This window comes from Clostridium sp. DL-VIII (assembly GCF_000230835.1).
Classification (GTDB): domain Bacteria; phylum Bacillota; class Clostridia; order Clostridiales; family Clostridiaceae; genus Clostridium.
In genome coordinates this window covers 2826450-2884120 of record NZ_CM001240.1, presented here as the reverse complement: position 1 = coordinate 2884120, position 57671 = coordinate 2826450, and the positions used below count along the sequence as shown (strand labels likewise).

General features: G+C 28.6%; 49 protein-coding genes, 1 tRNA gene and 4 pseudogenes (2 of these 54 cut by a window edge). 5 read left to right on the top strand and 49 right to left on the bottom strand.

Annotation, left to right across the window (positions count from 1 at the left end):
- The 19 genes and pseudogenes from CDLVIII_RS32555 to CDLVIII_RS31275 all read right to left on the bottom strand — a co-directional run.
- A protein-coding gene (locus CDLVIII_RS32555; RefSeq protein ID WP_009169927.1) for a hypothetical protein crosses the window boundary here: on the bottom strand, positions 1 to 76 show its 5' portion. Its footprint begins 50 nt before the window's first position; the window shows 76 of its 126 coding nt (coding positions 1-76); the start codon lies at positions 74 to 76; the stop codon falls past the left edge of the window.
- Between the two features lie 129 nt (positions 77 to 205).
- The gene (locus CDLVIII_RS13160) at positions 206 to 637 is read right to left on the bottom strand and encodes a hypothetical protein (RefSeq protein ID WP_009169926.1); all 432 of its coding nucleotides are present in this window, start codon (positions 635 to 637) and stop codon (positions 206 to 208) included.
- Positions 638 to 867: 230 nt separating this feature from the next.
- Complete coding sequence (locus CDLVIII_RS31280; RefSeq protein ID WP_186005571.1) at positions 868 to 1020, bottom strand: hypothetical protein; 153 nt, start codon at positions 1018 to 1020, stop codon at positions 868 to 870.
- 713 nt (positions 1021 to 1733) lie between these two features.
- Positions 1734 to 2171 (bottom strand): annotated as a pseudogene (locus CDLVIII_RS13155) (hypothetical protein); the annotation flags it as partial.
- 31 nt (positions 2172 to 2202) lie between these two features.
- Positions 2203 to 2781, bottom strand: a complete 579-nt coding sequence (locus CDLVIII_RS13150; protein WP_009169923.1) for a type 1 glutamine amidotransferase family protein — start codon at positions 2779 to 2781, stop codon at positions 2203 to 2205.
- A gap of 47 nt (positions 2782 to 2828) precedes the next feature.
- Entirely contained in the window at positions 2829 to 3773 is a 945-nt protein-coding gene (locus tag CDLVIII_RS13145; protein WP_009169922.1) for a YafY family protein, read from the bottom strand.
- A gap of 91 nt (positions 3774 to 3864) precedes the next feature.
- A complete protein-coding gene (locus CDLVIII_RS13140; protein ID WP_009169921.1) occupies positions 3865 to 4491 on the bottom strand; it encodes an HD domain-containing protein in 627 nt (208 codons plus the stop codon).
- An 88-nt stretch (positions 4492 to 4579) separates the two neighbouring features.
- On the bottom strand, positions 4580 to 5137 hold the full coding sequence (locus CDLVIII_RS13135; protein ID WP_009169920.1) for a GNAT family N-acetyltransferase: 558 nt from the start codon (positions 5135 to 5137) through the stop codon (positions 4580 to 4582).
- Positions 5138 to 5189: 52 nt separating this feature from the next.
- Positions 5190 to 5402 (bottom strand): annotated as a pseudogene (locus CDLVIII_RS32010) (MBL fold metallo-hydrolase); the annotation flags it as partial.
- Between the two features lie 22 nt (positions 5403 to 5424).
- Positions 5425 to 6093 (bottom strand): epoxyqueuosine reductase, encoded by a 669-nt coding sequence (locus CDLVIII_RS13130; RefSeq protein WP_009169919.1) that lies wholly within the window; start codon positions 6091 to 6093, stop codon positions 5425 to 5427.
- 670 nt (positions 6094 to 6763) lie between these two features.
- Positions 6764 to 6895 (bottom strand): hypothetical protein, encoded by a 132-nt coding sequence (locus CDLVIII_RS32550; protein ID WP_278245922.1) that lies wholly within the window; start codon positions 6893 to 6895, stop codon positions 6764 to 6766.
- Positions 6885 to 7019 carry a hypothetical protein gene (locus CDLVIII_RS32545; RefSeq protein ID WP_278245921.1) on the bottom strand — a complete coding sequence of 45 codons (135 nt, stop codon included), beginning with the start codon at positions 7017 to 7019 and terminating at the stop codon, positions 6885 to 6887. The genes CDLVIII_RS32550 and CDLVIII_RS32545 overlap by 11 nt, the downstream gene beginning before the upstream one ends.
- A 74-nt stretch (positions 7020 to 7093) precedes the next feature.
- Positions 7094 to 7618 carry an orotate phosphoribosyltransferase gene (gene pyrE, locus CDLVIII_RS13125; protein WP_009169918.1) on the bottom strand — a complete coding sequence of 175 codons (525 nt, stop codon included), beginning with the start codon at positions 7616 to 7618 and terminating at the stop codon, positions 7094 to 7096.
- Between the two features lie 355 nt (positions 7619 to 7973).
- The gene (locus tag CDLVIII_RS13120) at positions 7974 to 8663 is read right to left on the bottom strand and encodes an HAD-IA family hydrolase (RefSeq protein WP_009169917.1); all 690 of its coding nucleotides are present in this window, start codon (positions 8661 to 8663) and stop codon (positions 7974 to 7976) included.
- A gap of 41 nt (positions 8664 to 8704) precedes the next feature.
- A complete protein-coding gene (locus CDLVIII_RS13115; protein WP_009169916.1) occupies positions 8705 to 9451 on the bottom strand; it encodes a WecB/TagA/CpsF family glycosyltransferase in 747 nt (248 codons plus the stop codon).
- Positions 9436 to 9882, bottom strand: coding sequence for a GNAT family N-acetyltransferase (locus CDLVIII_RS13110; protein WP_009169915.1), 447 nt, complete (start codon positions 9880 to 9882; stop codon positions 9436 to 9438). The genes CDLVIII_RS13115 and CDLVIII_RS13110 overlap by 16 nt, the downstream gene beginning before the upstream one ends.
- Positions 9883 to 9968: 86 nt before the next feature.
- Positions 9969 to 10394, bottom strand: a complete 426-nt coding sequence (locus CDLVIII_RS13105; protein WP_009169914.1) for a GNAT family N-acetyltransferase — start codon at positions 10392 to 10394, stop codon at positions 9969 to 9971.
- 98 nt (positions 10395 to 10492) lie between these two features.
- The gene (locus CDLVIII_RS13100; protein ID WP_009169913.1) at positions 10493 to 11212 is read right to left on the bottom strand and encodes a class I SAM-dependent methyltransferase; all 720 of its coding nucleotides are present in this window, start codon (positions 11210 to 11212) and stop codon (positions 10493 to 10495) included.
- Positions 11213 to 11329: 117 nt separating this feature from the next.
- Positions 11330 to 11494: a hypothetical protein gene (locus CDLVIII_RS31275; protein ID WP_009169912.1), complete on the bottom strand. Its 165-nt coding sequence runs from the start codon at positions 11492 to 11494 to the stop codon at positions 11330 to 11332.
- 204 nt (positions 11495 to 11698) lie between these two features.
- On the opposite strand from CDLVIII_RS31275, the gene CDLVIII_RS13095 reads away from it, so the two are divergent.
- Entirely contained in the window at positions 11699 to 11914 is a 216-nt protein-coding gene (locus tag CDLVIII_RS13095; protein WP_035301776.1) for a hypothetical protein, read from the top strand.
- A gap of 1090 nt (positions 11915 to 13004) precedes the next feature.
- Here CDLVIII_RS13095 and CDLVIII_RS13090 read toward each other — a convergent pair.
- Together CDLVIII_RS13090 and CDLVIII_RS13085 are read right to left on the bottom strand one after the other, a co-directional pair.
- Positions 13005 to 14006, bottom strand: a complete 1002-nt coding sequence (locus CDLVIII_RS13090) for a GGGtGRT protein (RefSeq protein ID WP_009169911.1) — start codon at positions 14004 to 14006, stop codon at positions 13005 to 13007.
- A 25-nt stretch (positions 14007 to 14031) separates the two neighbouring features.
- Positions 14032 to 14724, bottom strand: a complete 693-nt coding sequence (locus tag CDLVIII_RS13085) for a nitrogen-fixing protein NifU (protein WP_009169910.1) — start codon at positions 14722 to 14724, stop codon at positions 14032 to 14034.
- Positions 14725 to 15267: 543 nt separating this feature from the next.
- On the opposite strand from CDLVIII_RS13085, the gene CDLVIII_RS13080 reads away from it, so the two are divergent.
- Positions 15268 to 15354 (top strand) — tRNA-Leu (locus CDLVIII_RS13080).
- Between the two features lie 34 nt (positions 15355 to 15388).
- Here CDLVIII_RS13080 and CDLVIII_RS13075 read toward each other — a convergent pair.
- From CDLVIII_RS13075 to CDLVIII_RS32740, 15 genes and pseudogenes are all read right to left on the bottom strand, one after another.
- Entirely contained in the window at positions 15389 to 16615 is a 1227-nt protein-coding gene (locus tag CDLVIII_RS13075) for a site-specific integrase (protein WP_009169909.1), read from the bottom strand.
- 106 nt (positions 16616 to 16721) lie between these two features.
- Entirely contained in the window at positions 16722 to 16955 is a 234-nt protein-coding gene (locus CDLVIII_RS13070; RefSeq protein WP_035301775.1) for a helix-turn-helix domain-containing protein, read from the bottom strand.
- A 510-nt stretch (positions 16956 to 17465) separates the two neighbouring features.
- Entirely contained in the window at positions 17466 to 17693 is a 228-nt protein-coding gene (locus CDLVIII_RS13065; RefSeq protein ID WP_009169907.1) for a helix-turn-helix domain-containing protein, read from the bottom strand.
- Complete coding sequence (locus tag CDLVIII_RS13060; RefSeq protein WP_009169906.1) at positions 17690 to 18157, bottom strand: sigma factor-like helix-turn-helix DNA-binding protein; 468 nt, start codon at positions 18155 to 18157, stop codon at positions 17690 to 17692. The genes CDLVIII_RS13065 and CDLVIII_RS13060 overlap by 4 nt, the downstream gene beginning before the upstream one ends.
- A gap of 1701 nt (positions 18158 to 19858) precedes the next feature.
- On the bottom strand, positions 19859 to 22513 hold the full coding sequence (locus CDLVIII_RS13055) for a family 78 glycoside hydrolase catalytic domain (RefSeq protein ID WP_009169905.1): 2655 nt from the start codon (positions 22511 to 22513) through the stop codon (positions 19859 to 19861).
- Between the two features lie 28 nt (positions 22514 to 22541).
- On the bottom strand, positions 22542 to 23369 hold the full coding sequence (locus CDLVIII_RS13050) for a Cof-type HAD-IIB family hydrolase (RefSeq protein WP_009169904.1): 828 nt from the start codon (positions 23367 to 23369) through the stop codon (positions 22542 to 22544).
- A 225-nt stretch (positions 23370 to 23594) separates the two neighbouring features.
- Positions 23595 to 24407 carry a PTS system mannose/fructose/sorbose family transporter subunit IID gene (locus CDLVIII_RS13045; RefSeq protein WP_009169903.1) on the bottom strand — a complete coding sequence of 271 codons (813 nt, stop codon included), beginning with the start codon at positions 24405 to 24407 and terminating at the stop codon, positions 23595 to 23597.
- Complete coding sequence (locus tag CDLVIII_RS13040) at positions 24407 to 25195, bottom strand: PTS sugar transporter subunit IIC (RefSeq protein ID WP_009169902.1); 789 nt, start codon at positions 25193 to 25195, stop codon at positions 24407 to 24409. Before CDLVIII_RS13040 ends, CDLVIII_RS13045 begins: the two co-directional genes overlap by 1 nt.
- Positions 25196 to 25212: 17 nt before the next feature.
- Positions 25213 to 25683, bottom strand: coding sequence for a PTS sugar transporter subunit IIB (locus CDLVIII_RS13035; protein WP_009169901.1), 471 nt, complete (start codon positions 25681 to 25683; stop codon positions 25213 to 25215).
- A gap of 18 nt (positions 25684 to 25701) precedes the next feature.
- Entirely contained in the window at positions 25702 to 26118 is a 417-nt protein-coding gene (locus CDLVIII_RS13030; RefSeq protein WP_009169900.1) for a PTS sugar transporter subunit IIA, read from the bottom strand.
- A gap of 365 nt (positions 26119 to 26483) precedes the next feature.
- Positions 26484 to 29279: a sigma 54-interacting transcriptional regulator gene (locus CDLVIII_RS13025; RefSeq protein ID WP_009169899.1), complete on the bottom strand. Its 2796-nt coding sequence runs from the start codon at positions 29277 to 29279 to the stop codon at positions 26484 to 26486.
- A gap of 664 nt (positions 29280 to 29943) precedes the next feature.
- Positions 29944 to 31410, bottom strand: coding sequence for a family 1 glycosylhydrolase (locus CDLVIII_RS13020; protein ID WP_009169898.1), 1467 nt, complete (start codon positions 31408 to 31410; stop codon positions 29944 to 29946).
- A 1-nt stretch (position 31411) separates the two neighbouring features.
- Positions 31412 to 33271, bottom strand: a complete 1860-nt coding sequence (locus CDLVIII_RS13015; RefSeq protein ID WP_009169897.1) for a beta-glucoside-specific PTS transporter subunit IIABC — start codon at positions 33269 to 33271, stop codon at positions 31412 to 31414.
- A 215-nt stretch (positions 33272 to 33486) separates the two neighbouring features.
- Positions 33487 to 34284: a MurR/RpiR family transcriptional regulator gene (locus tag CDLVIII_RS13010; protein ID WP_009169896.1), complete on the bottom strand. Its 798-nt coding sequence runs from the start codon at positions 34282 to 34284 to the stop codon at positions 33487 to 33489.
- A 378-nt stretch (positions 34285 to 34662) separates the two neighbouring features.
- Positions 34663 to 34832: pseudogene (locus CDLVIII_RS32740) on the bottom strand (family 1 glycosylhydrolase); the annotation flags it as partial.
- Positions 34833 to 35535: 703 nt separating this feature from the next.
- Here CDLVIII_RS32740 and CDLVIII_RS13005 point away from each other — a divergent pair.
- The 3 genes from CDLVIII_RS13005 (at position 35536) to CDLVIII_RS12995 (ending at position 38559) form a co-directional block, all read left to right on the top strand.
- Positions 35536 to 36078 (top strand): phenolic acid decarboxylase, encoded by a 543-nt coding sequence (locus CDLVIII_RS13005; protein ID WP_009169895.1) that lies wholly within the window; start codon positions 35536 to 35538, stop codon positions 36076 to 36078.
- Positions 36079 to 36597: 519 nt separating this feature from the next.
- Positions 36598 to 37152: a PadR family transcriptional regulator gene (locus CDLVIII_RS13000; protein WP_009169894.1), complete on the top strand. Its 555-nt coding sequence runs from the start codon at positions 36598 to 36600 to the stop codon at positions 37150 to 37152.
- 1011 nt (positions 37153 to 38163) lie between these two features.
- Positions 38164 to 38559: a pyridoxamine 5'-phosphate oxidase family protein gene (locus CDLVIII_RS12995; RefSeq protein ID WP_009169893.1), complete on the top strand. Its 396-nt coding sequence runs from the start codon at positions 38164 to 38166 to the stop codon at positions 38557 to 38559.
- 264 nt (positions 38560 to 38823) lie between these two features.
- On the opposite strand, the gene fucO is transcribed toward CDLVIII_RS12995, so the two are convergent.
- The 13 genes and pseudogenes from fucO to CDLVIII_RS12930 form a co-directional block, all read right to left on the bottom strand.
- Positions 38824 to 39978, bottom strand: coding sequence for a lactaldehyde reductase (gene fucO / locus CDLVIII_RS12990; RefSeq protein ID WP_009169892.1), 1155 nt, complete (start codon positions 39976 to 39978; stop codon positions 38824 to 38826).
- Between the two features lie 215 nt (positions 39979 to 40193).
- A complete protein-coding gene (rhaD, locus tag CDLVIII_RS12985) occupies positions 40194 to 41012 on the bottom strand; it encodes a rhamnulose-1-phosphate aldolase (RefSeq protein WP_009169891.1) in 819 nt (272 codons plus the stop codon).
- Positions 41013 to 41088: 76 nt separating this feature from the next.
- Positions 41089 to 42345 (bottom strand): L-rhamnose isomerase, encoded by a 1257-nt coding sequence (rhaA, locus tag CDLVIII_RS12980; RefSeq protein WP_009169890.1) that lies wholly within the window; start codon positions 42343 to 42345, stop codon positions 41089 to 41091.
- 107 nt (positions 42346 to 42452) lie between these two features.
- Positions 42453 to 43850, bottom strand: coding sequence for a rhamnulokinase (gene rhaB, locus CDLVIII_RS12975; protein ID WP_009169889.1), 1398 nt, complete (start codon positions 43848 to 43850; stop codon positions 42453 to 42455).
- 684 nt (positions 43851 to 44534) lie between these two features.
- Entirely contained in the window at positions 44535 to 45293 is a 759-nt protein-coding gene (locus CDLVIII_RS12970; protein ID WP_009169888.1) for a DeoR/GlpR family DNA-binding transcription regulator, read from the bottom strand.
- Positions 45294 to 45378: 85 nt separating this feature from the next.
- On the bottom strand, positions 45379 to 46344 hold the full coding sequence (locus CDLVIII_RS12965; protein ID WP_009169887.1) for an AraC family transcriptional regulator: 966 nt from the start codon (positions 46342 to 46344) through the stop codon (positions 45379 to 45381).
- 464 nt (positions 46345 to 46808) lie between these two features.
- Entirely contained in the window at positions 46809 to 50201 is a 3393-nt protein-coding gene (locus CDLVIII_RS12960) for a PHB depolymerase family esterase (RefSeq protein ID WP_009169886.1), read from the bottom strand.
- Positions 50202 to 50333: 132 nt separating this feature from the next.
- Entirely contained in the window at positions 50334 to 52976 is a 2643-nt protein-coding gene (locus tag CDLVIII_RS12955) for a family 78 glycoside hydrolase catalytic domain (RefSeq protein WP_009169885.1), read from the bottom strand.
- 186 nt (positions 52977 to 53162) lie between these two features.
- Positions 53163 to 54446 (bottom strand): PTS transporter subunit EIIC, encoded by a 1284-nt coding sequence (locus CDLVIII_RS12950; RefSeq protein WP_009169884.1) that lies wholly within the window; start codon positions 54444 to 54446, stop codon positions 53163 to 53165.
- Positions 54447 to 54570: 124 nt separating this feature from the next.
- The gene (locus tag CDLVIII_RS12945) at positions 54571 to 54885 is read right to left on the bottom strand and encodes a PTS lactose/cellobiose transporter subunit IIA (RefSeq protein ID WP_009169883.1); all 315 of its coding nucleotides are present in this window, start codon (positions 54883 to 54885) and stop codon (positions 54571 to 54573) included.
- Positions 54886 to 55191: a PTS sugar transporter subunit IIB gene (locus tag CDLVIII_RS12940; protein WP_009169882.1), complete on the bottom strand. Its 306-nt coding sequence runs from the start codon at positions 55189 to 55191 to the stop codon at positions 54886 to 54888.
- Positions 55192 to 55416: 225 nt separating this feature from the next.
- The gene (locus CDLVIII_RS12935; RefSeq protein ID WP_009169881.1) at positions 55417 to 56481 is read right to left on the bottom strand and encodes a galactose ABC transporter substrate-binding protein; all 1065 of its coding nucleotides are present in this window, start codon (positions 56479 to 56481) and stop codon (positions 55417 to 55419) included.
- Between the two features lie 433 nt (positions 56482 to 56914).
- Positions 56915 to 57671, bottom strand: a pseudogene (locus tag CDLVIII_RS12930) (substrate-binding domain-containing protein) (it continues 140 nt past the right edge of the window).

Below are 57671 nucleotides of genomic sequence, written 5' to 3'. Positions count from 1 at the left end.
TTTCTTTTAATGAAGTGTCTAACCAGTGATATAATAAAATAATAATCAATATAATAATTATAAACATAATTATCATTCTAATCCCACCTATCTTGAATTAATTGTATTACTATAGCATAAATTATAATTATTACATTATTAAATTTTTAAAAAGCATGTTTTTTTATCAATTAGTACATCTACAAAAAATGTATTACTTATTCTATTAATCTAATGATTTCTTTACAGTTATATAATGAAGAAATTCTTCTTTTTTATCAGAATAAGGATTACTTTCAATAAACTCAAATTCAATAGAAATATTTTGCTCCTTATCAATATAAGTAACATCGTATCCATCACCACTACCCATAAAATCAGAATAAGTTTTTTTGAAATAATTATCTCCATAAGCCTTTAGTACATCTGAAAATGTAGAGTCTGAGCCTATACCTCTACTTGTTATAAATTTTGTATTACTTGTCTTATCTCCATATCCAAAAGATATACAGATAACTTGATTATTTTTATCTATTTGAACAGATGCATAATAAGGTGGATTATCAAATTCCAAGCCTCTTATTTCATTTTTATAAGTATTCTCACGTGTTAATTTACCAAATTCTTTTTCTAAAAGTAACATATCTGCTTGTTTCATAATGCAAATTCCTGCTAAACTCTCATTCTGTAAATTTGTACTTTTCACAAAAGGATGTTTATGAAAAAATAAACTACATATTATACTAAGGAGAATAACAATTATGATTGTTAAAAGTAAATATTTCTTCTTAATTGAAATTCCACCTTTCTATTTACTATTCATTAACTTAATATTCCTCTATAACTATAAATCATTACGAAGTTTCAACTTCTTTTATGAAATATCGTTTAGATGGAAAATAAATTAGATATTGGAATAAACGAAAATCCAAATTGTTCAACAAATTGAGGTGTTGGGAAAAATGATGCTATTATAAAAAATATAGATATTAAATTTAAATCTCCAATGAATGTTACTAATAGAGGTCTTTTAACTCTCATAAGCATTTACTTCCTCACAAATACATATTTACCATAATTATTAACATATTTGTATTATACATTAATATACTTAAATTGAATATAACACAAATAACTGTATTAATTTCAATAATATAATTTGATACAATATAATTACTTAATATCTCTTATCTCACTTCATTTCTCATGGTGTAATTTTAATTATTACTAATTAACAAATTACCTATTAATCAATATCAATCTATATGAATTGTAATAATAAATTTATATTACCGTTAATTCCATGGATTTTACCTCTAACATGTATTATAAAACCTTTAACACAATTCATATTTTAAAATAAAAAGTCTTACTCACCCTAATATAATGTATTATACTTAGATGGGTACGACTTTTAGTATTAGTTATGGTACCAATTATCCAAATCATTAACTATAAAGTTACATATATAATAGTAGTATTGTAATCACTGACCTTGGTACTCGTATAAATTGCACCTACTACATAGTTTAATATTATTAAACTACTTGCCTGACTAATTATTTTTTACCTACTACGCAAGTAATTATAAAAATAGACTCTACTACTACTAAAATATAAATAACATGGTTTCTTCTAAGTAGAATAATGCTTTTATCTCCCACCTTATACTAAAATATTTATTATAAAGGTTTTGGATTTATTTTATTATAAGCAATAAAAACTACTATACTATATAAGCAAAATCATACGTATACCGATAATCCATCTTCCATAGTTTCAAAAGTTACATCATTTAATAAAAGATGTGGCTTTTTCTTCCTAACATTTTCAAACGCTTTATTAACTACTTCCTGCGTCACAAAATCAGGCTGTCTAATCATTATTGTATATAGCAATTGATCCTTATTTAATATATCAGATTGTTTCCCTTCTTCAGTTAGATCCCATATGCCCTCAAGTGGATAAACAGTATATTCAAAATAACCATCTGGTGTATACCCTTGTTTCGGCATCATTCTAACAGCATAGGATAAAGAATATAATACACCTATCTTTTCAGAGAACTCTTCATCATTTGGATTTCCTTTTCCACTTATCATAAAAAATTTCTGCTTAGGTACTGTTATTAAATCTGGTTTCTCTTTTGGTAAGTCTAAATTTTTTTCTTGCTTTTTCCACTCAAATTTCATAATTTCCCAACTTTCTATATAAATGTATTGATTAATGCTGATATAAACCTAACTTGTTAAATTTATACCATTCATCAATTTTTTCTGCTGGCTTAACATTCAAATACAACATAATTTCCCTAGCGAATTCTAAAGAAGCCGTACCATTTGCAGTTATAATATTAGAATCACAAACTGCTTGTTTTTCAATAAAATTGCAATCGCCATTGTAGTGAGACGATTGTGACTTCATAAACTCTAAAGTGTTACCTGAATGTTTGATATTATCCAAATATCCATTCTCCGCCATAAAATTAGTAGCATTGCAGATTGCTGCTACTAGAATATTATTTTTGACAGCATACTCAACTACTGGCTTAATGGCATTGTTTTTCTGTTTCATCCAAGCATATCCCCCATTCAAAAGTAACATCGCAAAATTTCTTGGGTAATCAGTTACGGAATAATCAGGTATGATTCTAAAGCCTCCCATAGAAAATTTGGGTTCTTTATCAACACTTATAGTTTTTACAATATAATCCCCTTCTGGTGAATTGAGTTCTGAACAAATATAAGCACTTTCCCAATCTGCATATCCATCAAAAATGAATACAAGTATTTCTTTTTTCATTGCAGCACTTCCTTTCTTAAATTATTGTATAACGAAAAAGATGACACCTATATGTCATCTTTATAAAGTTCATGAATTCTTTTTATTCTTATTTTTATTGCTTCTTTTAGTTCAACTGGTGCTATAACTTTAACTTTATCTTGCAGACTAAAAACTAAATTAGTAGTCCACTCTAAATCAGAATTAGAAAATATAATCTGTCCCTTTTCTTCTGAACTGCTCCTATGAAAAAATTTAGCATCTATCCTATCTGTTAAAAAGAATTCATTAAGAGCATCATATTCTAGTATAACTTCAAACAATGATGTTAGGTCTTGTGATGAAAACAAACCAGAACTAAAATCGTTTCTAAAATCTATTCTTTCAACTTCCTTACAATTGAAACTTTCATTCATAATTTTTAAATTAACAATTCGATTGATTTTAAACAAACGAAACTCCTGCCTATCCTCACAAAAAGCATATAAATACCAGTATGATTGCTTAAAAACAAGTTTATGAGGCTCAACTATTCTTGATGAATGTGAACTTTTAGAAATATATTCTATATTAATACAATTTCTATTCTTGATTGCCTTATGCAAAACGGCTACCTTTTCTTGTGTAATACTATCCTTAAACCACGAGGACAAATCAATCACATAATCACTTTCTGAAAATACTGTACTTATCTCTTCTGGAATTAGTTTAGCCATCAGATTTGTTAAATCATCACTTTCATCAATACTCTTCAGACCATTAAGACCAATAAAAACATTTTTTATATCATTCTTAGAAAGAATATTATTTTTTATTTTATATCCATCAATGATTGCTACTCCGCCACCAATTCCTGAATATGTAACGATTGGAACTCCCGACTCGTTTATAGTATCCAGATCCCGAAAAATTGTACGTTTGGAGACTTCAAATCTTTCTGCTAACTCTTGTATTGTAATTCTATCTGCGTTGGCAAGAACATTTAAAATCCCTAGTAATCTATCAATTTTCAATATAGCCCACTTACTCCATTTCTAAATGATTAAAATTAAAATAATTTTTTCATACTAAAAGAAGATTACGTAAAAATAATCTAGAACACATCTATAATCCAAAAGTATTCTCAACCACCCCTGGAAGTACACTGTATAATGATTTGCCCATCTTTAATTCAAAATACTCTTTTATTTCAAATGTTGCCTTCCATTTTAGTGTAGTATATTCATTTATTCCATGTCTTAGCGCTACGTCTATCATCCTTTTCTCTATAAGGCAGTAGCCATCAATAAATGCTAGAGAATCACATAACTGAATAAGCCTATCATAATCATCATATTCAGTGCTTTCTAAATACTGTTTTACAAATTCGTACTCTTCCTTAGTGCAATCCCACTTTCCAAAAGCAGATTTTATATCTTTATAATCAAAGGAATGAGTAATACATACCTTAGCCACCCGATAAAATCCTTTTTCCATTAAAAAATTATATCCATCTAAAATATGCCTCATATCAGTTATTCCAAATCTTCTGCCTATATCATGAAGCATTCCAAGTATTGATGCAATATGTGGGTCTAATCCCTCACAATTTTCTGCTATCATTTGTGCTGCTTTACTGGCATACATAGAATGTTGTACCCAAGGCCCTGGATTTAATTCTCCAGCCTCACGCAAAAATGCTTCTGCCTCTTTAATAGTTGGTATACCTGCTCTATCATTGTATTCTAACATATTTAACTCCTTAAAATTTTCATGATTAGTAAGTTATAACTTACTGTTGTGACACGCTTATATAAAAATTTATATTAAGATTGCATTCTTACTCTTTGTAATCTTCCGCAATAAGTCCGTACATTGAATAATCACAAATGCCTTGGTTATTCCAATCTCCATGTTTTATAGTTCCCTCATAAATCAATCCACATTTCTTCATAACTTTTCCTGAATTAAGATTTCTAGTATCGTGTCTCGCTTCAATGCGATTTACCTTAACTTCTTTAAAGAAGAAACTAATTAAAGACGTAAGTGCTTCCGAGGTTATTCCTTGATGCCACCACTTTTTCCCAATGCAATAACCAACATGAACCATATTAATACGTTCATCTATTCTAACAATACTTATACTTCCAATTGGCTCATTTCCATTTGATTTTAATACAATGGCCCATTGATAGAAGGTATCATCCTCATATTGTGTAATCCATTCCTTTAGTATGGATTCTGATACACTTACATTCTTATGAGAAGGCCACATTAAATATTTCGTTACTTCTGAATCACTGGCCCAGTTCTTAAACATCGCTTCTGCATCAGACAATTCAAACTTACGTAATTTCAGTCTATTAGTTTCTAACTCTTTTGTACCTAAATGCTTCATTCTACACCCCTTTATATTATTAAAATAATCTATACTTTACCTTAATTTACTGAGAACATCCTGCTATAATATAAATACCATTGTCACTTTTATATACAAGTGCAGTATCATCAAATACAAAATCATCCCCAAGAACTTTGTCATTCATTTGCTTTCCAATAGGTTTTCTCTTTTCAAAGTCATTCATTTTTGGTATTTCACCTAAAAAGGTTATGTTTTTACTAATCTTAATCAGTTCTTTTGAAAGAATTAAAATAACTTGCTGGTATGGCACAATTTAAGATTAACTATGTATTAGCAAATGGACATACTTTTCTACATATATTACATCCATATACAAATCCTCCACCATCAGTTACATAACAGCATAATTCTCTACATTTCTTTTGATTTACTGTAATCCCATCTAACGCAGATTGAGGACATGAGTCTAGACAAATATTACAGTTTTCTGGGCATAAATTACTTACTAATTCATCTTCTATTAATTCTGCATTAGTCATTACTGCTCCAAGATAGAGACGATTTCCATATTTCTTGTTTATTAATAAAGTATTCTTCCCTATCCATCCAATACCAGATAACTTAGCCAAATGTTTTAATGATAATATTCCTCTGCCATGTTTATTTGCTGAATCCCAATATTCATAAGGTTCATCTGCTGGAATAGGTATTGCCTTATAACCTACTGATTCAATTGTATCAGTAAGTTTAATAGCAATATCATCTAGCAAACTAGCCGATTTATTTTTAATAAATGTATAAGGAACATTTGTATTGGCTTCAAATAAACTTGCTGAAAATTGCTTTCCAAATACTATCACTGATTTTGTTTCAGAATAAACATCTAATGGATGGAATCCCTTTGGAGCATCATTAAATCTTTTTATACTTCCAATTCCACATACATCTGCTCCTAACAAATATGCCATCTCTTTAATATAATTACTATCCATAACACCCTCCCCTGCCTCCTATAAGAATATAACGTTTTTTAAGCATCTTTGAACTAACAATCTTGTACTAAATTATACCTTTTTTAATTAAATATGTCATCGAGAAATTAAATAAAAACAGTATAAACTCCCATAATTTTGTTCTTGACATTTTATTATCTACTATCTTTAAATCGTATATTTTTAGTTCCAATTTGTAATATACTATAAGATAATAGCAATAAATTTTAGGAGGATTACATGAGTTAAATAAATGATAAGTTTCAATATTTTTTAAGTTGCCCTGATTATAAAGAAATTGCTAAAACAAGCGTAAATACTGCACAAATGATACAATTACTTCATTATATGATTAATTCTTATGACATTCCTTGTTTCCCTATTTTTTAAAATTGTTATAAATCTACCAGTAGTCTAAAGAAAGGTATATACCTTGAAAATTCAGTATCCTTTGCATGAGAATTATGAGTAAAAGATATTTACACCTACTACTAAGCATTGACTTTCATCTAGTAATAATTAACTAACTCAAATGGAATCCTTAAATATATATCTTCATTAATTTTTTCCGTTACATACTTTAACGAGTAGTGCAATATGACAGTATTAGTTTATTTATAACTAAAAAAACAGTATTGACAGTATTAGTACCAATACTGCTTAATTTTACTTAACTAACTATTATTGATTGACTTCCAGCATCTATATTTGCTCCTGCCAAGTATTTCATTGCAGTTTCTTTTTTTAATATACTTTTAGATAAATTCTTTGAATTTGAAAAACCTATTTGCTCACAATCCATTTTTTGGGTATACCCCTTTATCTAATTTAGATATAAATCTTATGAAATCAGTATAATTAGGATTATACGCTTGTTCCCTGTCATATGCTGCTTTCTTTTCATTTATTTTATGTTCAAGATCCAAAGAAAATTCTTTACCCTTAGCATATTACTATTTATTTTGAATGCATTCACCTATTAATTTAATATTATGATGAATTATTCATGTTCCTTTAATTCAGCCATTGTAAAAAGTGCTTTTAATTCTAAACCTGATTCTCTTAATTTTTTCCTTCCTTCTGGATTTCTCTCTATAACACATAATACATTTTCTAATTTTGCTCCAAAACCTCTTAAATCCTCTGCACTTAATAAAATTTGTCCACCTGTTGTTACAACATCCTCTATAATGCATACTTTTTTATTCCTAAAGTCGGTTCCCTCTGCTAACTTACACGTACCATATTCTTTGGCTTTTTTCCTTACAAATACTACTGGAATTCCTGTTTCAATTGATAGTGCTGTTGCTATTGGAATTCCTCCCATCTCTAAACCTGCCAAAATCTCTGTACCTTCCGGCACTTGTTCTACTAAATGTTTAGCAATTTCTCTTAAAATTACTGGATTTGACTCAAATAAATATTTATCAAAATATTCATTTGAAATTTGTCCTGACCTTAACTTAAAAGTTCCATTTAAATGTGCTACTTCATAAATTGATTTACATAATTCATCTCTTTTCAATTTTATTTCCTCCAAAATCCTTTTATTAATATATATCTAATATAAAATTAACATTAATCTTAAAAAATTTAATTATTTGTATGAATTCTAAACTATGATCCGTTAATTCTCCATTTTTATAATAGATAATAGTCATCATCTTTCCCATGTCTCACTAAATATATAATCATCATTACAACCTCACACTTTATATTCTTTGCTTGAATCATTAATAAATGATAATACGTGTTGTATATACTCTCCAACTTTATCTGTATGAATAAAATGAACACAATTTTTTACAATAACTACTTTACCTATAATATCAGCCTCCTATCATTTAACCAACCAATCTTCATATTGTTATAATTTTAGTTTAAATAATGATTTCTTTTAGACCTCGTAGATCACTAGAGTAATACTTTACGTTGTTATCATTTTTACTTCTTACAAGAACCCCCTTTATTCCTACACTTTCAGCACCTTTTACATCTGCAATAATGCTATCACCTATCATCCATATTTCTGAATGATTATGTAATTTTTCTAAAGCATATTTATATATTTTAGGATTAGGCTTTTCATATCCCACATTTGCAGATGAAATACAGTAAGTTATATATTCTGATAACCCTAATTCTCTAACTATATCCTCAAGTTCTGGAATATGATTAGATAATATAATATTAGTAAAACCTCTTTCTTTGTAATAATCCAGTATTTCTATAGTATCATCAAATAGGGTAAATTCAGTTGCCTTTATCAATTCTTCTCTAACATTTCTAGCCAAAAGTATTGCCTTATCTTCAGTAATTTTAAATTCTTTATATACATCTATGAATATATTTTCCGCATGTTTCCACCAACTATTTCCCTTTGTTAAATGCAAATATTCTTTCTTATGATCTTGCCAAGGAAATCCAATAATTTTTTTCTTTTTAAAATCATCAAGAACAATATCAGTATTTGGTTCATAATTTTTTAACACCTTATATAGTGCTTTACTAAACATAAAATTATTACTTGCTAATGTATCCTGAAAATCCCAAAATAATACCTTCTCCATCTTCATTTTCCTTTAATTCCAATCTACAATATTTAACTATACTAATTTGTATTCTTACAAATTGTTTCAACAACTGCTCTATATGCAAAAACTTTCAACTTTTTTTGTCGTTCTTTTCTTGACGGTTGAGTTATTCTTCTATGTAACCATTCTAAATTTAATTTTTTCCAAATTTGCGGTGTGGGTTTAACTTTTCCTGTAATTACATCAAGAGTTCCTCCTACACCAAAAACAACTTTTGTATTAAGTTCACTTTTATGTTTATAAATCCATTTATCAGCAAGTGGAGATCCTAACGCAACTATAAGAATATCAGGTTTTGAATCATTTATGTCGTGAACAATTTTATCTTCCTCTTCATTTTTAAAATAACCATTATTTCTACCAGCAATTTTAATATTGGAGTAATTTTCAATTATATATTCTGCTGCTTTACTATTTACTTCTTCGTCTGATCCTAACAAATAAAATGACCAGCCTTTCTGATTTCCAACCTCTAAACATTCCAAAAACAAATCATAACCTGTAACTCTTTCTTGCACTGGATTTCTTTTTAATCTTGATGCAAAAACAATACCTACTCCATCTGGAGTTATTATATCTGCTTCAAGTGATATTTTTTTCAATTCTGGATCATCCTGAATCTGAACTGCAATTTCTGGGTTTACTGTGATAAGATGAAATATTTTATTGTTATCTTCTGATACTTTAGTATCAATTAATTTAACTGTTTCCTTCAAATTTAGTTTTGAGAAATTTATTCCTAAAATATTTACATAACTCTCCATATTGTATCCTCTTTCATTTGAAACGCTTCTAACTTATGAAATTTTGGCTTTTTAAATGAAAAATCAATAACTTCATTTAATGCCTCTGTAGCATAACCTTTTCCTGTATAATTTTCACCAATACAATACTCGATTTCTACGGTTTCAATTTCAGTGTATACTTTACAAAATGCAATTTGACCTATGTTTTCATCATTCTCTTTAAGTATTATAGCCCATCTATAGAAGTCATTATTATTATAATTCACAATCCATTTACTTAATAATTCATGAACATCATCAACAGTTTTATACGCTGGTTCACCATATTCGTTTTGTACAGCAGGATTTGCAATCCAATTTTTTAGCATATGTGGAATATCACTATATACAAATTTACGAAGTATTAATCGTTCTGATTCTATTTGAATAGTTCCTGTATGTTTTAACATTTTTCCCCCCCATTAAGTTTAAATAATCTCATTTTCCATCTTAATTTAATGTTACGTTTTATAAGAAATTTGTGTAGTAATATTTATTATAAATGTTTAACCATTTCATAAGGGGCTATTTCTTTAAAACCCATTGCTGGATAAAATCTTTGTGCTTCAACATAACCAGATGAAAATTTCGTGTATATCGTATCAATACCTTTATGTTTAGCAAACTCTTCTGACTTATTATAAAGTTTCTTGCCTATTCCTTGCCTTTTTATTGTAGATTTAACAAAGAGCCTCTTTAACCACATTTCATTTTCTGAAATGATTTTTGTTCCAATTGTTCCTATAACTCTGTTCTCATCATCAATTGCTATCCAAAACATGTTACCAGTAGAAAAATAATTAGCAATAATATCAAGCAAATCATTGTTTAATCGCGGTATTCTTCCTAAAGCGTCTTTCGCTTCTAAAATCATAAATATCATATCATCCCTATATTTTTGCTCAAATAGCTTAATTTCCATTTTTATCCTCCATTTTTGTAACTCCATTATCCGCATTAATTTACATTGGTGCAACACCTATAAACTTCAACTGTTACACCCATTAAGAAAATTATGATTTAACTTCTTTTTTTCTTCATAAGTGTTGCCCATAAAAATTCTTTACCATATACATTGGAATTATTAGACTCCTGCATTTTTCTAAATTCAATTATATCAAAATAATTTTCAAGAATTTTCTTTAATTTATATTCTGAAAAACCAATTCCACCATGCATAGAATAATCTCGATATACATCATAATCTGATATATTTGCTCCACCATTTAAATCAAAACAAGTCATTGCAAAACATCCATCGTCTTTTAAATAATTTAGAATGGTTTTAAAATAGTAATCTCTTCTATGTGGTTTAATGTGATGGAAACATCCACTATCATTAATAAAATCAAAACTTTTGGAATCATCTTCAAAATCAAATAATGATTCACACTTAAATATAGGTCTATTAGTATAATCTACTGCTAATTCATTTGCCCAATCTATTGAATTATTAGAGATATCTATTCCAGTTACATCAAACCCTTGTGTGGTTAGATATAATGAATTTCGACCATTTCCACACCCAATATCTAAAGCCTTACCCTTGTCCAATATATTGGATATACAGTATGAGACAAGATTTTCATCAGGAATGTTTTTAAAAAAAGGAATTGGCTTTTCCCTATCAGCATAAAATTTATTCCACCATTCATTATCTCTCTTTTCAAGAATATCATCCAGCATATTAAGTGTATCGTCGGTTGTAATAATTAATTCTTCATCAATTTTATTTTTCACTTGTATCATCCCTATCTTTATTTATTCTAAATATTCCATTATTAAAAATAATTGTTACATTAGTGCATCTTCCACAAATTTTAACTTGTTATACCTTGTAATGAAATTACCAAATTATTAATTATTTTCTCTTACTTCTATTTCGTGCTGTAAACAACGAATAATATTCTTTGTTTCTGTATTAGTCTTTCCATGGCATAACTCAGCAATAGTTGCTGCAAATTCTTCATTACTATACGTTGTTAATAAGTGATCTAATATTTCTATATCTTCTTTACGCATATGATTCTCAACCTTTCATTTATTTCAAGTAGTACATATTCTTATTCGATGACTTATAAAAGCAATCCAATACTTCTATACTAATTATACCTTTTCTGATTAAATATGGTATGACAAAATATATAAAAGTAGCATAAACCTCAATTTTATTATCATAGATCCTCTAGTGATTTAAAGGTATATAATTTAAAAATCCAAGATCCATTGCATGAAGATTGGAATAATATCGCTACAGTCAACCCACATAAAGGATTTTTAGAAATATTCACATTTACTAATGGTGAAGCCCAAGAACCATATTTTATAAAAACTGATAATAGAAAATGTACCTACAAAAATAGAGTTGTACCATTAGAGCAATTATTTGATGAAATTAAAGAGGTTTTTAATTTACGTAAAGGTAAAGAATATCCACAATAAATTACAATATCTCTTGCCTCACTTCATTTCTCAGTCCGTACGCTTAAATGTTACTGGACAAAATAATTACCTCATACTCAAAAATAGTTAATCTAGACATAATGTTTATACAAAAGTCGTACCCATCCTAATATAATGTATTATACTAGGAAGAGTAAGACTTCTTAATATGAGTCTATAATAACTCTTACAGAAATTACTTATAATATCTAAATATAAAATTAAATACAATGTATAGCGACTAGTATACCCTAATACTATTGCCCTATATTTTATTTAGTAATTTACAGTTTTCCGCTTACTCTTATTTTTTTGCCTAATGCCAACTAATTATAGACACTTAAATATAAACTCTACTTTTAAAACTTGAATATGAATAACATGCTTTCTTTAAATAAGATAATGCTTTTATCTCTAACCTCATACTGAAATATTCATTTTGAAAAATTAGACTTTATTTTATTGATAAGCACTAAAAACTACTGCCTACTATGAATAAAATACATGTACGCCTTATACTCATAATCATTACTTTTCATCTTAGTAGCAACTAAACAGACTTCTAACTTCAAGTTTTATTTCTTAATAAAGTCGTACATATATTAGGTTTAAAATTATAAGATATATAAGTAACTTTCATATAAATTCTTAAATTAGACATCTTCATTAATTTTCTATTACAACATTTAACAAGTAGTGCAATATGACGGAATTATTTTATTTATAATTTAAAAGTAATTCTTGTAAGAACAAAGTGGCTGCGCCACGCTCCTTCGGAGAAATTCCTAGTAGTATAAGTTAAAAACCATAGAGACTAGTATTCCCCTATGGTTTTCTTAATTATAGCTTATAATTTTTTCCGTATACACTATTATATTCCTTAGGTCTCATAGTACCACCACATTTTTCGCATGAAAAACAAGGCGGTTCATCTATATTACTTTGATCCATCTCATCAAAGTATTCTACAACCTCCCTAGGTACATTTTCCTAGACATTAAAAAAATACGCACATCTATAGATATTAAAATCTATTAGATATGCGTATTTAGAAGCGTCTACCTAACTAGGTAAAACCCTCTAAAACTGCCTATTTAGCAAGAGCTTCTTGAACAGCAACTGCAACAGCAACTGTCATACCAACCATTGGATTGTTACCTGCTCCGATAAGACCCATCATTTCAACGTGAGCTGGAACTGATGAAGATCCTGCGAATTGTGCATCTGAGTGCATTCTTCCCATAGTATCAGTCATACCGTAAGAAGCTGGACCTGCTGCCATGTTATCTGGGTGAAGAGTTCTTCCTGTACCACCACCTGATGCTACTGAGAAGTATTTCTTACCTTGTTCGATACATTCTTTTTTGTATGTTCCTGCAACTGGATGTTGGAATCTAGTTGGGTTAGTTGAGTTACCAGTGATTGATACGTCAACTCCTTCTCTATGCATGATTGCAACACCTTCTCTAACGTCGTCAGCACCGTAACATTTTACTTTAGCTCTTTCTCCGTTTGAGTATGCTTTTTCTTTAACTACTTTAACTTCTCCAGTGAAGTAGTCAAATTGAGTTTGAACATATGTGAACCCATTGATTCTTGAAATGATGAATGCAGCATCTTTTCCAAGACCGTTTAAGATAACTCTTAATGGTTCTTTTCTTACTCTGTTAGCTTTTTCAGCTATTTTAATAGCACCTTCAGCAGCAGCGAAACTTTCGTGTCCTGCTAAGAATGCGAAACATTTAGTTTCTTCTCTTAAAAGCATAGCTCCTAAGTTTCCGTGTCCTAAACCAACTTTTCTGTCATCTGCAACAGAACCTGGGATACAGAATGCTTGTAATCCTTCTCCGATTGCTTCAGCAGCATCAGCAGCTTTTTTGCAACCTTTCTTTATTGCTATAGCAGCACCTAAAATGTATGCCCATCCAGCATTTTCAAATGCGATTGGTTGAGTTTCCTTAACAATTGTATATGGATCTACTCCAACTTCAGCACAAACTGCTTTAGCATCTTCCATAGTTTTCATTCCGTACTTTTCTAATACTGGAGTGATTTGATTAATTCTTCTTTCATAACTTTCAAATAATGCCATTTTTAAATTCCTCCTTTACAAATAATTATTTATGTCTTGGGTCTAATAATTCAGCAGCGTCAGCAACTCTACCATATTGACCTTTAGCTTTTTCTAATGCTTCATTAGCATCCATACCTTTAGCGATGCTTTCCATCATTTTTCCTAAGTTAACAAACTTATATCCAATGATTTCTTTATCTTCATCTACAGCAACATCAGTAACATATCCTTCTGCCATTTCAAGGTATCTTGGTCCTTTAGCTAAAGTTCCATACATAGTACCTACTTGAGATCTTAATCCTTTTCCTAAGTCTTCAAGACCTGCTCCGATAGGTAGTCCACCTTCTGAGAACGCAGTTTGAGTTCTTCCATAAACGATTTGTAAGAATAATTCTCTCATAGCTGTGTTTATAGCGTCACAAACTAAGTCTGTGTTTAATGCTTCTAATATAGTCTTTCCTGGTAATATTTCTGAAGCCATAGCAGCTGAATGAGTCATTCCTGAACATCCAATTGTTTCAACTAATGCTTCTTGGATGATACCATCCTTAACGTTTAATGTTAATTTACAAGCTCCTTGTTGTGGTGCACACCAACCTATTCCGTGAGTTAAACCTGATATATCAGTTACTTCTTTAGATTGAACCCATTTTCCTTCTACAGGAATTGGCGCTGATCCGTGATTAGGACCTTTAGCAAGTACACACATTTCTTCAACTTCTTTTGAATACATCATATATTTTTGCTCCTCCCTAATTAATAGATAATTACAACTATTAAATCTTATTTCTAAGTCTTAAAATTGTACCTGGGCATAAAATAGCCCGCTGGGAACACTTTTCCCTATTCCTATTCTAGCAAATGATTTGTCTCCTAACAACCTTTATTTAAAAATTTATGCTATAAATGCATAAAAATCTTTTATTAACTTTAATTAGATAAAATACTGTCTAATGTTTTATTTATATATTCTAAATGGACAATTTAAATAAGTTTTTCCAAAATAAAATAAAAATGATAAATACCTATTGATTTTTCTTTTTATACATGCTACAATAACTTTTGTCAGTTTACATGCCGCTGTGATGGAATTGGCAGACGTGGTGGACTCAAAATCGAGTTCGTCATGATGTGAATCTAGGCGTGTATATTATCTGTAAGCTTTGTGTTTTAGCTATTCTTAGAATGCTAGATTTAAAAATTTAATAGTTAGTTCTCTCCTATTGTTCTCTCCAATATCTTGAGTTCAAAAAGTGAGAATTAAAAATAAATATTACTTGCCGCTGTGATGGAATTGGCAGACGTGGTGGATTCAAAATCCTCTGGTAGTGATATCGTGCCGGTTCGAATCCGGCCAGCGGCACCATAGCTTATGTTAGTGAATTGCTGTATTGCTTGACTTATCTTGTAATATGGCTTTTTTTATTTTCTGTATTTTCTTCTAAGTTCTCTCCTATTTTACGAGAGAACTTTTTATCGCTTAAACAATTTACCATTACATTCGCTGATGCTATTTTGGTACTATAGTCAAGATGTGCATAAATATTTGCTGTTGTTGAAAAATCACTATGACCAAGCCATTCTTGAATCTCTTTCATCCCTACACCATTTGCTAGTAGCAAACTTGCGCAACTATGTCTTAAATCATGAAATCTTATTTTTCTTAAATTATTTTTAGCAAGTACAATTTGAAAATGTTGAGTAATATATCCTGGTTTAATACGTTGTCCTATTTCATCTACGTAAATATATTTTAAATATTCATTGCAATAAGAACTTTTACATATCTCTCTATTTATATATTGCTGTTCTTTTATTTTTAAAAGTAAATCTTCAAATTGCGGTACTAACGGCAATGTTCTATGACTTGCTTTATTTTTAGTTCTATCTTTTTCTATTATAACTACTTTACCTTCAACAGAAACTTCTGTAACTGTGTGCTTAATAGTAATTGATTTATTATTAAAATCAATTGCATCCCATTTTAAGCCGACTATCTCACTTCTTCGTAAGCCATAAAAAGCTGCTAACATAACTGCAAGTTCTATCTTACTATTTCTCACCACTTCAAATAGTCTATTTATCTCTTCCCCATCATAAAAACCGCCAACAAATTTCTGTTTTTTAGGTCTTTCAACCTTATCTGCTGGGTTTGATGCTATCAAATCAATCTTCACAGCATATTGTAGTGCTTTTCTAATATTAGCATGATAATGAATTACTGTATTAGCACTAATCTTATTATCATTTAATTCATGTTGATAATATATTTGAATGTGTTTCGGTTGTAAATCTTTTAATAAAATTTTCTTTTCTTTGAAATAAGGTGCTACACGCTTTTTAACACAATTAGAATATGATGCATATGTCGTAACCTCAATATTATTTTTCATCATTTCTAACCAACTTAACATAAAATCTGAAAATAAAATGTTTTCATCTTCAATTTCAGAAACACCTTTAAAATTTCTTCTTGCATCCATTAGCATTACTTCTGCTTTTTTTTTATTTCCTTTTATTAAAAGACCCGTTGGTAACCACTTTGTTTTTCTTTTTTCATTTACATCTTTATAATTTAATACCATATAAAAATAACCTTTTTTCTCTTGTAGGTGACCTGCTACCATTTTATTCCCTCCATCTTTATAGCAACTTATATTACCCTACCATTGACACCTTCATTATATCCTATGCGCTTCCTGTTTTCAATGATTTAAATCGTTAGAATGAGTATTAATTTATACTTTCTTCCTGTATTAATTTCAGATATATAAGTATGCTAATTTTAGGGATTTTATATGCTCTTCCTATTTTAAAATAGTTAATTTTATCTTCTTTCAAAATTCTATATCCAGTTTTAGTACTTATTCCCCCAAGCATTTTACACATCTGCTTGATATTTACTACATCCGGATATTCTTTAAATAATAGGCAATATATATTGTTTTTATTAATATTTACCTCCATAATCACGTTAAGCATCCCTTCATAAATGATTTAATTGCATATCAGAATATTATTAAACAAATAACCTTTTAATATATAATTAAATATCTATTTTATTAAAAATCAGCAAATCGAACGGCTCTGGCAAGCTCCACAGGACTTTCACCTTATCCCATACTTATGGGTGTACCGTCCAATGCCATGCAGACGTTCAAGACGGGAGTATCATTATTCCAATATGCAGGTTATGGCAGTAACCTCACCACAGGCTACTTGCAGATCTCTGTCATTGTCGCTCACTTTTTATATTTCTTTCATTGGTCATGGCGTTACAGCCTGCTGGCTCTCTACATATTGAACGTATCCGATTGCTTTATATAACTACACCGCAGAGGTGTTTTCTTTATCAAAGATCAAAAATAGGCTTTGTCAGCCTGTCAGGGCATACTGAATAGATAATATGCTTTGATAGAATGACAAGTCTAAACTAGGGCGCTGGGTATTTTGCCCTGTGCCCCATAAGAATGAATACTATATTCTAAATTTTAAAATCATTTGCAGTAAGGCAGCAGTAAGCTCTTCTTGTATAGTCTTGTCCACAAAGTAATATCTATTACTATATTCATCAGTAAGTACTTTTGTAGAAAGTTTGGCTATATAGCCATTGTAATGCTTCAATATATACTGAATTGCTACAACATCACCCTCATTTGCTGCTTTTATGATATAAAAGGGAATCAACTTCTTTGCTTTTTTCATAACTCCTCCTCTAATAGTTTTTTTATAATTTCTAATGCATTAGTTCGGTTACGATATACCGTACTACGATTTACATCCAACTCTTCTGAGATTTCTTCATCTGACATTTCCAGATAATAAAACATCAGAATGATGTCACGTTTACGTTTTGACAAAATATCTAGTGCTTTTGCAATTTTACAGTCACTAACTTCTACATCCAATGACAAGATTTCATACATGTTATTGTCCAAATTGTATGTATCAAAAGTTTGCAGTCTATTCAATTCTAAATCTGATATTTCAGAAAACAAATATTCATGCTTGCTACGTCTACCAATAGAACGGCAGCAATTACTTTGAGTACGTATCATAGTTTTTCTTGCTATATAATCAAATTGGAATTGAATAGTTCTCTGAAAGTCATACTGCATTCGATTATCAAGTTTTTTTAATGATAATTTGTTTAACAAAGATGTTTTCATAGAGTATCACCTCCTTTCACACAGCCAGTGAGAAATAAGAAAATTTATTTCTCATTCTCTCTCTTATACTGACTCTCACCACGAGGCTGATACTTGTTGCAAAAAATCTTACTATTTGAGAAAAATTTTTTAAAAATAAAAAAAGCCCGAACGGACATAATTATCCATGTAGGCCTTTAAATAAGCATATTTATTTTTCTTCAGCATAATTCTACCTAAATCATATCTTGACTATCTCTGAATTAAGATAAACTTTTTTAGGAAATTACATTGTTCATGATGGTAAGATTTGTATTCTTTGATTTCATAACAGCAACCTCTTTATTTTGTTACCGTCCTATAATTGTTGTTATTGGTAATAGAGAATGAGAAACTGCTGCCATTTCAATGAAAAAAGACAGTGGCTTTAAAAGATATAAAAGCCACTGTCGGACAAATAATTAGTTTAAATATAGTATATAGAGTAAGCTCCTCCTAATAAAGTAGTTATGACAAATAATTTAAAATAGCAGCGACTAAGTTAGTATAGGAATGTAATATATATGTTATTGATGCGGTAGAACCATTATATGTTTACTACTATTTCTTTTCATCGCTTAAATATTAGTAAGCCATACAATATAACGAAATACATATGCTTTGACCGTTTTGAAAATTTATCGTAGTTATTTAATAAAATAGTTACGATAAATTTCTCTTACCTGATTTTTATTAAAAACACTATTTCCAATATCTATTTATAGCTTTTAGGGATTCAACTTAAAATTCATCAAAATCCAAAACTGATTTGTGGTATATATAGATTACTTCAATATCCTAGCATTATAAGTTGAAGTTAACTAATTCTTATCAGATAAATCTTGTTTACTTCAACTATAAGTGCAGCAAAATTTTCAATATAATAATCAGTTTCGGTGATAAAGGTAAGTTCATTTATTAGCTCAGTCACAAGCTGTTGTTTATCTTATAAAAGTCTTTCTATAAATCTCAAATATTTCTTTTATACTTGCATCTCTTGGATTTCCTCTCGTTTTTTTATTTAACACACTATGGTTATATTATAATTTATGTATGAGCTTTCTTTAATAACATAGCTTGTTTTATTTATTATCATTATTTGCAATCAAATAAGCATAATTAAATTCAATGTAATTATTCTTGTGACTTAAAAAATCAATAAATCTTGTATATGTTCTACTACTTATCAATTCATCATTAGTTAATAACCTATTACTATCTATGATAAAATTTTTTTATCATATTCCTCCCCATTTAGTTTTATTTTTTAATAATATTCTACAATTTAAATTATTAAAATATCCATAAGTAATATATTTCATAACCAATTCAAAGATCTTTGATTATATTATATAAAACAAAATTCAATTATTTAACATTTGAAATTCCATTGCATATTAATTAGAATATTTAGAATATATAGAAATAAAATCTATTATCTAGTATTATATCCATTTCATATTAATCATTATAATTTAATAGGTAATTATTTAATTTTTTATTATAAAAATCTGCTAATACATTTTGTTTTTCATTTATACTTATATTTTTCGCTACAGCAATTTTAGTTTCTTAGTTCCTTTTAATTCTAGTTTAGTAGAAAAAATATGCCTCGGATTTACGAGAATACTTTTTGCATTTTTCGAATCCATATTTATCCGTTAATTATTTTGTTTTTTTAATTCACGTTAATTTTAGATTAATTTCACCATTCCAAGAGGTTATATCAATATAAACATAACTTTCATCTTCTTTTTCTACTATATATTCTTGTAAGCAATTCTTATATCTTTTATCTAAGATTAATAAACATGCTTTCAAATTGCTAGGTATTTCAATATGCAACAAAATGTTATCTTCATCTCTTTTCCAATCACTTATTATATCTCCTTTTATGGACTTATACCTACATTGAACAAAATCTATATCCTTTTCAAAGTATGGTTTTATGAATATTTCATTTGCTCCATAAGAATTTTTTGAAATATTTATTCCCGCCAATCCTTCATAAAGCCATTGCATATAAGAACTATACATAGCGTGGTTGCTTGCTCCATCTCCTGTGTAAATATCATCTCCTCCATTAATAAACTCATTCAAAGTACTTTGTCCTTTTTTCAAAATATTATAGAAAGTGCTTCTCTCTCTTTTATTTAAGTATTTATAAATGACATCTTGGTGATTATATTTATTAAGAACCTCATAAGTCATAAACATTCCAAAAATGCCGCAGGTTATATTATAACTATTATTTGCTATCTTATCTGCGAATTCCTTAGCAAGCTTTTGAGGCTCATCATCTAAATCAAAAAATAATGCAAATGCATAGCTTGTTTGGCTTTTATCTGAATAAGAACCATCTTCATTTTTATATGTGCTGATAATTAATTTTTTTACTTCATCTACTTTACGCCTATATTTGAAGTAATCATCTTCATTACCAATTATCTTTGCAAATTTAGATAGTAATTCTATATGATAATAGTAAAAGCAGCTTGTAGTAAATTCCCAAGCAGGCGATATCTTTCTATAAGGGCCTTCTTTAGCTTCTGCACTGCCCCAATCACCTAAACAACATTTTGATAACTTTTTAAAACCTATTCCCATTAGATAATCTACTTGGCTTTTTATATATTTATATTCACTTTCTAAAATTCTTACATTCCCATAATATTGATATAATTTATTAGCCATATATGAATATACTAATTGCCAGCCTAATGGACCTGCTCCATCCCCTGTTCCATTAGTCTTTATTCCTATAAATGGTGCTGTTTCTGTAACTCCACCATTTTCTCTTATGTCATACCTAAAGTCTTTTATTACTTTTTCATATAATTTTTCTGTATTAAACATAAATATTTGGGAAGTTGCTAAACATACCATGTCTCCACCATAACCCAATCTCTCTCTTGCACAATCTTCAAAAATTGAATGTATGTTATTAAGCTTGGTGTTCTTACCCACATCATATAACTTATTTAAGAATTCATTTGAACACTTAAAGGAACCTGACTCTTCTAAATTTGTATAAACATATATAGCTTTAATATCATTAATATTTTCTTTCTCAATACCATGAATTTCTACATATCTAAATGAATGGTAGGTAAATTTATTTACATAGCGTGTTTCAGCATCGCTCAAAATACATATATCCATTTGTTTTGCAATTTCAGGTGCCCCAGGTCCACCGTCTATTCGATTACCATTAGGTGCATTTCCAACCGATCCTGCAAGAGTGGAAACTACATTTACAGTTCCATTTTTATTTAAATTTTCTGCATATATTAGTTTTACTTCTTGTCCACACTCTCCAATCAGACTTATATCAATAAATCCTTCTATTGTTTCTCCAAAATCAATTAGTACCTTTTTCTTTTCTTTTACTATTATACTTTTTGCTGGAACAATTTTAATTTCTTCAATTTTTTCAATAAAACTAGCGCTCAATTTTCCACCTGGTGATGTAGCTAATATAGCCTTTTCCCAATTCATATTCTTTGAATTAGGACTATTCCAAGTTTCATTAAACAATCTAGAATCAAATCTTTCACCTAAATATATATTATTAAAAAGATATGAACCCTTAGATACTTCCCATGACTCATCTGTTGATATAATCATCCTTTTATTGCTATTTATATTTATTTTTAAATCAGCTATTAGTTTAGGTTCTCCTATATCTAACACACTTCTAAGATTATACTTACCAAATAATTTTAATGGTGCTGGATTATACCATCCATTACCTAATTCAACTGAAATAATATTGTCACCCTTGTTTAAAAATTGACTAACTTCATACACATCGTAATATATTTCTTTAGAATACTTGGTCCAATCAGTGTTCAGTACCGCTTTTCCAACTTTTCTACCATTTATATAGACATTATAATATCCCAATCCAACAATATACAAAAATGCTTCATGTATTTCATCAGTTATATTAAAGTTCTTCCTTATTAAGCAATTTCTATTGTCTTTATAATAATCAATCTCATTTCCTAACCTTTCTCCATTTGATATCCATTTACCAATAAAATCACCAAATATTGATGTTCTAAATTGCTCACTTTTAATGCAGCTATCAAATTCATTCCATAGTTTTATTGTCACAATATATTCTGTCTCTGGCTTTAAATCTAAATCTTTTATATAAACTATATTTTCAGATGAATTTATTTTTTTGCTTTCATAAATAATAATATTCTTATTTTCTATTGTAATCTCATAATTTGTTTGCTTACTGTCAACAATCCAGCTTATTATTAATGAATTAGAATCTATATTTATACATGAATCCTGATAATTAATTTTAATATTGTTCATATTCATATTTTTATAATTCTCCTCTTACCATTATTTATATAATAAATTTATAAAAAATCTCTTCTAAGACGCTATTATTATTATCATTTTCAGTCACATAATTTGCTATTCTTTTCAGCTGTTCTTCAGCATTTCTAGTTGCTATTCCAACTCTAGATTTTTCAAGCATTTTAGCATCATTCATACTATTTCCAATTGAAATACAATCATTTAAACTGAGCTTATAATGCCTTGCTAATTTTTTCAGAGCTTCTCCTTTGTTAACCCCCTTTTTTGTAATTTCAATATTCCATATTTCTGAATTACATATTTCAATATCTTCTAAATCTTTTAATTCATTTTTTATATCATTTAGTATAAATATATTTTCATTACAAATATCAAATTTTAGTATACGGCAACTTCTTTTTTCTATATATGCTATAGAATTATTAATTATTTTGTGTGATGTAAAATATTCTTTACAGCTTATAATATTGTTTTTTAATTTTCTTTTGTCAATATCATTAATAAATTCCGAGAAAACCATATCTTCACATAAAAAATGATAATATATTGTAGGATATTTTTTTCTTAGTAAATTAATAACTTTAATTACATCTCTATTATTCAATGGACTTATAAAAATTTCTTCATTTTTATTATTTAAGGCAATACTACCATTTAACGCTACTATGCTTATATCGTTTATTTTTCCTTTAAAGATTCCTTTAATAGATGAAACATTTCTACCTGAACAAACTACTACTTTACCTCCCAATCTTTGAAAGCTCATTAGACTAATTATATTTTTTTCACATATTATTCCTTTATCATTTAATGTTGTCCCATCTAAATCTATTGCTAATATTTTATATTTCATATTTTCGCCTACTTTTTATTTAGTGCTAATTTTCATCCATGGACAAATAGGGTGATCCTCCTACTATATCAGTCTTTTTATTTAATTTATATATTGCCATTAGTTTTCTACATTCTATATCTAAGCATGTTCCTAATATACAAACTTTTTGAATGTGATTTTATTATTGCAACACATATATCAAAATTTAAGAACTCACCTTTAAAGGCTGAGTTCTTAAATTTTTTAAGCTAATATTCCAAGCATTGAAAGTATTACTGATACTACCAATACCCCTAAAATAACAAATACTGCGTTTTTGCCCTTCCCTTTTCTTAACAAGAAATATGATATTATTGTAACTACAAGTGGTAGTAAATTTGGCATTATTTGATCAAGCATTGTCTGAATTTTCAAAGTAGATTCCCCTACTGTAAATTGTATTGGACTATTTATTTTTACAGATGATACTATAATTGCTCCTATAACCATCATTCCTATAACGCTTGCTATATTTGTTATGCTCTGTATCATATTACTTCCATCATTTGAATTAAACAATGATGTACCTTTCTTATATCCAGCCATTAATCCAGAATATTTAATAGAATAAATTATCGCATTAAAGATCACAAAGAATAATATTGGACCAAGGACGTTCCCACTAATAGCTAGTGAAGCTCCTATGCTGGCTATTATAGGGTACAGCGTTAACGCTAATAAGCTATCTCCAACCCCAGCTAAAGGTCCCATTAATCCTGTTTTTATTGATGTAACGGATGATTTTTCACTCTCAGTTGTTGATTCTTCCATTGCCATAGTTATCCCTAAAATAGGTCCGTATACATATGGATTTGTATTAAAAAACTCTAAATGCCTTTTAATTGCTGCTACCTTTTCTTCTTTAGATTTATTCTTATATAGTTTTTTTAATAATGGAGTTATTGAATAATAAACCCCTAAGGCCTGCATACGCTCAAAGTTAGAAGAAAGCATATAAAAATTAGATCTAACAAATGCTTTTAATAAATCTTTTTTTGTTACTTTTTCATTATCCATTATAAATCAAAGCCTCCATTTCCATCTTCAACTATTGTATTATTAGCAACTGTATTGCTGTAATCTCTATTATTTTTTAACATATTATAAATAAATGCAAATGGTATTCCTATTAAAGCTAGTGATAAAATTGGTAACTTCAAATATGCAGCTAATGCAAAACCTAAAACTAAGAAAATCCATAAATCGCGTTTCATCATCATCATTAGCAACATTCCCATTCCTACAGCTGGAATGATTCCTGATGCAACTGTTAATCCATTCATTATACTTTTAGGTATATAATTAATTATTTGCTGTGCTGCTTGTCCTCCAATAAATATAGTAATAAATACTGGAACAAAACCCGCTAAAAAATATAATGGTGCTGCTAGATAGTGTAGTCTTGCAACTTTATCAAAATCTCCTGTTTCGGCAACTTTATCTGCTCTATGAATTATTGCTATACTAATTGTTTGAGCCAACATAAGTATTTGTTGACATACTATAGAAGTCGGTATTGCTATCGCAATTCCTGATGCAATTCCACCACCTGATATTATTCCAATTGCAGTCCCTATAATTGAACCTGCTGTAACATTGGGAGGAATATATGCTCCCACTGACGCAGTCCCAAGCCACATTATTTCCAATGTACCTCCAATTATTAATCCTTGTCTTACATCTCCTAGTATTAAACCTGTAATTGCTCCTGCTATTAATGGTTTATGAATACCAGTCCACGTAGTTCTTTCATCTAAGAAACAAATACCTGCCCATATTGCTAGTAAAATTGCTTGAATCAACATAATAAATCAATTCCTTTCTATATTAATTTTTTAATATCAATAGCTTGTTCGCTTGGTATCATTTGAACTGTAATTTTCAAGTTCTTTTCTATTAATTTTTTAAGTGCATTTTCTTCTTCTGAATTAATCGATACAGCTTTTGTGATTTGTCTTCTGTTCTGTCCAAATTTCATTCCACCCAAATTTAATTCACAGATTTCACACCCCCCTTCAACCAAATGTAATACATCTATTGGATTAGTTAAAAGTAACAAAGTTCTACGCTTAATTGGATTAGTTTTTATTATTTCAGAAAATTGGTCAACTCCAAATACTCCTATTTTAACATTATGTGGTGCCATCATCGCAAAAACTGATTTTTGAACCTGATCTTTTGCAATTTCATTATTTATTATTATTATCTGTTCAATATTAAGTTCTTTTACCCAAGTGGTTACCACTTGTCCATGTATTAATCTGTCATCAATCCTAATAAATTCTATTGCCATATTTATTCCTCCTTGATTTTAATTTAATAATTTATCATTCAAACAACTCCACGATTCTGGAAATTCATTTTTAATAATATCGTTTAATTCTTTTAAATCGCATTTTCTATTCATTAATATTTCTATTAATATCTGTAAATTAAATCCTGTAAATGCTATAATATTATCTTTTTCTTGACTTTCAATTAAGACTGCAGCACAAGCATTGCTCGGAGTCCCACCAAAAATATCACAAAGAATTACAACCCCATTTTCCCTATTGAGTTTTTCATATTCTTCACTGATTTCTTTTGTTATATCATTTAAATTTTTTCCTGGTATCACTGCTACTACTGCATAATTACTTTGTTTTCCTGCAATCATTTCTGCACTTTCCATGGCACTTTTAGCATAATATCCATGGCTTACTAAGATTATTGCTACCTCATTGCTCATATTTTACACTTCCTTTTCTACTTAATATTTTGAGTTAAGATTATGTACCTTGATCAGATTCTCTTATAATATTAATCTTTTAAATCTTTTCTTCATCAATATATAAAGCAACTCTTATGCCAATGATAGTATTATTCGTTTACTTTATTAAAAGCATTTCTTGCAAATTAAATAATTTTATTAAAAAACATGAATATTACTGTATTTAAATACGAATTAATACAAATGTTTTTTAAATAAAAAAAAGAAATCTTTTTTTGATTTCTTCTTTTTAATACTCATTAATACTCATCAATATATAATTAATACTAATTCATACTTAACAAGACTTATTTTATATTTTAATAATGCTAACAAATTAACACTCATATTTCTTTAATGTTATCTTTTATTATTTCCGAAATATAATATATTTCATCGTCTTTTATTTCTATATTAAACAACACTTCTATACTTGATAGCATATTTTTTATTTTATTTGCCATATTAACATCATCTATTTTCATCCCTCTTAAAGTATTCTCTTTAAACAAAATACGTTCAATCATGCAACTCATATGTATAAACAGTTTTAGTATTGAAGTATTGCTCAGCATAATATTTAACTCTTCCTCTAATGTATCTATAAAACTTAAAATCGAAGATGCTACCTTTTCTGCCGATAAGAAAACTAGGTATTTATCTACTGTTTCACACCCTACATCTAATATAATTGACCTATTAAAACTAGATACTTCTACTTTTCTTTCTATTTCAGTGCTCAGTCCTAACTGTGTTAATATTTTATTTATTCCGTTACTCAAAAGAATTTCTTCTAGTGAAATAAAGCTTATACCTTCAATCATCGGATCAACGCTTCCAACAATTGATACTACTTCTTTATCATTCGATGTTTGATCTATAATAGAGTTCAGTTGATTGCAATTAAGGCTACTAATAGGAATAACCTCAACATCATAAATATTCAATTCTTTTAAGATATGTTTTATATTTTTTTCTAGATAAAAAGCAATTCCTTCACCCGAAAGACACACAGTATAAATAACTCTTTTTTTAGTTAATGATAATCGTCTTTCTATATTTTTATTAAATCTTTGTGTTAATTTATTATTTAATAATAATAAATCGTTTAATATATCATTAATATCTTTTCTTAAAAATATTGCTTTTCTTGTTGCTTCTAATATTAATAAAGTATTAATCGATTCTAATGCAACTAAATTTTTAACTGTTCTCTCTCTCAAAACACTTTCAACATTAGCTAATGAACCCATGTCAACGAATAAAATTGCACCATTTTCATCAACAGTCTCATTTATTTTCTCAATTAAACTATCTATTACAGTTTCTGGTCGTTCATTTAACGACATATCTACTGGAATAACGTAACTTATATCAAGAAGTTCGTTTACAACATCAGCAATATTTGTTGCTAATGATTCTCCATGTGCCACAACAAATATCTTTACTGATTTATTTTCTTTCTTACTTTTAAAAGAATTTATAATGCTTCCTAGTGTTACAATTTCATTTGCTGGGCAATATATATTAAATCTTTTTTCTAGAATTTGTATTATTTTTTTAGTTGCCTTATATACATTATCCGGAATGTCGTAATTACGTAAACTATATTTATTGTTGTGTAAATTATCTCTATCACTTTCTTCTAAATTACTTAAGTAAAGAGCTAATGCTATTGAAGTGCTTTTATCAATTATAAGATTTAATTCTTCATATAGTACATCTGATAATATAGATATTATTTCTTTTGTTTCATCTGTATAAAACATTGGATAGTTATTGCTTAGAGTCATATTTTTAGATATTTTTTGTGTATAATCATTAAACAATTGTTGAATGGTTAAACTTTCTGCATTAGCATCTAAACGCTCTTTATAATAAGTTATAAAATCATAAGTAGGTTGTATATTTTCTGTTATCTTGCCATTGCTCTGAGAAAATGAATATTCTTCCTCATTTAATAAAAATTCTAGCTGTTTTCGTGTTTCTTTGTTTAATTCCAAAATTCCCTTAGATGTATAATTGGGTAAATAATCAACATCTATCTTAACTTCTTTATTTTTATTTATTTTACTTTCAAGAAATGCACGAGCAACTGAAAGCTGAATATCACTCTTTAATTGTCCAATATTTCCTGGCGGATTATATGTTATTAGATTAAAAAGTACCTTTTTAGTTACTATTATTTCATGATTAATATTTTTTGATTCAGTTCTATAAAAATCCTCAACAATTTTTATTTTTTCATTTAAAGTTCTTTCCTTCAAACTCGGTATAACAATTGTCATTGGTATGCGTCTCATAAAAGTTGTTAGCAGGCTAGACTTTGGACTTTCTGTTGTAGCTGCTATTATAAAAACACTTGCACTTCTTTTTTTATCTACTTCTCCAAGTCTACTATAAACTTTTTTATCAATAAATAAAAATAGCATTTCTTGTCCTTCTGGTGGTAATCTGTGTATTTCATCTAGAAATAATACTCCACCATCTGCTTTCTCTATTAGACCTATTTTATCTGTATCAGCTCCTGTATAAGCACCTTTTTTACTTCCAAAGAGATGGGCTATTAGCAGTTGTGGATTGCTTGCATAATCTGCACAATTAAAAACAATGAAATTTGAAGAATTACTAAATACATTTTCTTTAATGCCAAACTCATACATAAGTTCTGCAAAATAGCTTTTTCCAACACCTGAATCACCTAAAATTATAGTATGAAGTCCATTTGGGGGATATAAAACCGCTGCCTTTCCCAATTTAATAATTGATTTAAGGCTTTCATCAAAACCTGTAAGTTTACTAAAAGGGTTTTCTTCTACAAAACTTACTTCACTTTTCTTGGTTACATTTATAATATCAAATAACGAATTAAACTCTAAAGGCCCTTGAATGCTAACTGATAATAAATTCTCTAAAATTTCTTTTGAGAAAAATTTTGTGGGTTTTCCTTTTATTTTTATAAGAATTTCTTCATCAAATAATTTATTTAAATCTGATGATACATTATTTCTATATATATTTAGCTCATTTGCTATCTCTTGTGCTGTAACACCTATATTAGAATTACTAGTGATATCTTCCTTTTTGAAGCCTTTGCATACTTCATATACATACGCATTTATTATATCTTTTCTTAACATCTCATTCGCACCCCAATAAATAAATTTAAAGCAATTTATTTATATTATAATTTAAATCACATCTGATATCTAGTTAGATACTTATCTACTGACAAATTACAATGATTTTATTTAGACTAAATTTAGTAATAAAAACTCTAGATCTTATTTGGTTTTTTAATTATAGCTATTCTAATTTTTAATATTCCTTCTTTCAAAGATTCTAATATTAATAAGTCATAAAAAAATTAAAAGAGAGTTTATTCAGTATGGCCATTACGAATCCACCTGAACAAACTCAAAAGAAATCTTTAAATACATTAGAATTTATTATACCACTAAATGAATGCATTCTTCATTTGGATATTCCATATTCTATTTTCATACTTAGATTATCCTCTTCTCAACTTCAACATCTGATTGAATAAGGCTCAAACTAAACCTTTTAAGGTTTAGTTTTTATGTTTTCAAAGATATTTTTATATCTGATTTATTTAAACTTAATTTTAATAATTCATCTTTAGATAAAAACATAGTTAATACTCCATAATTCAATAATAATTATATGATCTTCATGAAGTTTTCATAGACTCAAATTATTTTAAACCTCCATTTTTTTAGAATGATATACTGTCTTCTTAAAATAGCATGTAATAAATTCCATAGCTGTAATTTAAGATTTCTATTAGTCTAAATCTTGCCCATTTGTTTCAATTACTTTTTTATACCATTCAAAAGATTTCTTTTTCTTTCTTTCATAAGTTCCATTTCCAAGATCATCAACATCTACATATATAAATCCATATCTCTTGCTCATTTGACACGTTGACATACTTACCATATCAATACACCCCCATGGAGTATATCCCATAACTTCAACTCCGTCTTTAATTGCAGATGCAATAGCTTTTATATGTTCTCTAAAATATTTAATTCTGTAATCATCAATAATATTTCCATCATCTTCAACTTTATCTTTACATCCAATACCATTTTCTACGATAAACAAAGGCTTATGGTATCTATCATATAAATCGATTAAAGATATATGGAGACCTGTAGGGTCAATCTGCCAGTTCCATTCTGTTGTTTCAAGATACGGATTTTTTACGCCACTAGTAAGATTTCCACTTACCTTCTCTTTTTGGTCTTCATCCTTACTTGCAACTCTACTCATATAATAACTAAAGGATACAAAATCTGCCGGATAGCATTTAATTATTTCTTCATCTCCTTGGGTAATTTCTATACTAATATTATTTCTCTTCCAATAATTTTTCACATGTTTTGGATATTCACCAAGCACTTGTACATCTGCATAGAAGTAATTTTGTCTATTTTCCTTCAAAGCTAATAACATGTTTTGCGGATGGCAGTTTTCAGGATATGTCAATGTTCTTGTTAACATACATCCCATTTGTGCATTTGGTATTATTTCATGTAAATATTTAGTTGCTAATGCACTTGCTACAAATTGATTATGAACAGCTTGATAAATAACCTCTTCTAATTTACCTTCAGGATATCTATCAGCTATAATCCCAACAGTAGTAAATGGATGACGGAATACACTATCAATTTCATTAAATGTTAGCCAATACTTTACCAAATCCTTATAACGATTAAATACTGTTTTACAAAATCGAATAAATAAATCAATTACTGGTCTTTGGTACCACCCACCATATTGAATACATAAATATATTGGCATTTCATAATGATGAAGAGTTACTAAAGGTTCTATACCTCTTTTTTTCATTTCAATAAACATTTCCTCATAATATTTAAGTCCTTTTTCATTTGGTTCATCTTCTATTCCATTTGGATAAATTCTAGTCCATTGAATTGAAACACGAAGCACTCTAAATCCCATTTCTTGAAATAAGTCCAAATCTTCTTTATATCTATGATAAAAATCTATTCCATGACGCTTCCCATATTTTAATATATCCTTGCTTTTCATAGCTTCTTCTACATCAGCACTTGTGATATTATGCTGTGCTTTGTAATCTGCTGGATCAGCATTTTCTTTATAGGTACTACAATCAGCTACAGATAAACCTTTTCCATCTACATCCCAAGCTCCTTCACATTGATTTGCAGCCGTAGCACCTCCCCATAAAAATCCTTTGGGGAATATATCTTTTTTCATCTTATTTCCTCCTTACAGACAATACTTCCATATCTTTTGTAACAATTTCTTTTGCTAATAAGTCTATTTCTTCAACCTCGTCCATATTAGTAATTAACATCATTGTTGTAAGATCATATCCAGCTTCTTTAATTTTCTCAATATCAAATTTTACTAATATGTCTCCTTTTCTCACTCTTTGTCCTTGTTCTATACAAATATCAAAATATTTTCCGTTAAGATCAACTGTATTAATACCAATATGTATTAATATTTCAATTCCATTATCAGTTTTTATTCCAACTGCATGACCTGTAGGGAATACAGTCTCTGCAGTACCATTTGCTGGTGCATATAAAATCCCCTCTGATGGTACTATTCCTACTCCATCTCCCATTGCTTTTGATGAGAAAACCTCATCTTTAACTTCCTCTAAATTTATTAATTTTCCTTTAACACAAGCGCTTAAATCAAGCTCTTTAACTTTACTTATTGCCACATTCTCAACTTCTGCTTCTCCCATTTCCTCGTCAAATCCTAATATATATGTAAGAGCTGCAGTAATAAAAAATGCTATACAGATTCCAATTATATAATAAATAAATGTGTCCCCAATAAAAGCTGGTAAAGTTGTTAATGCAGGAAATACATATACAATAGCTTTAGTGTGCATAGCTCCAATAAATGCTCCTGCAATACCTCCTCCAATGATCTGTGCAATAAATGGCTTCTTATATTTTATTGAAATTCCATATACGATTGGTTCTGTAACACCGCCAAGTAAAGATGGAAGTAATGTTGATAATGCAAATGCTTTGTTTTTCTTCTTTTTAAATTTTAAAAATGCACCAAATGCTGCACCAGCGCTTGCAAATGTGGCTGCTGCAACCATCGGGCGAACATAATCAAAACCTTGCTTAGCAAAATTATTAAGCATAACTGGAACAACTCCCCAGTGTACCCCAAACATTACTAATAATGTCCAAGTTGCACCAATTACTGCACCTGCTATAAGCCCACTAGTAATACTTAAAGTATTAACTACATATGCAACAAAATTTGCTATATAAACACCTATTGGTCCAATTACAATAACAGTTAGTGGCACCATAATAAGCAATGCTACAAAAGAAAGTGCGAAAAGCTCTATACTCTTAGGAATAAATTTTTTCAATAATTTTTCTAGTTTAGAATAAACCAAAACTGCTAAAATAGCTGGAACTAATGTACTTGAGTAATTCATTAATACAACTGGTATTCCCATAAAACCCGTAACATCTCCAGCAGCTTTCATGAGCCCTGTAAATTTAGGCTCTAGTAGAGCACCTACGATTGCCAATGAAATAAAAGGATTACATTTGAAAGTATTGGCTGATGTAACTGCTAAGAATAGAGGTAAGAAATAGAATACACTATTTCCAGCAGCTGATAATATCATATAAGTGCTTCCATTCGGATCCATTACGTTAAATGTAGTAGTCAAAAGCACAAGAAGTGCTTTTACCATACCTGCACCCGCAAGGGCTATAACTATTGGATTTATAATAGCTGCCATTATATTTAATGCACTGGTAAAGGCATTTCCACTCGGCTTTTCCTCTGTTTGTACATTTCCGCCTTCAGTTTTAATTGGATATAAGCTTAAAACTGTATCAAATACTTCTGTAACTTCATTTCCAATAACAACTTGAAACTGTCCATTTCCTTCTACAACAGATAAAACTCCACTTAATTTTTTTATTTTATCTTTATCAGCCTTTGAATTATCCATTAATTTAAATCTCAAGCGTGTTACACAATGTGTCAGACCAGAAACGTTTTCAGTCCCACCAACACTTTTAATAATTTGCTTTGCTAAATCTTCATAATTCTTTTTAGCCATAATTATTTCCTCCAATACCATATAAATTTTATTATATTTAATTAAGAACCCTATTATTCTCTTTGGCCAAATGAATTAAAATATTAGTTCATTAATGTACTTTGATTATAACATCAAATTTAGCAACTAAAAAAAAGTTCGCAATTTGGAAACTATAATAAAAAAAATAAATTACAGTAACTTTTTTATAAGGAATCTGTAATTTATTCTTTATTTTATTTACGAGTTAATTGTCTATATCTATTAGTAATATAATCATTAATTATTTGAAACATAATCGAGTGAGTTTGCACATTAGTCATATGGTTGAAACTGATACATAAGTCTACCTTCTCAAATCTTTCCATTTCCTTATTAGATGTAACCAGAACAATTTTTGCTTTAGTTTTTAAAAAATTCTTTGTATCTTGAAATTCAGACATTTGATATCTTTTCATATAACTTCCCGAATTTGAAAATATTATTATTAAAGTGTCTTCTTTGGCATCACGTATAAATTCATCTTGCTTCACATCATTTAGATTAGTAATTATAAACTTGCCGTTATAAGCTAATTTAGTTTGTAAATCTATTGCTGCAATCTCAGAAAATAGTAATCCAAAACTTGCTACTTTTTTGTATTGAATTAAGTCGTTTGCTAATTCATTTATTTTATTTATATCAATTGTTTCTTTACATTTATCAATATCTTTATGTATAATTTCTAAATAAGAATCCATTCCATTTTCCTCAATATACTCTGCAATATTCTGGTTATAATTCAAAGTAAATCCATACTTATTTTCCTTAAATGTAGCTGCTGATTTGAAACTAGCATAATCCTCAAAATCAATGATTCTAATAAATTTTGAAATTGTAGATTTCGAAACACTACACAACTGAGCCACCTCATTAATAGACATATCAGATAAATAATAGAAATTCATAATCAATATAAACGCAATATGATATTCCGTTGATTTTGGATCACTATCATTTAGCATTATTAGCAAACGATTTAATAATATTCCCATAAAAGTTCCTCTCTGTATATTAAAATATATAACACTCTACTACATATACTAAATATTATTAGTATATCATCTTTTCATTATAATTTCATTTAATTCTTTAAGATAATCTTTCGCCTTTATTTTTATATCAATAATTGCCTTTATATTTTAAATGTTTATTTATTCCTTGCTGTTAAATTTTTATTAGATTATAAGTTCAAAGATATTGTTCTTAATTATATGTTTGAATATTCAAAGCATTTAGATTTCATCTTCCTAATGAAATTTTTGTAAATATATTGATGCTAAACAATGATCCTTCTATTTTTTATACTCATGCTTACACAAAGTATTGTTAAAAATTTTACTGTTTTTAGCTTTATTTAATTCTATATTTTTTTATTTTCTTAAGCTTGCTCCATTTGTAGCTATAGCTTCTTTGTCCCAAATAGAAACTTTTCTTCTTATATCTCTCTAATGTTCCACTTCCATCATTATTTCTATCTACATATATAAAACCATATCTTTTTTAGTTCAACTTCTGATGCACTTACTAAGCCAATACCGCCTATATTCTAAAGTTTTACCCCCATTTTCAATTAATTCTACATATGCTATATATTATGTGATTAACATATAGAAATCTATTACTTCATATATACCAAATTACCAAACAATTATATTATCTTTTATTACTAAACATATAATTTTAGGTTTAGCTAGTAATATCAAATAATATGATCGTTATTTAATATTACTAAAACTAACTTAATTTTTCTTCTATAAAATAATAGAATTAATCAACATATCTCTTTTTCCAACTTCAATAAATAGTTCCTATATATATTAATCCTATCCTAATACTTGTAATTAATATATTTTCAAACACCGCATTCTCAAATTCTGTCACAAAAAAATCTTTAATTATGTTTTAACAGAATGTATTTTTTATAAGAAAAAATACATTGCATATTTGAAAATGCTTTTTGTAATATGGTCTTTTTAAGCATACACTCTTATATTTATTGCTTTATTAATTTTCCCGACTAAATGATTTTTAGCAACTAATGCAACTATATCGCAAAATTAGATAAAAATTTTTTATCTTACCTTTTATTTTTTTCTATTTTACCTCAAAACAATAAACCTTAGCATACTTTTTTGCCTATTGACAATTTCATGTTCAAAGTATAGCATAATATATAAATATAAACATATAAATATTTATATGTTTATATTTATATATTACTTTACTAAAGGAGGATAAACACAATGGAAGGTAAAAAAATATTTAAAGACTTAGATGATTTTTTAGGAACACATTTCATTTACACTTACGATAACGGTTGGGAATATGAATGGTATGCAAAAAATGATCATACTGTTGATTATCGTATCCATGGCGGCATGGTAGCTGGACGTTGGGTAACAAATCAAGAAGCAAACATTGTAAAATTAACAGATGGTGTATTTAAAATTACTTGGACTGAACCAACTGGTACTGATGTGGCCTTAGATTTTATGCCAAACGAGGGAAAATTACATGGAGTTATCTTCTTTCCAAAATGGGTTCATGAACATCCGGAAATCACAGTAACTTATCAAAATGAACATATTGATTTAATGAAAGAATCGAGAGATAAATACGAAACTTATCCAAAGTATGTAGTTCCTGAATTTGCAACTATTACTTACATGAGTAATGCTGGGCTAAATAATGAAGATGTTATTTCCGAACCCCCTTATAAAGGCATGACAAATGATATTAGAGACAAAAAATATTTTGATGAAAACTACAATAAAATAAAAAAATAAAACCTATTCTAGAAAGTATAGACCGGTTAAAATATCCTTATGGGTATCAAAGTGAAAATATAAATAATGCAACTATAACTTTGGTATCAAACAAATTGCTTGCTTAAATAATAGCTAATTTATTCTAAACAAAATGCAAGAGCCACATGTGGAAAATATCCATATGTGACTTATTTTTAATATTATTACATATTCAATTTAGAAATTTCATTAATTTATTATGTAAACTTTAGTTAATTTTATGACTTAGGCAAATGTTTAAATTCTGTCCTGGATTAGCTTTTTGCCTTCCTCTTCTGATATCCTAATTTACTCTGAGCCATTATAATTATTTCAATAAATAATACTATCCCTTTTCTATAATGATTAAGTTCTTCCTTTTTATTTTAAATATTTCGTTATACTAAGTATTTCCAATTTTTACATAGTTAATGCAGTAAATTTTATATCATTATAGTATCATTGCTATTTATTGAAATCATGCTATAATAAATAATTATTATAAAAAGAGGTGAATTTATGAGAACACTTAAATATGCAATTTTAGGTTTATTAAACAGAAATCCTATGACAGGTTATGGTATAGGAAAAGATTTCAGTTTACAATTAGCTGAATTCTGGAATGCAAAGCATAGTCAAATATATCCAGAATTAAAGAAATTAGTTGATGAAAAACTTATAGTTTATAATATTGAACTTAGCGGTGATGTTTTAGAAAAGAAAGTTTACACTATTACTGAAAAAGGTAAAAAAGAATTCTTAAAATGGCTAAAAAAAGATGAGCCTCTGGAACCAACACCAAAAAATATTTTTCGTCTTAGAATGTATTTTTCAAATAATTTAGATATAGATAAAAGAATTGAATTATTAGAGCACCAATTATTCCAGCATAAAGAAAGACTTACTTTTTTACTTAGTCAAAAAGAGTGCTATGGAAACGTCCCACATGTTAATAGCAACGAATTTGGTGACTATATTGTTCTTGATGGAGCTATTTTAAGGGAAGAATGTACTATTACTTGGTTGATGAATTGTATTAAGCATTGTAATAATTATAGTCAAGAAAATAAATAACTATGATATTTCCGCTTTTATAAAAAAACATTCTCTATTAAAAAATTCCTCTTGTAAGTTTAAATCTTATGTGTTTTTTATTTCTTTAATATTAAATATAAGACAATTACTTAATTAGAATTATAAAATCTCATGGTCTCTTATTAAAGATATACAAAAATTTTATTTTTTAATTAATCAATATATGAATTTAATATTTATTATAAATTTCATATATTTAATATTCTTCTTAATTACATAATCAAAAGAAATACTTCAAGTTTAATATTCCTTCAAGTGTTTCTTTTCCTCATCGCGTAATTATTTATGTTAAAAATACTTCTCTTTAACAGCTTGTTCAATTAATTTAGTTGTTTTTTCTATTCCAAAGACCATATTCTGTTAAATCTTAATTCTTAATTTCTCCTTATTTGCAGTTAATATAAATCTAATAACTTTTCTATCTATTTCATAGAAATCTGGCTACTATCTATCCGCATTGTATTATTATATATACTTAATTCAAGATTTTTTTAGCAGTTTAAATCTCTTCTAGACAGTTATATTGCAAAAGTTCTATCAAATGTTTCATTGTTTATAATTTTCTTATTTAGTAAATTCAAAATTATTTATTATCTTTAATTTATCTAAAGTTGTGAACTTACTAAATATTCAGTCCTTCATCTCCTATTGAAATCAACTAAGTACTTCTTCTGGATTCTAATATATTCAGTTACACACCACTATAACTTATGCCTATAAAATTTTACTTTAACACTAAGAAATAAAAATTTATTTACATAATTCTCAATAATCTATTCTTTAAAAGTTTCTAATGAATCATCTCTCATTGTTAATTTAACTATCTTGTAACCTTTTTCTATTTCGTATATTGCAGGCAAATTTCTCATAATATCTAAATTTAATCTATAGTATCTAATTTGATACTTACACTATATAAAGATTGTATTTGTTATTTTAAATATATGAATTATAATTATTGTATAATATAAATTAAAAGGAGTAATTAGAATGGATGAAGTTTATCAATATCTAAAAAGTATAGGTACCTATTACCTAGCAACAACCGAAAATGACCAACCAAGAGTTCGACCTTTTGGGACAATCGCCATCTTTGAAGACAATTTATACATTCAAACTGGAAATGTAAAAAACGTATTTGCTCAAATGAAAAAAAATCCTAGAATTGAAATCTGTGCCATGGGTAAGGATGGAACTTGGATACGTGTCACAGCAACTGCTATTCAAGATGATAGAATTGAAGCTAGACAATATATGCTTGGTGAATATCCAAGTCTTAAAAATAGGTATGATGCCAATGATGGAAATTGCGAAGTACTCTATCTAAAAAATGCAACCGCCACTATATATTCCTTTACAGGAGAATCTAAAATTATTAACTTTTAAAGTTGTTTTCAGCCTCAGAATTATCAATGTTTTGATGGCACAAAGTTAAATTTAATTTTTCGAATTTAGAGTGATATAATACAAAAAGAATGCATTCTTTTTGTATTATAATAAATTTTAATGTATCAAAGATTTCTTTTTGAGTTTGTTCAAGCAATTCATAATTAGCATTTTGAATAAGATCTCCTTATCGCGCGATAAATTTATTTGATCTGAAATACACTCTACTAAAAGTTAGTGTTTCTATTTGCTTTTAGTAGATTACTATTTAAAAGCTTTTTTATAAATGGCTAATATTTCTTCAATACTTGTATCCTTCGGATTTCCTGGAGTACATGCATCCGCCATAGCCGATTCTGCAAGCACCTGCAAATCTTCTTCCTTAACACCAATTTCACTTAATACTTTAGGTATTCCAACATCTTCTGAAAGTTTTTTAACTGCATCCGTAGCTGCTTTTCTATATTCTTCTTGAGACATATTATCTACATCTTGAGTTCCCATTGCTCTAGCGATTTCTCTATATTTTTCATCTGTAGCATCTGCATTATATTCCATAACATATGGTAATATTACCGCATTAGCAATTCCATGTGGAGTATCATAAAACGCTCCAAGCGGATGCGCCATTGAGTGAACAATACCTAATCCAACATTACTGAAACCCATACCAGCAACATATTGTCCAAGGGCCATATCTTCTCTTCCTTTTGGTTCATTCTTTACGGCACTTCTAAGTGAACGTGAAATTATTTCAATAGCTTTTAAATGCAGTGCATCAGTTAATTCCCAAGCTCCCTTTGTAATATATCCTTCAATTGCATGAGTTAATGCATCCATGCCTGTAGCTGCTGTTAAACCTTTTGGCATTGATGCCATCATTTCTGAATCAACAACTGCTATAACTGGAATATCATGTGGGTCAACACATACAAATTTACGTCTCTTTTCTTCATCAGTGATTACATAATTAATTGTAACTTCTGCTGCTGTTCCTGCTGTTGTTGGAACTGCTATAATATCAACACATTTATTTTTTGTCTCTACTGCTCCTTCAAGACTTCTCACATCTGAAAATTCAGGATTATTGATGATTATTCCAATAGCCTTTGCTGTATCAATTGATGATCCTCCACCTATTGCAATTAAATAATCTGCACCAGCTGTTTTAAATTTATCTATACCTGCTAAAACTACATTTATAGTTGGATTAGCTTTTACCTCATCAAATACTTCAAAATCCAAGTTATTTACTTTTAATAAATCTGTTACTTTAGTAGCTACACTAAACTTGATTAAATCTTTATCTGTTATAACAAGTGCTTTTTTATATCCTCTTATTTTAACTTCTGCGATAATATTCTTAATAGCGCCTACTCCTATATAGCTTGTTTCATTTAAAACCATTCTATTTGCCATAAAAATCACTCTCCTTCTTTATATTAAATTCATTGTTGAACAATTATTTTTCTGTTTTTAAAAACTTATCTAAATATATTTATTAATTGAAATTTTTTTATTTCCCTTAAGAAGCCTCAAGGACAATTTTTACATTAATAAATTTTGGTCCCACTGCTACATACAGAAAGATAGGTGTTAACAAATTTTTTCACAGCTCAGCTTCAAAGAATTTATTAAGCTAAGTAATCCTCTGAGATAATGACATTAAAATCTTTCGCCAAATCTCTAAAGTTTTGTGAAGTTATTGTTTGCTTTTTTCCACCCATGGATAATACTTTAACTAAAATTTCAGCTGACTTTTCAACTGTATCCATAAGTCCAAACGTTAAATCTAATGTTTCTCCTGAGCATAACATTCCATGATGTGCCCAAATAACTACATCGTGGTCATTCATTAGCTTACCTGTAGCTTCTGCAATTGCTCCTCCACCTGGAACCATCCAAGGAACTATTCCAATTCCATCTGGGAATACTACTGGACACTCAGTTGCCATTTCCCATAATTCTCTAGTAAATACTACTCCATCTAATGGTAATATAAATGTTAGCGCAATAGTATTTGTAGCATGCGAATGCATTATAGCCCTATGAGTTCCATTTGTTTTTTCTACTTTTATAGCGTGACTCATTAAATGTGATGGCAACTCGCTTGTTGGCTTTGCACCATTTACTAATCCCCAAACAATTTTATAATTCTCGCCTTTCTCATCGATCTTAACTATTCCAGCATTTTCTCCTAAAGAAATTGTCATGTTTCTTATGAATTTTCCACTTCCAGTTACTAAAAAATATTCATTAGCTAAGTTTTCAACTGTTACCCCAATTGGAGTATATGCTGAATCTTCATTAATAAATTCTTTTATTCCATCTACTTCTTCTTCAGTTAACCTATATGTAATGTTTCCGCCATTTATTTCATGCCAACCTTTAAGCCAAGCATCCTCTGTTATTTTTTTAAAATTTTCTATAAATTTCATATCCTCTAAAGACATTCTTATTACCTGCTTTCTTTTTATAATTAAATTCTATATTTTTCTTTTATTGGCTAACTATTTATATAAATAATAATTACTTTCTATTTAATAATTCATTTTTTTCATACTCTTTAACTTCATCGACCCAGCTTTCTCCTACTAATACATTATTCTTTTCACAATAGTAATTCCAAATATCACCCATTGGATAAGTTTTGAATTCTTCCATTAAAGCTAATCTTTCTGTGAAGTTTCCATCATCCTGTAATTCTCTTAATTTATCATTTGGTATTAACATTGCATTTAATAATGCTTTTATCATATTTCTTGTTCCAATTGTCCATGCTGCAATTCTATTTATACTTGCATCAAAGAAATCAAGTCCAATAATTACTCTGTCTAAAGCATCGTTTCTTACTATCTCTTTAGCTAATTCTTTAAGTTCATCGTCTAAAACTATAACGTGGTCAGAATCCCATCTTACTGGTCTGCTTACATGAAGAGCAACCTTTTCATCAAACAATAACATTGCTGAAAGTTTATCCGATACAACTTCTGTTGGATGATAATGTCCTGTATCCATTAGTGACATTATGTTATTTTTAGCTGCATAGTTTAGATAAAATTCATTTGATCCTACTGTGTAAGCCTCTGCACCTAATCCAAACACCTTTGACTCAACACAATCTAAATTATACTTTTTGTCTATTTCTACCTTTAAAATTTCATCTAAAGATTCTTTAAGCCTTCTTCTTGGTCCTAACCTATCACTTGGAATATCCTTATAACCATCTGGTATCCAGATATTTGTTAAACAAGTCTGCCCTAATTCTTTTCCGAAGTATTCTCCAATTTTTCTTGAAGCTATGCAGTGTCTTATCCAGAAGTCCCTTATTTCTTTGCTTGGATGAGATAATGTTAAACCATCTGAAGCTTTTGGATGAGAGAAGATTGTTGGATTAAAATCAAGGCCCAATCCATTTTTCTTTGCCCATTCTACCCAATTTTTAAAATGTTCTGGTTTCAATTCATCTCTTTCTACTACTTTTCCATCAGTCTCTGCATAAATAGCATGAAGATTAATCTTATGTTTTCCTGGAATTAAGCTTAATGCTTTTTCTAAGTCCTTTCTTAATTCTTCTGCATTTCTTGCCCTCCCTGGATAGTTACCAGTTGCAGCAATACCACCTGACAATTCATTTTGGCTTACTTCAAACCCTGTAACATCATCCCCTTGCCAGCAGTGAATTGATATTTTAACTTTATTAAGTTCTTCTAGAACCTTCTCTACATCAATCCCCCATTTTTCATATTCTTTTTTTGCTAATTCATATTTTTCTTTAATATTCATTTTTTACTCCTCCGTTTATATTAGGATTTTATAAATTTTCATTTACTAGTTTGTTTGAGTAATTTATACTAATAAAACTTATCTGCACATACAGATTTATTTTTATTTCATTTAAATACTTTAATATCAAATGATTCTTTGATAGCTTGTCTTGCTTCTCCTAAATCTTTAAAAATATTTTTACTTATAAGCTGAACTATAATATTTCCTATTGCTGTAGCTTCTACTGGACCTGCCAATACTTCTTTTCCTGTGACTTTAGCAACTAATTCATTAAGTAAATCATTTTGACATCCACCACCAAAGATATTTATTCTCTTAAATTCCTTTTCAAATATCTCCTCAAGGCTAGCTACAGCTTTTTTATAACAATGAGCTAGGCTATTAAACACGCACTGTACCACTTCACCTATTTCTTCTGGAACTTTTTGATTTGTCTCTTTACAGTAAGCTTTTATTTCCTCAATCATGTTTTCTGGTTTTAGGAATCTATCATCATCAACGTTTACTATTGAAGCAAAATCTGAATGTTCTCTTGCTAAATCAACTAGTTCTGCAAAAGAATATTTGTTTTGAGTATTCCTTCTGACTTCTTGAATTACCCAAAGTCCCATAATATTTTTTAAGAATCTATACCTATAATCTATTCCACCTTCATTGGTGAAGTTATACTCCATTGCCTGTGGTACGCAAATTGGGAACCTGTTTTCTACACCTATAAGTGACCATGTTCCTGAACTTAAATAAATGCTGTCATTATCATTACATACAGATGAGATAAATGCTGAACCCGTATCATGAGTTGCTGGAAGTATTACCTCCATATCAAATCCAAATTCATTAACTAATTCATCTCTTAAATTTCCTAGACTTGTTTTAGGTAATTTTATTTTTTGAAAAATTTCCTTATTAATTCCTAATTTCTCAATAATTTTTGTGTCCCATGTTTTAGCAGAAGAATTAACAAGCTGAGTTGATGATGCATTAGTATATTCATTAACTTTTTTTCCTGTAAGCAAAAAATTTAAGTAATCAGGTATCATTAAAAATGTCTTTGCCTTATTTAATAATTCAGGATTATTCTTCTTTATTGAAATTAATTGATATACTGTATTAAATCTTTGAAACTGAATTCCTGTACGCAAATACATAGTATTTTTCGGAATAATATCAAATACTTCTTCCATTATTCCTTCAGTTCTATCATCTCTATAAGCAACTGCATTTCCAAGCATATTATCATTTTCATCTAATAAAACAAAATCAACTGCCCAAGTGTCTATTCCTATACTCCTTGGAATTTTACCTACATCTTTGCATTTTTTTATTCCATTTTTTATCTCCATAAACAATTGTTCAATATTCCAACAATACTCATTTCCTACTTTAGTTATTTTATTTTCAAATCTATAGACTTCTTCTAAATTTATCTTTCCATTTTCTATTGAACCTAATATATGTCTCCCGCCAGATGCCCCAATATCAATGGCTAAATAATAATTCATACATGCCTTTCCTCCTGTTTTTTTATTTACCACACTATAGTTATAGTATAATTTATATATGAGCATTCTTTAATGACGTGGTTTGTTTTATTTATTATCATTATTTGCAATTCAAGTTTAATGAAATTACTAATACATATATCCTTTACGAAAATACTATATTTCAGATAGGTTTAAATGAAAAACACTCACTTAGTAATTAAACAGATTTAAAATTTGATAAAATTATAGATTTAATATATATTGAACGTTAATGAATGATTGTAACTAAAAATATAAAAAGGATAACTTCTGATAAATGCAAAAGTTCTCCTTAACATTGCCTAATAATTATTTTAAGATTATGCCCTTCACACTGAGGTGATGAAATAAAATATATACTAAAATAAAAATATGAAACTGGTTTGCTTTATGAGACTAAGTTATAACAAACAATTTGAAATAGTACCAATTCAAGTTTATTCTAGAAAATCATCCGTCTATTTCGGGCGTAGAATAAGCATTATCTATTTCTTATACAGTTGGATAAGTGAATATGAAAAATAATTCCATAATTCTCAATATCAAAATTTATTCAAAATATGCATTTCCATATAAGTTGCAATTATAACATTACATTCTGATTAATTATGTAATATAAACACTAATTATAATCTGTAACATATTAATTTAACTTATATATAATTAGTAATTGACTTCAATGTTATGTGACTGGAACAGATTCATCCATTCTCCTTTTGGCTTAGTGTCAGTAACTATGTAGTCTATATCTTCGTAATCCAAAAGTTTTTCAAGAGAAATCTTATCAAATTTAATACTATCAGCTAATAAAGCAATTTTCTTAGCTTGTCTAATCATTCTTCTTTTAATCTCAACTTCTGTTTCATTTAAATCTAATACTCCTTTATTTATATCTATTCCACTACAATTTATTAATGCTATATCAACATTATAACTTCCTATAGACTTTTGTGTTATGTTTCCTTGTAATGATTGTCCTTTTGAATTTACAATACCTCCAGTTGATATAATATTCAAATTTGACTGATTTAATTCTTTTAATACTTCTATTGAATTTGTTATGACTGTTAAATCATCTCTATCTCTAACCATCCTTAATACTTCAAGTACTATTTTGCTACAGTCTGCAATTATAGTACTATATTCTCTAATAAGTTCCACTGTCTTTTTTGCAATATATTTTTCATTTTCTGAGTTTCCCTCTAATATAGTGACAAAAGACTTATTATTACTTCTTTCTTCAACCCTTAAATTTGCCCCTCCATGACTTCTAGTTAATATCCCCTGCTTTTCTAATTTATCTAAGTCCCTTCTTATTGTTTCTTCTGCTACATTAAATTTTTGACTTAATTTAGAAACATATATTTTTTTCTCTTTTCTAGCTATCTCCTTTATAGTCTCAAGTCTTTCTATAGGTAACATTATACTCTTCTCCTATCTATATAAAATTATCTAATCTTAAATTCACATTAAGGGCTGCTTGCGATATAGACTAAGTTATCCTAGCTTAATTATTTAAATTTAATTTATATTGTCTAGGAGTCATTCCAAATTTCTCTTTAAATATCCTATAAAAATGTGTTTGATTTTCATACCCTACATAATCTATTATTTCAACCATATGATAATCAGTTGATTTAATTAATTCTATGGCTTTACCTAATTTTTTTTCTTGTAGCAATTCTTTAAAAGTCATTTTTGTATGCTTTTTTATAAGTTTGCTTAATTTGTAATCAGGTAAATTTAATTGTTCTGACAATTCTACTAAAGTTCCATTATTATAAAATTCTTCAATATACCTTAAAGTATGAATCATTACCATTTTTTCATAATTATCTACAGAATATATTTCTATATCTTGTGAATTTTTTATTAATTCAACTAATAAGAGACCTACTAAAAGTTTTGTTGTTGCCTTGCTCATTGCTGAAGGTGTATATAATTCAATAATTATCCTTTCTAATAATTTCTGAATACTTTTTCTCTCAGAAACTTTAAAATACAAATATTCTCCTCTATTCTGATATGTATATAGCGTGCTTAATAGAAACTTACTTATGATATTTTCATTATCAATTAATGCTGTTATATATTCAAAAAACTTTGGTTTAATTATAAAATTTAGAATTATATCATCTTGATCGGATGCCTTAATTTCATGATTTATAAATTGATTTAAGAATATTAATTCACCTTTTTGCAACGTTATTTCTTTCTTATCTATAATCTGAATAAGTTTCCCCTGATAAGCATAATTAAATTCAATGTAATTATGCTTATGGCTTGGGAAATTAATGAATCTTGTATGTTTTCTAATGCTTATTAATTCATCATTAGTCAATAACTTATTACTATCTATGATAAAATTTCTTTTATCTGTATAAATACTTTTATTTATATAAGTTTCTCCATTTAATATTTTTGATTCTTCTTCTGTTAAACATACTAATTTATCATAAATTTCTTTTATCATAAGTTATTCTCACCCACTTTTATTTTATTTATAATATTATTCTATATATTAATCTAAACTATTAAAAATATACATAAGTAATATCTTTTTTAATCTGTTCATGTATATTTAGGTATCTTCTTACTCTCAATATTCACAACAATCCCTTAACTCCACTTCTATATCTTCTGGTACTTCATATTTTACTACAAGTTTATCTTCTTTTTTCCACGCAACCTTCACAACCCTATTCGACATAATAAAGTTTTTTTATTCATTCAATTTATCAAAGCAATGATTATAATGACTACATACTTTTCAAATCTGGGAATTCTAAAAAGCTTGCCAAGCTAATGAAAGATATACTTTATGAATATTTTGCCAATTCGCCTTGTTCTATCCACATAAAACATATTCTCCATTATTAATAACAACTAATTTAGAATTAGTATAATATTATTAGCATTTTTTTTAGAATTTTATTTTTACTTTTGAAAAATAAGTTCTCCCGTTTTTGTATTTCTTTTATATTTTTCAAAGAAGTTCCATATATATTCTGCTTCTGGCTTATAATTCCAATGAGCTAAATCCTTAATTGCTCCTAATTCTACAATTACTCCATTTTTATTTGATAATGTTCCTGTATACATATCCTTATCGCCTATCTTAGTCCAGCGCTGATTATCTAGAGCAATGCCATAATATTCATTAGCTTTCATATTCATTTGGTTTACTGGTAATCCATTTACTTTTTCATATGCTTGTAATGAACTAAAGATGTGTACATTTTTATCTTCATCCCAAACTTGTTTACCATATAATAATTGTGTTCCATTTTTACTGCTTCCATCTACCGGAATCATTTGGAAGAAATCATGATCTCCACATAAATATAATAATGGAATTTCACCTTTAGAATAATTATTAGCTATTTCTGTAACTTTATCAGCAAATACATTAACTCCAGAAGTAATACCTACACCTGCAAATACTTCGCTATGTTGCAACCCTAGTAAGAAAGATTCTGCACCACCAAGTGAAAGTCCATTTACATAAATCCTAGATGGATCAATTTGAGGATATTTAACTTGTAAGTCTTTAATTAAATTCATAACTCCATCTTCTCCTAATCCATCAACATTGAAGAAATTAGCATCTTTTGATTGCCATTCAGGAGATACTACTATAAAGTTTTCTTTTGCAGCTAATTCAGGCCATCCTGTTGAATCTCCTTGTATTCTTGGATCGTTTTGGTTCCCGTGTAAAGTTATTACTAAAGGAACGCTCTTAGCTTTGCTTGATAGAGCAGTATTAGGTACATACTCAAACCAAGTATATTTTCCATTCATCCCTGTTACACTTTGATTAATTTCTTGATTATAAGTTATTCCTAAATCTTTAAAAATAGGAGCCTGAATCAATTCATAATCTGTTGTAGCACTTCTAGCATTAAGATTATAGAACTCTGCAATATTATTATGTTGACGATAATTTTTTGATAGAACACTCTCCCATGCATTATTAAATGCTTCTCCTAATGTCTCTTTGTTAGACGCTAGTGCCACTGCTTGCAACGGTTTATTAGCATTCGTATATACTGTATATTTATCTTTTTTACTTTCTATAGTAACATCATTTATCTGTTTGTAATAATCTAAAGCTACATCGCTAGTATTACTTAAATATACAGGTACAACATCAGTTTTCGCTACATTTTCGTTCATTTGTCCACCATAAAGCATCATCCCTGCTATAAAATAACATGATTGTGAAAGATAATTGTTAGCAAATGTTGCACCATCATCAATTCCAATTACTTTTACATTACTAATTGCTCCTCCAACTAAATCGATAAATGCTTCTTTGTCATCATTTCCATATGTTTTTCCATCAATTGGATTAACAACATAAACTTGTCCAGCCCACTCTTGAACATTATTTAAAATTCCAAGCTTTGCAATTAATTCATTAGCTTCATCTTTAGTTTTATTGCCGGCAAAAATATAATATTTAGGTGTTAAAATATCACTTCTTGTTGATTGGTATTTATCTTTAGCAGCATCATAAATATAATAATTATAATTTGCTACTTTATCACTTTTTACTAAGCTTAATTTGCCTGCAATATCTGAAGAATTACCTTCTTTACTTTGCCAAGCTCCATTAGCTCCCAACATATATCCATCAATAGTTGTATTAGCAAGCATTGTACCTGATATATTACAATAATACCAAGTTCCGTTGTCATTAATCCAACCTGTTTGCATTGCTCCTAATGAATTTAAGTAATACCAAGTATTTCTTACATTTTGCCAGCCTGTAGCCATAACACCATCTGGATTTAAGTAGTACCAAGCAGCTCCATCTTGTAACCAGCCTGTAGCTTTAGTTCCATCCGTTTTAACATAAGTCCAAGTTCCATCCGCAGCCTTTGCCCATCCTGTTTTTACAGCTGGAGTAGTTGCTGTAAGCGTTTTATCTTCAACTGGAGCTGTTGGCGGTATTGATATAATTGAGTATTTTTCCTTATTTTCATTCCATACAATTACATCACCTGGATCATTAACAGATAGATTAGTCATACCTGCATCCACTCTATATAGCTTTTCAAATGAATCCTTGTTATTCCATCTTTTTAGATATCCTGAATCTATGCAATAAATCTGTCCACTTCCAATTCCAAAAACATCATAATCAGTTTCTTTTAAACTTCCTATATCTACATAATTATAACCATTATTTGATTTAAAGCTAACAGTTTCTGCATATAACTTTTTATCAGCATCATCAATAACAATACTCTGAAGTCCTTCAGCATTACCTGACATCATAGCATATCCTGTTTTTCCAGAAGTCCCCAATCCAAGTATATGTTCTGCGTTACCATCTTTATCTGTAACAAAGTATGTTTTTACATTCTGTGCATATTTTATTCCATCTATAGCATCTGAAGATTGAGCTTTTGAAATAATTTGCATTACTGTTGTATAATAACCAGTACTACCATCATTACTTACTGGAACGGCATGATGATTGTTTGATACTCCAAACTCTACTGAATTTGTTATATTTTCATAATTACCATTTAAATCTTTATTTCTTGCCCATATTGATAGTTTAGCTTTTCTGTAAAAATCATTAGGATTTTCGCAATATGGGAAATCACCATCAATTTGAGCTTTAAGTTCATAAGTATATCCATCTTTTTCTTTTACTTCATAAGTATCGTTTGTGTTATTTATGCTAACACTATAACCAGTTGTAGTATATACTCTAATATTTCCTATGTTATAATCAGCATCAACATAGTTTCCATCCTTATCAGCATACACGTTAGAATATTCTTTTCCAATTAGATTTGTTGTATCTAACTTATATGAGTATTGACTCCAAAGAGTTGTAGTTCCTCCTATAACGGCGTCTGCTGCAACAGTATTCTTAATATAAGTATCTTTAGACAATCTTCCATCATTATCTTTCTTAATTTTGTTTCTTAGTTTTATTGCACACTCCTTATTATCAATTTCTCGGTTATATGCATCTGTTTCTTTGCCAGTTATTATATCTACATAATAAAAATTATCATTACTGTCTTTCATTTCCACATACTGATTTTCACATAAATCACTTATTGTATCACCTGGCTTAGCATCATCTAATTTTGTATATTTTCCATCTTTATAACAATAGACAGCTTCATCTTCACCATTTAACTCTGCATCAATAATGAATATTCCGCCTCCCTTTGATATTGCACTATAAATAGTTCCATTCTCAGCATCAAAATTTTGAATATCAGCTGCCATAGCTGGAACCATTGATGCAAGAGATGCAGCAACTATTAATAAACTTGTAAAATTCGTAATTCTTTTTAACATATAATTTCCCCCAGTATACTCTTTTATTTCATTAACTTTACATGAGCATTTCCCTTCTCAAACTTATATATTTACAAAAGCTTAAGATATTTTCCTTAACAGAATAGAAATGAAGAAATCAAAAATACATACTTATTCCCCTAATCTTAGCTTAAGTTCACCATTGCAAAGGGATATGTCAATATAAAGAAAATTTTCATCTTCTTTTTCAATTTTAAATTCTTGCAAAAAACTCTTATATTTTTTATCTAAAATTAATAGGCATGACCTCAAATTGCTGGGTATTTGAATATGCACTAAAATGCCTTCTTTGTCTTTTATCCAATTGCTTACTACATCACCTTTTACAGACTTATATCTACACTGAACATAATCAAGCTCCACTTCAAAATATGGTTTAATGAATATGTTGTTTGCTCCATACGAATCTTTTGAAATGTTTATTCCAGCTAATCCTTCATAAAACCATTGTATATACGAACTATACATTGCGTGATTATCTGACCCAGGTTCTCCATAAATAAAATACTCACTTAAAGTGCTTTGATTTCTCTTAAGCATACTATAAAAAGTATTTTCTCCCTTATTATTGATCCATTTATAAACAACATCTTGGTAATTATATTTATTTAAAACTTCATAGGTCATAAACATTCCAAAAATTCCACAAGTTATATAATAATCATTGTTTATTATTTTATCCGCCAATTCCTTTACAAGCTTTTCAGGTTCCTCATCTAAATTAAAATACAATGCAAATGCATAACTTGTTTGACTTTTATCTGCATAAGTACCATCATCATTCTTATATATACTAATGATTGATTTTTTTACTTCTTCTGTTTTAGTTCTGTATTTTAGGTAATCTTCTTCATTTCCTATTATTTTTGCAAATTCAGATAGCAAGTGTATATGATAATAATAGAAACAACTTGCTGTAAGCCCTAGTGCTGGAGACACTTTTCTATTATCAACTTCAACTCCATCCACACTCCCCCAGTCACCTAAGCAGCATTTTGATAAATACTCAAGACCAAGACTAATTAAATAGTCTACCTGTTTTTTTACATACTTATATTCACTTTCTATAATTCTTGTATTACCATAATACTCATACATTTTTTTAATTATATAGGAATATACCAATTGCCATCCGAGTGGACCGGCTCCATCTCCTGGTCCATTACTTTTTATCCCCATATATGGTGCTGTTTCTGTAATTCCACCATTTTCTCTTATGTCATACCTAAAATCTTTTATTACTTTTTCATATAAATTTTCTGTGTCAAACATAAACATTTGAGAAGCAGCTAAGCATACTACGTCTCCGCCATATCCAAATCTCTCTCTTGCACAGTCTTCAAAAAGTGAATGTATATTATTTAATTTTGCATTTCTTGCTACATCATATAATTTATTAAATAATTCATTTGAACATTTAAAGAAACCAGCTTCTTCTAATTTTGCATGGACATATATAGCTTTGATATCACTAATATTCTCCATTGCTATCCCGCTAACTTCAACATATCTAAAAGAATGATAGGTAAATTTGTTAACATAATGAGTTTCACCATCATTTAAAATACATATATCTCTTTGGTCAGCAATTTTAAGTGCTCCTGGCCCACCTGGTATTTGAAAATTGCCAAAAAATCTTCCAACAAACCCTGCTAGAGTTGAAATTACGTTTACTGTTTCATCTGAATTTAAGTTTTCTCCATATATTAATTCTACTTTTTGTCCAGCTTTCCCAATAAATTTAACATCAATAAATCCTTCTATCGTTTCTCCAAAATCTATTAATATATTTTGTTTTTTATTTATGCTGACATTTTTCGCATCAACAATTTTACTTTTTTCACTCTTTTCAATAAAGCTGGCATTTAATTTTCCATCTGGAGATGTAGTTAATACTGCATTTTCCCATGTTATATCTATAGAATTTATATGATTCCAAGTTTCATTAACTAATCTTGAGTCCAATCTTTCGCCTAAATATATATTATTAAAAAGATACGGCCCCTTAGCTACTTCCCACGATTCATCTGTTGATATGATTATCTTTTCATCAGAATTTGTGTTTATCTTTAAATCTGCAATTAATTTAGGTTCGCCTGTATCTAATACATCTCTAAGATTATATTTCCCAAATAATTTTAATGGTGCTGGATTATACCATCCATTTCCTAATTCAACTGAAATTACATTGTCACCTAGATTTAAATACTTGCTAACTTCATAAACATCATAGTAAACGCATTTAGAATATTTTGTCCAATCGGTGTTCAATTCGGCTTTTCCGATTTTTGTTCCATTTAAATACACATTATAATATCCTAATCCAACAATATATAAAAAAGCTTCCTTTATTTCATCATTTACATTAAACTTCTTTCTTATTAAGCAATTTCTATTATCCTTATAATAATCACTTTCATTTTCTAATTTTTCTCCATTTGATATCCATTTACCAATAAAATCTCCAAAAATCGCTGTTCTAAACTTTGCACTCCTAATACAATTGTCAGATTCGCTCCATAATCTTATTATCACTTTATATTCTGTTTCAGGTTCTAACTGCAGATCTTTTAAATGAATTACATTATCAGCCGAATTTACTTTTTGACTTTGGTGAATATTAACATCTTCTTTGCATACTACAATTTCATAATCTGTTTGTTTTATATCTGAAATCCAACTTATTATTAACGAATTAGAATCTACATTTATGCATGAATCCTGATAATTAACTCTAATATTATTTATTTTCATATTTTACAAACTCCTTTTGATAATTCCTAAATGCTAAGTACTTTTTTTAACCAGTTATTAGCTAGTTCAGGCCACATCGCAATTCCTTTATCAGGTAGTTTCTGTTTCTTTTTTATTACTTCTAACTCTTGCACCTTTAGGAATTTCCTCCATCATATTAAATGTTGATAGCAATTCCATCTAAAATTATGATATTTCTACTTCTGCATTTTTTTCATCAGCTACAGCCATTCTATCTGCAAGTTTAAAGAATATATACCAGCAAGCAAATCTAACTACTAATGATACTGCTTGGAACGCTGCAATTTTCCAACTACCTTGCATAAATCCAGAAATAATTACTGGTGTACCTGTTGGTGTACCTACTCCTCCTACATGCGGAAGAATTCCAATAACTGTCAAGAAATAAGCTAATCCTACTATAATAGCATTTACAAATATATAAGGCACCGCAAATATGAAATTCATTACTAAAGGAACACCGTAAGCCATAGGTTCTCCAATTGTAAATATTGCTGGTACAAAAGCAACTTTTCCTAATGTTTTATATCGTGCACTTTTTGCCATGAAAGCTAACATAAATGCTAACGGTAATAAATCTGCTGCTGTATAAGTCCAAAAGAATGCCATACCAGTAATATTAGGTAATGATTGACCTGATGAAAATGCGGCAAGTTGTTGAACATCCATTGCTGCCCATATTGGTTGAACTACACCAATAACAATTGCTGAACCATGAAGTCCAAGGAACCATAACGCTTCAACTATAATAGTTACTATAATAACAGACCAAACTCCTGATCCCAATGAAGTTAATGGTGCTTGTAAGAACTTATAAATAAGTGCATGTATGCTTCCATAACTAGTCATACTAAGTAATGCTGATATTATTGAAAACATAGTAAGTATTATAATACCTGGGACTAAACTTGAAAATGATTTAGAAATAAATTCCGGAACACTGTCAGGCATTTTTATAATTAATCCCTTTTTAGTAATTGCAACAAACAATCTTGCAGTTATAAATGCGACTATTATTCCTGTAAACATTCCTTGAGCACCTAACCACTCATTTGGAATAAAGAAACTTTGTCCAAGTGGTCCCATATCGCCAAGATTGTAAGGTGTAAGAATGAAGAATGCAATCATTGATAACATTCCTGCTGGGAATGCATCGACTTCAAAACTTCCAGCTAAAGCATATGCTACTGCAAATGCAACAAGTACTGCCATAAAATTATTTGTAAAATTTATTGGTACATCAAAATATTTTGCGAGCCCATGACTAGTAAGAAAAGTTTGATAAGCCGGTATTGGAAACACCTTAATCAATGTAGCAAACGAACTCATTATTGTTGCCGGTAATACTAACATCATACCTTTCATTACTGCTTGTATATATTTATTTTGTCCAATCACCGTAGTTATTGGCTGTATTTTCTCTTGAACCTTTTCTAAATTTATAGCCATTTAAATTCCTCCTAATATAATATTATTAGTATTTTTTAAGTAATTTTATATCTTATAATTAAGATAACCTTTTCATGTTATCCGATTCATATGGGAACATAGGTCCCATATGATAAATCAGATTTTACTTAGAGCATGTATTTCTATATACATCAATAAACTCTTGTGCAATAATTTTAAATGCATCTGCACTCATAAGTTGATCTTCTGCATGCATCAACATCAATGTTGGTACAACTGGATTTCCATTTGCCTCTTGTTGAATCAATTCAGAATGTGCATGATGTCCTTCTATAAAAATCTTTGAACCTTCCTCAATAAGAGCATCAGCCTTTTCAAAATTACCTTTTTTAGCCTCTCTAATTGCCTCAATATAATTACTTCTTGCTTCTCCTACTGAAGATATTATTTTGAAACTTATTAATTCTATTCCTTCCATTTATTTATCTCCTAACACTTCTTTTGCTCTATTTATAACTTTTCCACCATCCATCATTCCATATACCATCATATCAATAACTTCTACTGGAACTGGATTTACTTTTTCTTTAACTTCACTTAACATATATTTAACTTGGGGCCCTAAAAACACGATATCTGCACTTTGTGCTACATTTGCAGCCTCTGCTGCTGCATATGCATTAATTTCACATTCATAATTAATCTTTTCAGCTGCCTGCCTCATTTTAGTTACTAAAGCACTTGTAGACATTCCTGCATTACATAATAATACTATTTTTCTCATTACAATTACCTCTTTCTACTATTATTTATTATCTTTGTTGCTTTATATTTTTATTATAAAGTAGGCTCAATTACATGTTAACTTAATAAAATGCCACAAAACTGTGGCATTTTATTAGATGTTAATCCTAAATTCCTATAAAAATAGAGAATTCTAGCACTTTATTCGATTTTCTTTATTATTTAATTTACATTTTTCTTCTTAAATACAATAAGTTTCAAGTTATTACATATCCCCTTTATGCACATATTCCTGATAGTTTAATGGAATTTCAACTAGTCCATTTACAACTTTATAATTTGTGTTTTCTATAGGATTTTCCTTATTAATTAAATTCAGTCTAACTTTGTAAAGTCCTTCGGCTAAAGCTTTGGAATCTTGAATAATTGTTCCAGTCATAATTCCTTTGTCAATTAACTCCCTTGCTTCTGGTATTGCATCAATTCCAAATACTAATATATATTTTGATTTATCTCCTGTATTATATCCATACTTTTGAAGTGCCTCAATTGCACCAATTGCCATAGCATCATTATTGGCAATTATTGCTTCAATTCGACCATTATATTTAAGAAATAGATTATGTATAGCACCTCTTGCTAATTCTTTAAACCAATTAGCATTTATATGAGCAAGTTCCTCTATCTTTATCCCTGCATTATTAATTGTTGACACTGGAAGCTTTGTTCTTTCTTCTGCAACTGGATTTTCAGCTTCGCCTTCTAACATAACATACTGCAATATATTATCAAAATTTTTATCTATAACGTTCTTATGTGAATTCCACTCATTCACAATAATTTTCCCTTGTTCAATACCTGCATTTTTTGTATCAGCAGGCCCTACAAAAGCTAACTTATCATAATCTTTAGAAAGACTTGGTATTTCTGTAGGGGAAGCCTCCATTATAATTATTGGAACATTCTTTTCTTTAACTTTTAAAATATAATCTTTTATTACACCTGCTTTGTTATCAGCTGAATTTAATATAATCAAATCAATATTACTTTTTAATACTGAATCCAAGGTTTGATTTTGTATAGCTATATTATTTTTTCCATCATAAAAAGTGAATCTCACTTTATCTCTATTTTGAATCTCCTGTAAACTTTGCATAAGCTGTTCCATAAACGAGTCATCAAAGCTATATAATAATACTGCTACATTGAATATTTTTTGATTATTGGATATATCATCACTTACATCCGCATTAACTTTCGTATTAATTATTAATGATAAAATCATTGCCACTACCACGCCTAGTGTAGTTATTTTTACAAACACTTTCATTATTCCACTTCTCCATCTAAAAATTATTCAATTTTACAGTATTAGATTTATCACTAAACCTAAAATTTATTCTTCTATAATTTTCAATAATTAAATTTCTTTTCTATCTGTCTAAAAATAATATAGGCAAATTGAGTATTTCTTTTTCTGCCTAATCTTGCTAATATAAGGACTGTAGAAATATTATCCAAAGCACCTCTTAAAGCATATTTAACTTATGGAACAAGTAATACTCAATCAAGTTCTATCTGTATATTTTGGTAATTCGAATAAAACCTATAGATGATACTATATAGTTCAAATAATCATTTACATTGAAATTCAATTAACAGTAAACTACTATAAAAGTAAGAAAGTTCACAGCTAACACTTTATTTGATTCTCTTTATTATTTAATTTACATTTTTCTTCTTATATAATAAGTTTTAAGTTATTACATATCACCTTTATGCACATATTCCTGATAATTTATTGGAATCTCAATTAATCCATTAACAACTTTATAATCGGTGTTTTCTATAGGATTTTCCTTATTAACTAAATTCATTCCAACTTTGTAACTCCCTTCGGATATGGCTTTTTGATCTTGAATAACTGTTCCAATCATAATTCCTTTGTCGACTAACTCTCTTGCCTCAGGTAATGCATCAATTCCAACTACTGATATATATTTTGATTTATCACCTGTATTATATCCATACTTTTGAAGTGCTTCAATTGCACCAATTGCCATAGCATCATTATTAGCAATTATTGCTTCAATTCTACCATTATATTTGAAAAATAAATTACTTATAGCTTCTCTGGCCAATTCTTTAAACTAATTAGCATTCACACGTGCAAGTTCTTCTGTTTTTATTCCTGCAGCTTTAATTGTCGATATAAAAAACTTTGTTCTTTCATTTGCTATTGGATTTCCAGCTTCACCTTCTAACAAAATATATTGCAATATATTATCAGAATTTTTATCTATCGTATTCTTATTAGTAATCCATTCATCTACAACAATCTCTCCTTGTTTGATACCTGCATCTTTTATATTGGAAGTACCTACAAAAGCCACTCTATCATATTCCTTAGAAATATTTAATATTGAAGTAGTGGGTGCTTCTAATATAATTACTGGTACATTTTTAAGCTTAATTTTTAAAATAAAATCTTTTATTACAGTTTCGTTTGTACCTACTAAA

Coding starts and splice junctions, on each gene's coding strand:
- CDLVIII_RS12940 (WP_009169882.1), bottom strand. CDS start 55,191: ATGAGAAAAATAGTATTATTATGTAATGCAGGAATGTCTACAAGTGCT.
- CDLVIII_RS13150 (WP_009169923.1), bottom strand. CDS start 2,781: ATGAAAAAAGAAATACTTGTATTCATTTTTGATGGATATGCAGATTGG.
- CDLVIII_RS13055 (WP_009169905.1), bottom strand. CDS start 22,513: ATGAATATGAACAATATTAAAATTAATTATCAGGATTCATGTATAAAT.
- CDLVIII_RS13140 (WP_009169921.1), bottom strand. CDS start 4,491: ATGTTAGAATACAATGATAGAGCAGGTATACCAACTATTAAAGAGGCA.
- CDLVIII_RS13120 (WP_009169917.1), bottom strand. CDS start 8,663: ATGGAGAAGGTATTATTTTGGGATTTTCAGGATACATTAGCAAGTAAT.
- CDLVIII_RS13090 (WP_009169911.1), bottom strand. CDS start 14,006: ATGGCATTATTTGAAAGTTATGAAAGAAGAATTAATCAAATCACTCCA.
- CDLVIII_RS12965 (WP_009169887.1), bottom strand. CDS start 46,344: ATGATAAAAGAAATTTATGATAAATTAGTATGTTTAACAGAAGAAGAA.
- CDLVIII_RS13020 (WP_009169898.1), bottom strand. CDS start 31,410: ATGAAAAAAGATATATTCCCCAAAGGATTTTTATGGGGAGGTGCTACG.
- CDLVIII_RS12955 (WP_009169885.1), bottom strand. CDS start 52,976: ATGAAAATAAATAATATTAGAGTTAATTATCAGGATTCATGCATAAAT.
- CDLVIII_RS13160 (WP_009169926.1), bottom strand. CDS start 637: ATGAAACAAGCAGATATGTTACTTTTAGAAAAAGAATTTGGTAAATTA.
- CDLVIII_RS13045 (WP_009169903.1), bottom strand. CDS start 24,407: ATGGATAATGAAAAAGTAACAAAAAAAGATTTATTAAAAGCATTTGTT.
- CDLVIII_RS13000 (WP_009169894.1), top strand. CDS start 36,598: ATGAGAACACTTAAATATGCAATTTTAGGTTTATTAAACAGAAATCCT.
- CDLVIII_RS12960 (WP_009169886.1), bottom strand. CDS start 50,201: ATGTTAAAAAGAATTACGAATTTTACAAGTTTATTAATAGTTGCTGCA.
- CDLVIII_RS13015 (WP_009169897.1), bottom strand. CDS start 33,271: ATGGCTAAAAAGAATTATGAAGATTTAGCAAAGCAAATTATTAAAAGT.
- rhaD (WP_009169891.1), bottom strand. CDS start 41,012: ATGTCTTTAGAGGATATGAAATTTATAGAAAATTTTAAAAAAATAACA.
- CDLVIII_RS13070 (WP_035301775.1), bottom strand. CDS start 16,955: ATGGAGGTAAATATTAATAAAAACAATATATATTGCCTATTATTTAAA.
- CDLVIII_RS13130 (WP_009169919.1), bottom strand. CDS start 6,093: ATGGATAGTAATTATATTAAAGAGATGGCATATTTGTTAGGAGCAGAT.
- CDLVIII_RS13040 (WP_009169902.1), bottom strand. CDS start 25,195: ATGTTGATTCAAGCAATTTTACTAGCAATATGGGCAGGTATTTGTTTC.
- CDLVIII_RS13010 (WP_009169896.1), bottom strand. CDS start 34,284: ATGGGAATATTATTAAATCGTTTGCTAATAATGCTAAATGATAGTGAT.
- CDLVIII_RS13105 (WP_009169914.1), bottom strand. CDS start 10,394: ATGGAAATTAAGCTATTTGAGCAAAAATATAGGGATGATATGATATTT.
- CDLVIII_RS13025 (WP_009169899.1), bottom strand. CDS start 29,279: ATGTTAAGAAAAGATATAATAAATGCGTATGTATATGAAGTATGCAAA.
- CDLVIII_RS12950 (WP_009169884.1), bottom strand. CDS start 54,446: ATGGCTATAAATTTAGAAAAGGTTCAAGAGAAAATACAGCCAATAACT.
- CDLVIII_RS13065 (WP_009169907.1), bottom strand. CDS start 17,693: ATGAAAAAAGCAAAGAAGTTGATTCCCTTTTATATCATAAAAGCAGCA.
- CDLVIII_RS12945 (WP_009169883.1), bottom strand. CDS start 54,885: ATGGAAGGAATAGAATTAATAAGTTTCAAAATAATATCTTCAGTAGGA.
- CDLVIII_RS13085 (WP_009169910.1), bottom strand. CDS start 14,724: ATGATGTATTCAAAAGAAGTTGAAGAAATGTGTGTACTTGCTAAAGGT.
- CDLVIII_RS31280 (WP_186005571.1), bottom strand. CDS start 1,020: ATGAGAGTTAAAAGACCTCTATTAGTAACATTCATTGGAGATTTAAAT.
- CDLVIII_RS13110 (WP_009169915.1), bottom strand. CDS start 9,882: ATGTTAAAACATACAGGAACTATTCAAATAGAATCAGAACGATTAATA.
- rhaA (WP_009169890.1), bottom strand. CDS start 42,345: ATGAATATTAAAGAAAAATATGAATTAGCAAAAAAAGAATATGAAAAA.
- CDLVIII_RS12935 (WP_009169881.1), bottom strand. CDS start 56,481: ATGAAAGTGTTTGTAAAAATAACTACACTAGGCGTGGTAGTGGCAATG.
- CDLVIII_RS13060 (WP_009169906.1), bottom strand. CDS start 18,157: ATGAAAACATCTTTGTTAAACAAATTATCATTAAAAAAACTTGATAAT.
- rhaB (WP_009169889.1), bottom strand. CDS start 43,850: ATGAATTATTATTTAGCCATTGATATTGGGGCATCTGGCGGGAGACAT.
- CDLVIII_RS12995 (WP_009169893.1), top strand. CDS start 38,164: ATGGATGAAGTTTATCAATATCTAAAAAGTATAGGTACCTATTACCTA.
- CDLVIII_RS12970 (WP_009169888.1), bottom strand. CDS start 45,293: ATGTTACCTATAGAAAGACTTGAGACTATAAAGGAGATAGCTAGAAAA.
- CDLVIII_RS13005 (WP_009169895.1), top strand. CDS start 35,536: ATGGAAGGTAAAAAAATATTTAAAGACTTAGATGATTTTTTAGGAACA.
- CDLVIII_RS32550 (WP_278245922.1), bottom strand. CDS start 6,895: ATGGATTGTGAGCAAATAGGTTTTTCAAATTCAAAGAATTTATCTAAA.
- CDLVIII_RS13050 (WP_009169904.1), bottom strand. CDS start 23,369: ATGAAATATAAAATATTAGCAATAGATTTAGATGGGACAACATTAAAT.
- fucO (WP_009169892.1), bottom strand. CDS start 39,978: ATGGCAAATAGAATGGTTTTAAATGAAACAAGCTATATAGGAGTAGGC.
- CDLVIII_RS13115 (WP_009169916.1), bottom strand. CDS start 9,451: ATGGAGAGTTATGTAAATATTTTAGGAATAAATTTCTCAAAACTAAAT.
- CDLVIII_RS13135 (WP_009169920.1), bottom strand. CDS start 5,137: ATGAAGCATTTAGGTACAAAAGAGTTAGAAACTAATAGACTGAAATTA.
- CDLVIII_RS31275 (WP_009169912.1), bottom strand. CDS start 11,494: ATGCGTAAAGAAGATATAGAAATATTAGATCACTTATTAACAACGTAT.
- CDLVIII_RS13030 (WP_009169900.1), bottom strand. CDS start 26,118: ATGAGCAATGAGGTAGCAATAATCTTAGTAAGCCATGGATATTATGCT.
- CDLVIII_RS13035 (WP_009169901.1), bottom strand. CDS start 25,683: ATGGCAATAGAATTTATTAGGATTGATGACAGATTAATACATGGACAA.
- CDLVIII_RS13075 (WP_009169909.1), bottom strand. CDS start 16,615: ATGGTAGCAGGTCACCTACAAGAGAAAAAAGGTTATTTTTATATGGTA.